Source organism: Bradyrhizobium sp. 215_C5_N1_1 (genome assembly GCF_052075935.1).
Classification (GTDB): Bacteria; Pseudomonadota; Alphaproteobacteria; order Rhizobiales; family Xanthobacteraceae; genus Bradyrhizobium; species Bradyrhizobium barranii.
Genome location: NZ_CP197228.1, coordinates 734,133 through 791,102, shown reverse-complemented (window position 1 = coordinate 791,102; position 56,970 = coordinate 734,133). Strand labels below are relative to the sequence as shown.

At 64.3% G+C, this 56,970-nt stretch carries 51 protein-coding genes and 1 pseudogene (2 of these 52 running past the window's edge); 24 read left to right on the top strand and 28 right to left on the bottom strand.

Annotated features, from left to right (window positions below):
- Together AB7G19_RS03675 and AB7G19_RS03670 are read left to right on the top strand one after the other, a co-directional pair.
- Positions 1-509, top strand: the 3' portion of a protein-coding gene (locus AB7G19_RS03675) for a thermonuclease family protein (RefSeq protein WP_084794943.1). 262 nt of this gene lie to the left of the window's left edge; only the last 509 of its 771 coding nucleotides appear in the window; the start codon falls outside the window, past its left edge; it ends in the stop codon at positions 507-509.
- A 133-nt stretch (positions 510-642) separates the two neighbouring features.
- Positions 643-2,034, top strand: coding sequence for a M48 family metalloprotease (locus AB7G19_RS03670; RefSeq protein WP_028159916.1), 1,392 nt, complete (start codon positions 643-645; stop codon positions 2,032-2,034).
- Positions 2,035-2,214: 180 nt separating this feature from the next.
- On the opposite strand, the gene AB7G19_RS03665 is transcribed toward AB7G19_RS03670, so the two are convergent.
- Together AB7G19_RS03665 and AB7G19_RS03660 are read right to left on the bottom strand one after the other, a co-directional pair.
- Positions 2,215-2,625 carry a c-type cytochrome gene (locus tag AB7G19_RS03665; RefSeq protein WP_187387906.1) on the bottom strand — a complete coding sequence of 137 codons (411 nt, stop codon included), beginning with the start codon at positions 2,623-2,625 and terminating at the stop codon, positions 2,215-2,217.
- 72 nt (positions 2,626-2,697) lie between these two features.
- Positions 2,698-4,026 (bottom strand): MFS transporter, encoded by a 1,329-nt coding sequence (locus AB7G19_RS03660; protein WP_063980650.1) that lies wholly within the window; start codon positions 4,024-4,026, stop codon positions 2,698-2,700.
- A gap of 182 nt (positions 4,027-4,208) precedes the next feature.
- On the opposite strand from AB7G19_RS03660, the gene cyoA reads away from it, so the two are divergent.
- From cyoA to AB7G19_RS03625, 7 genes are read left to right on the top strand one after another with little or no spacing between them, the layout of a single operon-like run.
- Positions 4,209-5,369 carry a ubiquinol oxidase subunit II gene (cyoA, locus tag AB7G19_RS03655; RefSeq protein WP_063980649.1) on the top strand — a complete coding sequence of 387 codons (1,161 nt, stop codon included), beginning with the start codon at positions 4,209-4,211 and terminating at the stop codon, positions 5,367-5,369.
- 25 nt (positions 5,370-5,394) lie between these two features.
- On the top strand, positions 5,395-7,392 hold the full coding sequence (gene cyoB / locus AB7G19_RS03650) for a cytochrome o ubiquinol oxidase subunit I (protein ID WP_063980648.1): 1,998 nt from the start codon (positions 5,395-5,397) through the stop codon (positions 7,390-7,392).
- Positions 7,393-8,022, top strand: coding sequence for a cytochrome o ubiquinol oxidase subunit III (cyoC, locus tag AB7G19_RS03645; RefSeq protein WP_063980647.1), 630 nt, complete (start codon positions 7,393-7,395; stop codon positions 8,020-8,022). It begins immediately after the preceding gene.
- Positions 8,019-8,399 (top strand): cytochrome o ubiquinol oxidase subunit IV, encoded by a 381-nt coding sequence (gene cyoD / locus AB7G19_RS03640; protein ID WP_063980646.1) that lies wholly within the window; start codon positions 8,019-8,021, stop codon positions 8,397-8,399. The genes cyoC and cyoD overlap by 4 nt, the downstream gene beginning before the upstream one ends.
- Before the next feature lie 30 nt (positions 8,400-8,429).
- Positions 8,430-9,278, top strand: a complete 849-nt coding sequence (locus tag AB7G19_RS03635) for an SURF1 family protein (RefSeq protein WP_063986027.1) — start codon at positions 8,430-8,432, stop codon at positions 9,276-9,278.
- Positions 9,250-10,629, top strand: a complete 1,380-nt coding sequence (locus AB7G19_RS03630; RefSeq protein WP_063980645.1) for an ATP-binding protein — start codon at positions 9,250-9,252, stop codon at positions 10,627-10,629. Before AB7G19_RS03635 ends, AB7G19_RS03630 begins: the two co-directional genes overlap by 29 nt.
- A complete protein-coding gene (locus AB7G19_RS03625) occupies positions 10,619-11,152 on the top strand; it encodes a response regulator transcription factor (RefSeq protein ID WP_014490373.1) in 534 nt (177 codons plus the stop codon). Before AB7G19_RS03630 ends, AB7G19_RS03625 begins: the two co-directional genes overlap by 11 nt.
- Before the next feature lie 2 nt (positions 11,153-11,154).
- Here the strand turns inward: AB7G19_RS03625 and AB7G19_RS03620 are convergent, their stop codons facing one another.
- A complete protein-coding gene (locus AB7G19_RS03620) occupies positions 11,155-12,045 on the bottom strand; it encodes a LysR substrate-binding domain-containing protein (RefSeq protein WP_063980644.1) in 891 nt (296 codons plus the stop codon).
- A gap of 128 nt (positions 12,046-12,173) precedes the next feature.
- On the opposite strand from AB7G19_RS03620, the gene AB7G19_RS03615 reads away from it, so the two are divergent.
- A complete protein-coding gene (locus tag AB7G19_RS03615; RefSeq protein WP_210387282.1) occupies positions 12,174-12,845 on the top strand; it encodes a hypothetical protein in 672 nt (223 codons plus the stop codon).
- Positions 12,846-13,021: 176 nt separating this feature from the next.
- On the opposite strand, the gene AB7G19_RS03610 is transcribed toward AB7G19_RS03615, so the two are convergent.
- From AB7G19_RS03610 to AB7G19_RS03590, 5 genes and pseudogenes are all read right to left on the bottom strand, one after another.
- On the bottom strand, positions 13,022-13,816 hold the full coding sequence (locus AB7G19_RS03610) for a CarD family transcriptional regulator (RefSeq protein WP_084794942.1): 795 nt from the start codon (positions 13,814-13,816) through the stop codon (positions 13,022-13,024).
- Between the two features lie 345 nt (positions 13,817-14,161).
- Positions 14,162-14,500 (bottom strand): ferredoxin FdxA, encoded by a 339-nt coding sequence (fdxA, locus tag AB7G19_RS03605; protein ID WP_063980643.1) that lies wholly within the window; start codon positions 14,498-14,500, stop codon positions 14,162-14,164.
- Between the two features lie 132 nt (positions 14,501-14,632).
- A pseudogene (locus AB7G19_RS03600) lies at positions 14,633-14,914 on the bottom strand (RNA-binding S4 domain-containing protein); the annotation flags it as partial.
- A gap of 10 nt (positions 14,915-14,924) precedes the next feature.
- A complete protein-coding gene (locus AB7G19_RS03595; RefSeq protein WP_063980642.1) occupies positions 14,925-18,311 on the bottom strand; it encodes a helicase-related protein in 3,387 nt (1,128 codons plus the stop codon).
- An 893-nt stretch (positions 18,312-19,204) separates the two neighbouring features.
- On the bottom strand, positions 19,205-20,062 hold the full coding sequence (locus AB7G19_RS03590; protein ID WP_441267723.1) for a DUF3108 domain-containing protein: 858 nt from the start codon (positions 20,060-20,062) through the stop codon (positions 19,205-19,207).
- A gap of 509 nt (positions 20,063-20,571) precedes the next feature.
- Between AB7G19_RS03590 and rpmB the strand changes: the two genes are divergently transcribed.
- From rpmB to ftsZ, 4 genes are all read left to right on the top strand, one after another.
- Positions 20,572-20,883: a 50S ribosomal protein L28 gene (gene rpmB / locus AB7G19_RS03585; protein WP_063980641.1), complete on the top strand. Its 312-nt coding sequence runs from the start codon at positions 20,572-20,574 to the stop codon at positions 20,881-20,883.
- 223 nt (positions 20,884-21,106) lie between these two features.
- Positions 21,107-24,253, top strand: coding sequence for an AAA family ATPase (locus tag AB7G19_RS03580; RefSeq protein ID WP_283017956.1), 3,147 nt, complete (start codon positions 21,107-21,109; stop codon positions 24,251-24,253).
- Positions 24,254-24,536: 283 nt separating this feature from the next.
- Positions 24,537-25,079, top strand: a complete 543-nt coding sequence (locus tag AB7G19_RS03575) for a hypothetical protein (protein WP_231143792.1) — start codon at positions 24,537-24,539, stop codon at positions 25,077-25,079.
- Positions 25,080-25,138: 59 nt separating this feature from the next.
- Positions 25,139-26,392, top strand: coding sequence for a cell division protein FtsZ (ftsZ, locus tag AB7G19_RS03570; protein ID WP_084794938.1), 1,254 nt, complete (start codon positions 25,139-25,141; stop codon positions 26,390-26,392).
- 302 nt (positions 26,393-26,694) lie between these two features.
- Here the strand turns inward: ftsZ and AB7G19_RS03565 are convergent, their stop codons facing one another.
- Positions 26,695-27,243, bottom strand: coding sequence for a hypothetical protein (locus AB7G19_RS03565; protein WP_225005617.1), 549 nt, complete (start codon positions 27,241-27,243; stop codon positions 26,695-26,697).
- A 276-nt stretch (positions 27,244-27,519) separates the two neighbouring features.
- On the opposite strand from AB7G19_RS03565, the gene AB7G19_RS03560 reads away from it, so the two are divergent.
- Positions 27,520-28,896 (top strand): DUF2235 domain-containing protein, encoded by a 1,377-nt coding sequence (locus AB7G19_RS03560; RefSeq protein WP_063980636.1) that lies wholly within the window; start codon positions 27,520-27,522, stop codon positions 28,894-28,896.
- Positions 28,897-29,171: 275 nt separating this feature from the next.
- Positions 29,172-29,417 carry a PilZ domain-containing protein gene (locus AB7G19_RS03555; protein WP_028149457.1) on the top strand — a complete coding sequence of 82 codons (246 nt, stop codon included), beginning with the start codon at positions 29,172-29,174 and terminating at the stop codon, positions 29,415-29,417.
- 249 nt (positions 29,418-29,666) lie between these two features.
- Here the strand turns inward: AB7G19_RS03555 and AB7G19_RS03550 are convergent, their stop codons facing one another.
- The 7 genes from AB7G19_RS03550 to cobS form a co-directional block, all read right to left on the bottom strand.
- On the bottom strand, positions 29,667-30,074 hold the full coding sequence (locus AB7G19_RS03550) for a hypothetical protein (RefSeq protein WP_063980635.1): 408 nt from the start codon (positions 30,072-30,074) through the stop codon (positions 29,667-29,669).
- 268 nt (positions 30,075-30,342) lie between these two features.
- Complete coding sequence (locus tag AB7G19_RS03545; RefSeq protein ID WP_063980634.1) at positions 30,343-31,455, bottom strand: NADH:flavin oxidoreductase/NADH oxidase; 1,113 nt, start codon at positions 31,453-31,455, stop codon at positions 30,343-30,345.
- A gap of 335 nt (positions 31,456-31,790) precedes the next feature.
- Positions 31,791-32,492: a hypothetical protein gene (locus tag AB7G19_RS03540; protein WP_063980633.1), complete on the bottom strand. Its 702-nt coding sequence runs from the start codon at positions 32,490-32,492 to the stop codon at positions 31,791-31,793.
- Between the two features lie 31 nt (positions 32,493-32,523).
- Positions 32,524-33,594, bottom strand: coding sequence for an esterase-like activity of phytase family protein (locus tag AB7G19_RS03535; protein ID WP_063980632.1), 1,071 nt, complete (start codon positions 33,592-33,594; stop codon positions 32,524-32,526).
- Positions 33,591-35,498, bottom strand: coding sequence for a cobaltochelatase subunit CobT (gene cobT / locus AB7G19_RS03530; RefSeq protein WP_014490393.1), 1,908 nt, complete (start codon positions 35,496-35,498; stop codon positions 33,591-33,593). The genes AB7G19_RS03535 and cobT overlap by 4 nt, the downstream gene beginning before the upstream one ends.
- Positions 35,495-35,905, bottom strand: a complete 411-nt coding sequence (locus tag AB7G19_RS03525) for a GNAT family N-acetyltransferase (protein WP_028149462.1) — start codon at positions 35,903-35,905, stop codon at positions 35,495-35,497. The genes cobT and AB7G19_RS03525 overlap by 4 nt, the downstream gene beginning before the upstream one ends.
- 3 nt (positions 35,906-35,908) lie before the next feature.
- Complete coding sequence (gene cobS / locus AB7G19_RS03520) at positions 35,909-36,907, bottom strand: cobaltochelatase subunit CobS (RefSeq protein ID WP_441267722.1); 999 nt, start codon at positions 36,905-36,907, stop codon at positions 35,909-35,911.
- Between the two features lie 297 nt (positions 36,908-37,204).
- Here cobS and AB7G19_RS03515 point away from each other — a divergent pair, with 297 nt between their 5' ends.
- Positions 37,205-37,864, top strand: coding sequence for a DedA family protein (locus AB7G19_RS03515; protein WP_063986024.1), 660 nt, complete (start codon positions 37,205-37,207; stop codon positions 37,862-37,864).
- A gap of 83 nt (positions 37,865-37,947) precedes the next feature.
- Here the strand turns inward: AB7G19_RS03515 and AB7G19_RS03510 are convergent, their stop codons facing one another.
- Complete coding sequence (locus AB7G19_RS03510; RefSeq protein ID WP_441267721.1) at positions 37,948-39,159, bottom strand: citrate/2-methylcitrate synthase; 1,212 nt, start codon at positions 39,157-39,159, stop codon at positions 37,948-37,950.
- A 79-nt stretch (positions 39,160-39,238) separates the two neighbouring features.
- On the opposite strand from AB7G19_RS03510, the gene AB7G19_RS03505 reads away from it, so the two are divergent.
- The gene (locus AB7G19_RS03505) at positions 39,239-40,342 is read left to right on the top strand and encodes a citrate synthase/methylcitrate synthase (protein WP_063980629.1); all 1,104 of its coding nucleotides are present in this window, start codon (positions 39,239-39,241) and stop codon (positions 40,340-40,342) included.
- Positions 40,343-40,526: 184 nt separating this feature from the next.
- Positions 40,527-41,573 (top strand): sensor histidine kinase, encoded by a 1,047-nt coding sequence (locus AB7G19_RS03500; RefSeq protein WP_441267720.1) that lies wholly within the window; start codon positions 40,527-40,529, stop codon positions 41,571-41,573.
- Here the strand turns inward: AB7G19_RS03500 and AB7G19_RS03495 are convergent.
- Positions 41,570-42,202, bottom strand: coding sequence for a J domain-containing protein (locus AB7G19_RS03495; RefSeq protein WP_014490400.1), 633 nt, complete (start codon positions 42,200-42,202; stop codon positions 41,570-41,572). The genes AB7G19_RS03500 and AB7G19_RS03495 overlap by 4 nt on opposite strands.
- 158 nt (positions 42,203-42,360) lie before the next feature.
- Here AB7G19_RS03495 and AB7G19_RS03490 point away from each other — a divergent pair, with 158 nt between their 5' ends.
- A complete protein-coding gene (locus tag AB7G19_RS03490; RefSeq protein ID WP_063986023.1) occupies positions 42,361-42,630 on the top strand; it encodes a BolA family protein in 270 nt (89 codons plus the stop codon).
- 173 nt (positions 42,631-42,803) lie between these two features.
- On the opposite strand, the gene AB7G19_RS03485 is transcribed toward AB7G19_RS03490, so the two are convergent.
- Genes AB7G19_RS03485 through AB7G19_RS03475 form a run of 3 tightly spaced genes read right to left on the bottom strand, consistent with a single transcriptional unit; the run spans position 42,804 to position 45,909 of the window.
- On the bottom strand, positions 42,804-44,108 hold the full coding sequence (locus tag AB7G19_RS03485) for an HlyC/CorC family transporter (RefSeq protein ID WP_063980627.1): 1,305 nt from the start codon (positions 44,106-44,108) through the stop codon (positions 42,804-42,806).
- Positions 44,109-44,137: 29 nt separating this feature from the next.
- Entirely contained in the window at positions 44,138-45,286 is a 1,149-nt protein-coding gene (gene aroB, locus AB7G19_RS03480) for a 3-dehydroquinate synthase (RefSeq protein WP_063980626.1), read from the bottom strand.
- Positions 45,283-45,909 carry a shikimate kinase gene (locus tag AB7G19_RS03475; protein WP_063980625.1) on the bottom strand — a complete coding sequence of 209 codons (627 nt, stop codon included), beginning with the start codon at positions 45,907-45,909 and terminating at the stop codon, positions 45,283-45,285. Before AB7G19_RS03475 ends, aroB begins: the two co-directional genes overlap by 4 nt.
- A 170-nt stretch (positions 45,910-46,079) precedes the next feature.
- On the opposite strand from AB7G19_RS03475, the gene AB7G19_RS03470 reads away from it, so the two are divergent.
- From AB7G19_RS03470 to AB7G19_RS03455, 4 genes are all read left to right on the top strand, one after another.
- A complete protein-coding gene (locus tag AB7G19_RS03470) occupies positions 46,080-46,226 on the top strand; it encodes a hypothetical protein (protein WP_035730492.1) in 147 nt (48 codons plus the stop codon).
- Positions 46,227-46,243: 17 nt separating this feature from the next.
- Complete coding sequence (gene xerD / locus AB7G19_RS03465; RefSeq protein WP_063980624.1) at positions 46,244-47,200, top strand: site-specific tyrosine recombinase XerD; 957 nt, start codon at positions 46,244-46,246, stop codon at positions 47,198-47,200.
- A gap of 273 nt (positions 47,201-47,473) precedes the next feature.
- Complete coding sequence (locus AB7G19_RS03460) at positions 47,474-48,436, top strand: acetyl-CoA carboxylase carboxyltransferase subunit alpha (protein ID WP_063986022.1); 963 nt, start codon at positions 47,474-47,476, stop codon at positions 48,434-48,436.
- 451 nt (positions 48,437-48,887) lie between these two features.
- The gene (locus AB7G19_RS03455; protein ID WP_225048569.1) at positions 48,888-50,447 is read left to right on the top strand and encodes a L,D-transpeptidase family protein; all 1,560 of its coding nucleotides are present in this window, start codon (positions 48,888-48,890) and stop codon (positions 50,445-50,447) included.
- A 109-nt stretch (positions 50,448-50,556) separates the two neighbouring features.
- Here the strand turns inward: AB7G19_RS03455 and AB7G19_RS03450 are convergent, their stop codons facing one another.
- From AB7G19_RS03450 to AB7G19_RS03420, 7 genes are all read right to left on the bottom strand, one after another.
- Positions 50,557-51,252, bottom strand: a complete 696-nt coding sequence (locus AB7G19_RS03450) for a branched-chain amino acid ABC transporter ATP-binding protein (RefSeq protein ID WP_063980622.1) — start codon at positions 51,250-51,252, stop codon at positions 50,557-50,559.
- The gene (locus AB7G19_RS03445) at positions 51,245-51,979 is read right to left on the bottom strand and encodes an ABC transporter ATP-binding protein (RefSeq protein ID WP_063980621.1); all 735 of its coding nucleotides are present in this window, start codon (positions 51,977-51,979) and stop codon (positions 51,245-51,247) included. Before AB7G19_RS03445 ends, AB7G19_RS03450 begins: the two co-directional genes overlap by 8 nt.
- A complete protein-coding gene (locus AB7G19_RS03440; RefSeq protein ID WP_063980620.1) occupies positions 51,966-53,099 on the bottom strand; it encodes a branched-chain amino acid ABC transporter permease in 1,134 nt (377 codons plus the stop codon). The genes AB7G19_RS03445 and AB7G19_RS03440 overlap by 14 nt, the downstream gene beginning before the upstream one ends.
- 6 nt (positions 53,100-53,105) lie before the next feature.
- Positions 53,106-54,323 carry a substrate-binding protein gene (locus AB7G19_RS03435; RefSeq protein WP_063980619.1) on the bottom strand — a complete coding sequence of 406 codons (1,218 nt, stop codon included), beginning with the start codon at positions 54,321-54,323 and terminating at the stop codon, positions 53,106-53,108.
- A 2-nt stretch (positions 54,324-54,325) separates the two neighbouring features.
- On the bottom strand, positions 54,326-55,183 hold the full coding sequence (locus tag AB7G19_RS03430; protein ID WP_063980618.1) for a branched-chain amino acid ABC transporter permease: 858 nt from the start codon (positions 55,181-55,183) through the stop codon (positions 54,326-54,328).
- A 96-nt stretch (positions 55,184-55,279) separates the two neighbouring features.
- Positions 55,280-56,794, bottom strand: coding sequence for an amidase (locus AB7G19_RS03425; protein WP_063980617.1), 1,515 nt, complete (start codon positions 56,792-56,794; stop codon positions 55,280-55,282).
- A 151-nt stretch (positions 56,795-56,945) separates the two neighbouring features.
- Positions 56,946-56,970: the 3' portion of a substrate-binding domain-containing protein gene (locus tag AB7G19_RS03420; RefSeq protein ID WP_063980616.1), read on the bottom strand. 1,160 nt of this gene lie beyond the right edge of the window; the window shows 25 of its 1,185 coding nt (coding positions 1,161-1,185); the start codon falls outside the window, past its right edge; its stop codon occupies positions 56,946-56,948.

Here is a 56,970-nt window from a genome sequence, read left to right as displayed (position 1 = left end):
GCCGTCAGGGCGCACTCATCTTCGTCGGCGAAAGCGAGGCCCCCATCCAGGCGACGCTGCTCGCCCAGGGCGACGCCCTCGTCTCCGCCGAGATCGCGGACAAGGACTGCGCGGCGGCCCTGATGGCGGCGGAGACCGAGGCACGGCGCCAAAAAAAGGGCAACTGGGCTGACCCGTCGGCCATAAAAAACGCGGAAAGTCCGGACGATATTTTGGCGGGGATCGGGCGCTTTATGGTGGTCGAGGGCAAAGTCCTGTCGGTCCGGCAAGCTGGGGCAATGACCTACCTCAACTTCGGACGAAACTGGACACGCGGCTTTGCCGTCACTATTTCAAAGCGTACGCAACCCGCGCTCGAAAACGCCGGGATCACTCTTAAGTCCCTGGAAAATAGACGGATTCGCGTCCGGGGCTGGGTCGAGGGGAATTCAGGGCCGCGCATCGATGTGCGCCTTGCGGGGCAGGTCGAGTTGCTGGGTGCAAACGAGCCGACAGGGGTAAGGCCCTAAAAGGGCCAGGCACGGGTTAAGCGACGTGGATGGGGTGCTAGAACGGCACGTATCGAGTGAACGCCGCCGCCTGCGGGCTGCGCCGGCGGCGCTGTGCCTCGTGCTGGGCGCAGCCCTTGCCGGTTGCGGCGACATGAACCGGTTCCAGACCGCGGCGGCCCCGCCGACCGTGGCGATGCCCAAGCCGAAACCGGCCGTCGCGCAGACCCCCGCCACCGAAAAGGAGCACGAGCGCATCCTGGCGAGCTATGGCGGCACCTATGACGACCCCAGGCTCGAATCGCTGGTCAGCAAGACCGTCGACCGGCTCGTCGCGGCGTCCGACCGCCCCGACCAGGGCTATAAGGTCACCATCCTCAATTCCGGCGCGGTGAACGCGTTCGCGCTGCCGAACGGCCAGCTCTATGTCACCCGCGGCCTGCTCGCGCTCGCCAGCGACACTTCGGAATTGTCCTCCGTGCTCAGCCACGAGATGGCGCATGTGCTGTCCAAGCACGCCGCGATGCGCGAGGACCAGGCGCGCCAGGCTGCGATCGTCACCCGCGTCGTCACCGACATGAGCAACGATCCCGATCTCACCGCGCTTGCACTGGCCAAGACCAAGCTCACCATGGCGAGCTTTTCGCGCAACCAGGAGTTCGAGGCCGACGGCATCGGCGTCGGCCTTTCCGCCAAGGCACATTTCGATCCCTATGGCGCCGCGCGCTTCCTGTCGGCGATGGAGCGCAATGCCGAGCTCAAGGTCGGCAAGACCTCGCTCGATCCGCGCGCGCAGGATTTCACCTCGTCGCATCCGGCCACCCCCGAGCGCGTGCAGAATGCGCAGACCATCGCACGGCAATATGCGGCGCCCGAGGGCGCCGAGCGCGACCGCGAGACCTATCTCGCCGCGATCGACAACCTCGTCTATGGCGAAGATCCCAGCGAAGGTTTTGTCCGCGGCCGGCGTTTCCTGCACCCGAAACTCGGCTTCACCTTCCAGGCGCCGGACAATTTCACGCTCGACAACACCGCGCAGGCGGTGATCGGCGTGCGCGACGGCGGCTCTCAGGCGATGCGCTTCGACGTCGTGCGGGTGCCGGCCGAGCAGTCACTCGGCGATTACCTGAATTCCGGCTGGATGGAGGGCGTCGAGAAGGCCTCCACCGAAGACATCACCATCAACGGTTTTCCGGCTGCGTCCGCCACCGCCAAGGGCGATCAGTGGCAGTTCAAGGTCTATGCGTTGCGCTTCGGCAGCGACGTCTATCGCTTCATCTTCGCGACACGGCAGAAATCGACCGAGAGCGAGCGCAACGCGCGCGAGACCGTCAATTCATTCCGCCGCCTGACGCTCGACGAAATCCAGGCCGCGCGCCCCCTGCGCATCAAGGTCATCACCGTGCAGCCCGGCGACACCGTGGAATCGCTCTCCCACCGCATGGCCGGCGTCGATCATCCCGCCGAACGCTTCCGCGTGCTCAACGGGCTCGATCGCAACGCGCAGGTGAAGGTGCGGGATCGCGTGAAGGTCGTGGCGGATTGACGCGCGCTAAGCGCGCGTCAATCCCGCGGCGCGCTTAGCGCGAACCCGGGATCTCGGGCCACAAAGACAGTGCCGTAGGGTGGGCAAAGGCGCGTAGCGCCGTGCCCACGATCCGTAATGATAGCGACAGATGGTGGGCACGCTTCGCTTTGCCCACCCTACGAGACCTGCTCTGCCGACCTACCGCGCCTTTTCCTTCAGAAACGCGATGATGTCAGCACGATCCCGCGCGTCCGGGACGTCGAAGAACATCTTGGTTTCCGGCACCATGGCCTGCGGTCCGGCCAGCCATTTGTCGAGATTGTCCTCGGTCCAGACGATCCCTGAGTTCTTCAGATCGGCCGAATAGTCATAGCCGGGCACGCTGCCCGCCTTGCGACCGACCACGCCCTTGTGCATCGGGCCGACAGCGTTCTCATTGATGGAGTGACAATCTGCGCAGCCCTTGTAGAGCGTTTGGCCGCGCGCGACGTTGCCGGTGGCGTGGGCAAGCCCGGTCGAGAAAACGACCGCGACGATGGTGAGGACCAGGCTTACGGTGAGGAGGCTTGCAAAACTTTGCGGGTGGACGGGATTGGACCGGACGTTCATGGGATCTCCTGCTTGCGTCGCCGCAAACAGGATCGTCCAGCCCGAGTTTTATTCCCGTCCGCTGGACGCGGCTTAACCGCCCGCGTCCATGTCGCCCGCCTCGCGCTGGCCGCTGAGCCAGAGTGCGAGCAGCGTCCAGAACGCGCCTGACAGCAGATACGCACCCGACGCGATGACGCCGAGATTGGTGGCGAGCAGAAGCGCCACCAACGGCGCGAAGCCCGCCCCGAACAGCCAGGCCATATCCGAGGTCAGCGCGGAAGCCGTGTAGCGGTACGCCTGCCGGAAGTTCGAGGCGATCGCGCCCGAGGACTGGCCGAAGGAGAGACCCAGCAGGATGAAACCGATCACCATGTAGATGGTCTCACCGAACGCGCCGGCATCGAGCAGCTGCGGAGCAAAACCGCTGTAGATGGCGATCGCGATTGCCGATCCCATCAGCAGCGATTTGCGGCCGACGCGGTCGGCGATGATGCCGGAGGCCACGATGGCCGCGACGCCGAACACGGCGGCGACGATCTCGATGATCAGGAAGCGCACCGGGCTTTCGCGGGTGAACAGGAACACCCAGGACAGCGGAAACACCGTGACCATGTGGAACAGCGCGAAGCTTGCGAGCGGCGCGAATGCACCGAGCATGATGTTCTGGCCTTCGCGCGCGACGGTCTCGGAGATACGCGCGGGCTGCAATTCGCGGGTCTCGAACAACGAAGCATATTCTTCCGTCGTCACCATGCGCAGGCGCGCGAACAGCGCCACGACGTTGATGGCGAAGGCGACGAAGAACGGATAGCGCCAGCCCCAGTCGAAGAAGTCGTCGGCCGAGAGGTTACCGGCGAAATAGGCGAACAGCGCGCTCGCCACGATCAGGCCGAGCGGGGCGCCGAGCTGCGGCACCATCGCGTACCAGCCGCGCTTGGAGGGCGGCGCGTTCAGCGCCAGCAGCGAAGCCATGCCGTCCCAGGCGCCGCCCCAGGCCAGACCCTGCGCGATACGCGCCAGCGCCAGCAGCCAGATCGCGGCGCTGCCGATGTCGTGATAGCCGGGCAGGAACGCGAGCGCGACTGTGGCGGTGCCGAGCAGAAACAGCGCCGAGACCAGCTTGGCGGTTTTGCCGTACTCGCGATCGACCGTCATGAAAATGACGGTTCCGATCGGCCGGGCCACGAAGGCCAGCGCGAAGATCATGAAGGAATAGAGGGTGCCGGTCAGCTCGCTGGTGAACGGGAACACCAGGCGCGGAAACACGATCACCGAGGCGATCGCGTAGACGAAGAAGTCGAAGAATTCCGAGGTGCGGCCGATGATGACGCCGATGGCGATCTCGCCGGGACTGGCCTGGTCGTGGCCGTGCTCGCCCGAGTGGAGGTCTGCCATTGCGGGGGTCTGTGCCGTCGCCATTCGTGCGCCCTTAACGTCCTGAAAACCAAAGCCGACCGCCCGGCGGGGCGCCAGGCAATCTGCCCTTGTCTGACCCAACATTCCGCACTGCAACATTGGACAAATTGTCCAATGTCCGGATTGCTGCGCCGCAGCTACCCCTTGGGCCCGCAAAGGAAACTCATTCTCATAAGGCTCGGCCCGTGTCCCGTCTCAAGATCCTGGCGCTGCTACCCCTGGCAGCTGCGCTCAGCGGCTGCAACTACGTCGTGCTGTCGCCGGCCGGCGACATCGCCGCCCAACAGCGCGACCTCGTCATCATCTCCACCGTCCTGATGCTCCTGATCGTCGTCCCCGTGATGGCGCTGACGGTGCTGTTCGCCTGGCGCTACCGCCAGTCCAACACCTCGGCCCGCTACGAGCCGGATTGGGACCACTCGACCAAGCTCGAGCTGGTGATCTGGTCGGCGCCGCTGCTGATCATCATCTGCCTGGGCGCGCTGACCTGGATGGGCACGCATCTGCTCGACCCCTATCGCAACATCGGCCGCATCCATGCGGAACGCGCCGTGGACCAGTCCAAGGCTCCGCTCGTCGTCGATGTCGTCGCGCTCGACTGGAAGTGGCTCTTTATCTACCCCGATTACGGCATCGCCACCGTCAACGAGCTCGCCGCGCCGGTCGACCGCCCGATCAACTTCCACATCACCGCCTCCTCGGTGATGAACTCGTTCTACATCCCCGCACTCGCCGGTCAGATCTACGCGATGCCGGGCATGGAGACGTCGCTCCACGCCGTGATCAACCACGCCGGTACATACAAGGGTTTTTCGGCGAACTACAGCGGCGCCGGCTTCTCTGGCATGCACTTCAACTTCCAGGGCCTCGACGACAAGGGCTTTGACGCCTGGATCGCGCAGGCCAAATCGGCCGGCGGCTCGCTCGGCCGCGCCGAATATCTCCAGCTCGAAAAGCCGAGCGAGAACGAGCCGGTGCGCCGCTGGGGCACCGTCGATTCCGACCTCTACCGCCTGATCCTCAACATGTGCGTCGAGACCGGCAAGATGTGCCAGAGCGAGATGATGGCGATCGACGCCAAGGGCGGTCTCGGCCATGAGGGCCTGAACAACACCCTGCCGCTGGCCTACGACAAGTACGCACGCCGCGGCACCGCGCTCGGACCCGAGCCGACCTTCGTCGCCGGCACCTGCACGCCGGATGCGCCCCAGGGCAGGACCACCGCCTCCATCACGGCACCCGCCGACACCGCGCCGCTGCTCGGTGCCGGCCTGAAGCGGCCGATCTTCACGCCGCTGAAGTCCTCGTCCTTCTTCCTCGGACAACGTCCCAAGTCAGACTCCTGAAGTCAGACTCCTAAAGAGAGCTCGCATGTCTCCTGATCTTCTCAAGCTCATCTTCGGCCGTCTCGGCCTCGATTCGCTGCCGCTGCACGAGCCGATCCTGGTCGGCACCTTCGTGATGGTCGCGCTCGGCGGCGGCGCACTGTTCGCCGGCATCACCTATTTCCGCCTCTGGGGCTATCTGTGGCGCGAGTGGTTCACCACCGTGGACCACAAGCGCATCGGCATCATGTACATGATCCTCGGCATCGTGATGCTGCTGCGCGGCTTCGCAGACGCGCTGATGATGCGCGCACAACAAGCACTCGCGTTCGGCGGCTCCGAAGGCTTCCTCCCCGCCCATCACTATGACCAGGTCTTCACTGCCCATGGCGTGATCATGATCTTCTTCGTGGCGATGCCGCTGGTCACCGGCCTAATGAACTACGTGGTGCCGCTGCAGATCGGCGCGCGCGACGTGTCGTTCCCGTTCCTGAACAATTTCAGCTTCTGGATGACGGTCGGCGGCGCAGTGCTGGTGATGGCTTCGCTGTTCATCGGCGAATTCGCCCGCACCGGCTGGCTGGCCTATCCGCCGCTGTCGAACATCGGCTACAGTCCTGACGTCGGCGTCGACTATTATATCTGGGCGCTGCAGGTCGCGGGCGTCGGCACGACCTTATCCGGCATCAACCTGATCTGCACCATCGTCAAGCTGCGCTGTCCCGGCATGACCATGATGAAGATGCCGGTGTTCACCTGGACCGCGCTCTGCACCAACATCCTGATCGTCGCCTCCTTCCCCGTCCTGACCGTCGTGCTCGCGCTGCTCTCGCTTGACCGCTACGTCGGCACCAACTTCTTCACGAACGATTTCGGCGGCAGCCCGATGATGTACGTGAACCTGATCTGGATCTGGGGTCATCCCGAGGTCTACATTCTGGTTCTCCCCGCCTTCGGCATCTTCTCGGAAGTGACCTCGACCTTCTCCGGCAAGCGGCTGTTCGGCTACACCTCGATGGTTTACGCCACGGTGGTCATCACCATCCTGTCGTACCTGGTCTGGCTGCACCACTTCTTCACGATGGGCTCGGGCGCCAGCGTCAACTCGTTCTTCGGCATCACCACGATGATCATCTCGATCCCGACGGGCGCGAAGATGTTCAACTGGTTGTTCACGATGTATCGCGGCCGCATCCGCTTCGAGCTGCCGATGCTGTGGACGATCGCCTTCATGCTGACCTTCGTGCTCGGCGGCATGACCGGCGTGCTGCTCGCAGTGCCACCGGCCGACTTCGTCCTGCACAACAGCCTGTTCCTGATCGCGCACTTTCACAACGTGATCATCGGCGGCGTGGTGTTCGGCGCGTTCGCCGGCATCAACTACTGGTTCCCGAAGGCGTTCGGCTTCAAGCTCGATCCGTTCTGGGGCAAGCTGTCGTTCTGGTTCTGGGTCACCGGCTTCTACATGGCCTTCATGCCGCTCTATGTGCTCGGCCTGATGGGCGTGACCCGCCGCCTGCGCGTGTTCGACGATCCGTCCTTGCAGATCTGGTTCGTCATCGCCGCGATCGGCGCCGGCCTCGTCTTCCTCGGCATCCTCTCGATGCTGATGCAGTTCGCGGTCTCCTTCCTCAAGCGCGAGCAGCTCAAGGACGTCACCGGCGATCCCTGGGATGCACGCACGCTGGAATGGGCGACCTCCTCGCCCCCGCCGGACTACAACTTCGCCTTCACCCCCGTCGTTCACGACAATGACGCGTGGTGGGACATGAAGAAGCGCGGCTACCAGCGTCCGCTCACCGGGTTCAAGCCGATCCACATGCCCTCCAGCACCGGCACCGGTGTCATCCTCGCCGGCCTCGCCACCGCGATGGGATTCGGCCTGATCTGGTACATCTGGTGGCTGGCGGCCGTGAGCTTCATCGCGATGCTCGCCGTCGGGATCGGTCACACCTTCAACTATCACCGCGACTTCGACATTCCGGCTGACGACGTCATCCGGACCGAGGACGCGCGTACCAAACTGCTCGCCGGAGCCAAGTAAATGACTGTCGCTGTCAATCCCGCCCAGACCGGCGAGCCGATGTTCTACCTCGCCGACGAACACCCGCATCCGGAAGGCTACAGCACCCCGCTCGGCTTCTGGATCTACCTGATGAGCGACTGCCTCATCTTTGCGATGCTGTTCGCCACCTTCGGCGTGCTCGGCGCCAACTACGCCGCCGGCCCCGCCCCGAAGGACCTGTTCGAGCTGCCGCTGGTCGCGGTGAACACCTCGATGCTGCTGCTGTCGTCGATCACATATGGCTTTGCCATGCTGACGATGCAGCAGAACAAGATCGCCCAGACCCAGATGTGGCTGGCGATCACCGGCCTGTTCGGCCTCGCCTTCATCGGCATCGAGCTCTCCGAGTTCGCCCACATGATCCATGAAGGGGCGACCCCGCAGCGCAGCGCCTTCCTGTCCTCCTTCTTCACGCTGGTCGGCACCCACGGCCTGCACGTCTCCTGCGGCCTGATCTGGCTGGTGACCCTGATGGTGCAGGTCTGGAAGTTCGGCCTGATCGAAGCCAACCGCCGCCGCCTGATGTGCCTGTCGATGTTCTGGCACTTCCTGGACGTGGTCTGGATCGGCGTCTTCACCTTCGTCTATCTCCTGGGAGTTCTGCGATGAACACCGATACCCACGCCGCCCACGCGGACGGCCATCACCACGGCGACGACCACGCCCACGGCACGTTCTCGACCTATATGCTCGGCTTCGTGCTCTCGGTCGTGCTCACCGCGATCCCGTTCTGGCTGGTGATGAGCGGCGCGCTGCCGAGCAAGCAGATCACCGCGCTGGTCATCATGGCCTTCGCGGTCGTGCAGATCGTCGTGCACATGATCTACTTCCTGCACATGAGCACCAAGTCCGAGAACGGCTGGAGCATGATGGCGCTGATCTTCACCATCGTCATGGTGGTGATCGCGCTGTCCGGCTCGCTGTGGGTGATGAACCATCTCAACAGCAACATGATGCCGATGCACCAGATGACGGGAATGAAGTGAGCGAGACTTCGAAGTGAGCAAGGCTTGGAAGTGAGCAAGGCTTGGACCGTGACAGGCAAGGATAAGGACGCGCGTCGCAAGGCTGCGCGTCCGCGCCTGTGGCTCACGGTCCTCTCGCTCGCGGCCTTTGCACTTCTGATCGCACTCGGCGTCTGGCAGATCGAGCGACGCGCCTGGAAGCTGGCGCTGATCGACCGCGTCGAGCAGCGCGTCCATGCCCCGGCCCAACCGATCCCGTCGCCCGCGGCCTGGCCGACCGTCTCCACCGCAAACGACGAATACAGGCACGTCAGCCTCACCGGCCTCTTCCTGCATGACCGCGAGACGCTGGTTCAGGCGGTCACCGAGGAAGGCCCCGGCTATTGGGTGGTGACGCCGCTTCAGCGCGGCGACGGCACGCTGGTCTTGGTCAATCGCGGCTTCGTGCCGTCCGAGCGGCGCGACGCATCGACGCGCCAGAGCGGCAATCGGGACGGGCAGGTCGAGATCACGGGCCTGCTCCGCATGACCGAGCCGAAAGGCGGGTTCTTGCGGAACAACGTCCCCCAGCACAACCGCTGGTACTCGCGGGATGTCGCCGCGATTGCGGCAGCGCGCGGCCTCGACCATGTCGCACCCTTTTTCGTCGATGCTGACGCCGGATCACAAACCACCAGCGGCCCGATCGGCGGATTGACCGTGATCAGCTTTCCCAATAACCACCTGATCTACGCGCTGACGTGGTTTGCCCTGGCTTTCATGCTGGCGGGTAAACTTTTCGTCACATTCGGCGGCGGGCTGTTCCGCCGCAAGCGCTTCGTCCACGAACCGGCCGGCTGCTCCGATGCAACCGCCCGCAGGACGGGATCAGATGCTGGAACGATCGTCGAATCTACCTGACGACGGAATGACGCATGACGCCGTCACGCTGCAATCGCAGGCGGACGCGCGCAGCGAGCTGATCGGCGTTGCGCCGACCGACGACGAGACCAACCGCAAGAACATGGCGCTGCTGATCCAGCTGCGCTGGACCGCGGTGGTCGGGCAGATCGTGACCATCGGCGGCGTGCATTTCGGCCTGGGTATTCCCCTGCCATTGGAACGGATGGGCGCGGTGATCGGCGCGCTGCTGCTGCTCAACGTCTCCAGCCTCGTCTGGGTGCGCCATCGCGCCGCGATCACCAACAACGAGCTGCTGGTCGCCTTGATGCTCGATGTCGCCGCGCTGACCGCTCAGCTCTACCTCAGCGGCGGCGCCACCAATCCCTTCACCTCGCTGTTCCTGCTCCAGGTGACGCTGGGCGCGGTGCTGCTTAATGCCCGCTCGACCTGGTCGCTGGTCGCACTGACCTGCGCGAGTTTCATCTGGCTGACCATGGCCTACCGGCCGCTCGACCTGCCGCCGAACCCGATCAGCGAGGCCTACAGTCTCACCGTGACAGGCATGCTGCTGGGCTTCGTCCTCAACGCCGTGCTGCTGGTCGTGTTCGTCACCCGGATCAACAGGAATTTGCGCGAGCGCGATGCGCATCTGGCGGCATTGCGCCAGCATGCGGCCGAGCAGGACCACATCGTCCGCATGGGCCTGCTCGCCTCCGGCGCTGCGCATGAGCTCGGCACGCCGCTCGCCTCGCTGTCGGTCATCCTCAGCGACTGGCGCCGCATGCCCGATCTCGCCGCCGATCAGGAACTTGCCGAGGATCTCGCGGAGATGGAAACCTCTCTGCAACGCTGCAAGACCATCGTGACGGGCATCCTGGTGTCGGCGGGCGAAGCGCGCGGCGAAGGCTCCTCGCCGACGACGGTGACGGCCTTCGTCACCGCGCTGGTGAACGAGTGGCGCGACGCACGCTCGGCCCGCACGCTCTATTTCGTCAACACGTTCGGCGAGGACGTCGCGATCGTCTCCGACATCGCGCTGAAGCAAGTGATCTTCAACGTGCTCGACAATGCCTATGAGGTCTCGCGCGAATGGGTGGAGCTGCTGGCCGAGCGCGAGGGCGACAATCTCGTGCTGTCGATCAGCGATCGCGGCCCGGGCTTTGCGCCGGAGATGCTGGCGCAGCTGGGAAAACCCTATCACTCGAGCAAGGGCCGCGCCGGCGGCGGGCTCGGCCTGTTCCTGGTGGTGAACGTCGTGCGCAAGCTCGGCGGCAGCGTGACCGCCGAGAACCACAGGAAGCGTGGCGCCACCGTCCGCCTGACGCTGCCGCTCGCAACGCTCGCGATCGGAGGAACTTTTGACGCCTGACCGTTCGCTCATCGTCGTCGAGGACGATGCCGGCTTCGCGCGCACGCTGAAACGCTCGTTCGAGCGCCGCGGCTACGACGTCGTCCTCGCAGCTTCGATCGAAGAGGTGCGGAAGGTGCTGGAGGAGCGATCCTTTGGACACGCGGTGGTCGATCTCAAGCTCGGCGGCGCCTCGGGCCTCGCCTGCGTCGAGCTGCTGCACACGCACGATCCGGAGATGCTGATCGTGGTGCTGACCGGCTTTGCCAGCATCTCCACCGCCGTCGAGGCGATCAAGCTCGGCGCCTGCCACTACCTGGCAAAGCCGTCGAACACCGACGATATCGAAGCCGCCTTCAACAAGGCCGAAGGCAACGCCGAAGTCGCCCTCGATGCACGGCCGACCTCGATCAAGACGCTGGAATGGGAGCGCATCCACCAGACGCTGATCGAGACCGATTTCAACATCTCGGAAGCGGCGAGACGATTGGGCATGCACCGGCGCACGCTGGCAAGAAAGCTCGAGAAGCGGCCGGTGAAGTGAGCCTAGGACGACGCCGTCGCGAGCTTGCCGACCTCGGAGAGAAGCAACTTCAGGATCGGGGATTGATTCGCCTTGTGATAGGCGACAACGAGATCAAGCTTGGGTGCTTCTCCCCGCACCGGCCGGGTGGTGATGGTCTCCGGCAAATATCGCTTCGTGTAGGCCGGCAGCATCATGACGCCGCGCGTCGACGCAATCATCGAGATCGCGTGGACGACGTTGTGCACTTCGCGATCGGGCTTGAGGTCGATTCCGGTCCGGCTGAAATAATCCAGAACGATACGGCGAACCGCGGGAGCGGATTTGGACGGTAGGTAGAAGGTCTCGTCCCTGATCTCCTCGGGCGCCACCGCGGCTTGCGATGCCAGCCGATGGTCGCTCGGAAAGACGAAGACCAGCGGATCGGTGCGCACGCGCCGGCAGACCAGATCTTCCATGTGCTCTTCCGACCGGATGAAGGCAGCATCGAGCTTTCGCCGCATCAGGGCCTTGGCAAGCGAGGGCGAATAATCGCTCGACAGGCGGATATCGATGCCGGGAAATGCGTCGCGCAGAATGCGATCCACCTCGGGCAGCAGGTCGATTTCGGCGCCCGACAGAAAGCCCAACGAGAAAGCGGGCTGCGGGGGCTGCGCGGCACGGAGCGCCGCTTCCTTGGCAGCCTCCGCCTGAAGCAGCGCCATTCTGGCGTGCTCGAGAAAGGCCTTGCCGGCCGCCGTCAGCGCGATGCCTTGGGCGCTGCGGTTCATCAAGGGAACGCCGACCTCCCGTTCGAGATCCCGGATTTGCCGGCTGAGCGACGGTTGCGACGTGTGCAGCTTCTGCTCGGCCGCAACAGTCAAACTGCCCGCATCGGCAACGGCGACGAAATAGCGGAGATGCCGAAGCTCCATCGCGATCTCCCATATCTCGCAGGCATGGGGCCAGCTTACAAAGTCTTTTTCCAAGCGGCCAGCTGCCCGTATAGCCGGCGTGAACGAAGTCTGCCTGGCAGGCAGAGGCGCACGGGAGCGAGCTTCACATGCTCAAGAGCATTCAAACGTCTCTGCTGATCCTCACGCTGGCGGGATCTGGCGAAGTGGCTGCGCAATCCTCCAACACGCAGGCAAAGGCAAACAACATGGAACTGGATGTGACAGGATTGAAGCAGGCGTTGCTCGGCGACTGGGAAAGCATCGCACCGGAGGTGCGCCCGAGCGCGGCGAAGAACGCCGATGGCACGCTCAAGCCGTTCTATCTCAAGCGGGCCTTCAAATATCTCCCCTCCGACCGTTTCGAGCTCGAGATCGTCAACTCGGCCGATCCCTACAGCGCCGTGCCGCTCGCGCGGATCAGGATTGGCGGCCATATGCTGTGGAGGGGTGCGCATCCCATCGCTCCGGGCGCGCAGAAGGTCGACTTCGTTGCCGACGAGACCTACGAGGTTACGCCGCTGGCACAGGGATTTGCCGATGTGCTCAACAAGGTCGCCGCGGTCGGATATGCACCGTGGGACGTTGGCGCGCCCCAGAGCATCTTCGGCAAGACCTTCGCTCCCTTCGGTCTCGCCGAGGCCACGAACTTCATGGAATATGATCTCGTCTATCTCAGGGGCGACCTCCTGTTCTGGGGCGCCCGCAACATCGACGGCCGTGGCTTTGACACCGAGCAGAACCGGCCGACCAATTTGCAGATTCCGCTGATCAGGAAGTGACTCGGGTCAAGTTCGTCACACTCTCCCTCGACGCGATGCCCTCAACACGGGGCCTGAACACCCGTGGCCGTGCGAACGCATGGATTGCACCGTCACAAAGCCTGATCCGCTCAAAACAAAAAAGCCCGGCCAACCGGCCGGGCTTTTGATTGCTTGCAATCGACGCTGCGAGACGCTTACGCGGCCTCGTCGGCGACGGCGGTGTCGTCGCCATCGGTATCGCCGTCGGCATCCGCCTCGCCCTCGCCGTCGGCGGCTTCCGCCTTGGCGTTGGTGCGGCGCGGGCTCTTGGCGAGCTGGGCCTCGATCTCCTTGACCGCTTCGGTCTCGGTCGAGTGCTGCACAACCGCGATCTCGCGGGAGAGACGATCGAGCGCCGCTTCATAGAGCTGGCGTTCAGAGTACGACTGCTCGGGCTGCGACTCGGAACGGTAGAGGTCGCGCACGACTTCCGCGATCGCGACGATGTCGCCCGAATTGATCTTTGCTTCGTATTCCTGGGCGCGGCGCGACCACATGGTGCGCTTGACGCGGGCGCGGCCCTTCAGCGTCTCCAGCGCCTTCTTCACCAGCGCGGGGTCGGACAGCTTGCGCATGCCGACGTTCGCGACCTTGGCGGTCGGCACGCGCAGCGTCATCTTGTCCTTGATGAAATTGATGACGAACAGCTCGAGCTTCGCACCGGCGATCTCCTGCTCCTCGATGGCCAGGATCTGGCCAACGCCGTGAGCGGGATAGACGACGAATTCGTTGGCCTTGAAGCCCTGGCGCTGGGTCACGACCTTCTTTTCCTCGACCTTCGGCGCGGGTGCAGCAGCCTTCACGGCCGGCTTCGCAGCAGCAACGGGGGCTTTGGCAGGGGCGGCAGCAACAGGAGCCTTCGGAGCAACGGGCTTGGCAGCGGAAGCCTTGGCAGCAGCAGGCTTGGCAACGGTCGCTTTCGCGGCCGGTTTGGCAGTCTTGTGAGGCATTGCGCTTCTTTTGTTCTTCGAGGACTTTGCAGCCGGTGCCTTAGTCGCGGTCCGACCCTTGGATGCGCTACGGCTGGCCGCGGCGACTTTTTTGGCCTCCTTATGGGAAGCCCTCGCTGAAGTACTCTTTTTACGCGTTTTCTGTGACACAGCCTGCGCGCGGAAACTGCCACGCCCCTGTTCGACATTTGGTTTCACGGGAACCCAACGGGGCCAACTGGGCTGACGGGGGTTCAGCTTAATGTGCTCAATATAGCACATTTCCCGCAAAAATCAATGATTTAGGGGTCTTGAGGGCTGGTTTTCGGCGCTGACGAAGGTATTAGGGTTAAGTTTGGGCGAGAATTAGTCTCCCGAGCCCGGGTTCGGAGAAAAATATTTCTCGAACTTTCCTTCCTGGCCGTCGAATTCCTTCGCGTCGGGGGGTGATTCTTTCTTCTGGGTGATGTTCGGCCAGCTTTTGGCGTAGTCGGCGTTGACCTGGAGCCACTTTTCGAGGCCCGGTTCCGTGTCCGGCTTGATCGCGTCAGCGGGGCATTCCGGCTCGCACACGCCGCAGTCGATGCACTCGTCAGGATGGATGACGAGCATGTTCTCGCCCTCGTAGAAACAGTCGACCGGGCAGACCTCGACGCAGTCGGTATACTTGCACTTGATGCAGGCTTCAGTGACGACGTAAGTCATCCAACGCTCCGAAAAGCTCTTTTAAAAGTCGCGGCTTGCGTAGCGCGGATGGCCCGGCGCCGCAAGGTCGGGAACGGCCGATCATGACGGCTTTACGCGTTTGATCGACCAAGAAATGAATTCAGAGCGCAATTAATTGCGCCGAGAACTTTGATTGCCTTCGCTCAGCTCCTCGTAGAGCACGCGGGCCGAGGCGGCATCGCCGCGGCGCTCGTTGAAAGCGGTTACTTTCAGCACGCGCACAGTGCGATCGAGCGCGATGGTGATCACGTCGCCGATCTTGATCGCATGGCCCGGCGACTTCTCGCGTGTGCCGTTGATGCGAACGTGGCCGGACTCAACGAGCTCGGCCGCGGAGGTGCGCGCCTTCACCACCCGCGCGTGCCACAGCCATTTGTCGAGACGCTGCCGCTCGGTCGTGGGATCACTCCTTGCGACCGGACAGCTGCTCTTTCAGCGCAGCAAGCTTTGCGAAGGGCGAGTTCGGATCGGCCGGACGATCGCGCTCGCGCGGGTTCGCGCTCGAGGCGTAGGGGCGCAGCGACGGCCCGCCCTGACGGTCGCGGCCCTTGTCGCGGTCACGACCGCGATTGTCGCGGCCCTTGTCGCGATCGCCGCCGAACTTGCCCTTGTTGCGATCGCGATCCTTGTTGTCGCGATCCTTGCCCTCGAAGCGGCGGTTCTTGTCGTCGCGCCCCTCTTGGCGCGGTGCACCTTCGGCGCCACCTTCGCGCGGCTTGCGGAAATCCTTTGCCCCATCTCTGCGATGACCGCCGTGACGATGGCGCTCATTGCGCTTCTCGCCGTCGGCTGACTGCGCGGCCGCGCCTTCGGCGGGGGCGGCGCCAGCTTCAGCACCGGCCTGCTGCGGGCGCTGATTGTGGTGACGCTGGTGGCGATGACGCTCGTGGCGGGGCTTGCGATCGTCGTGGCGGCCGCCGGGACGCCAGACCTCGACGAGCTCGGGCTCGGCAGGCACAGCGGCAGCCTCGACCGGCGCGGCGGCATCGGCGGATGCAGCGGCTTCCGTTGCAGCGGCCTCGGCGGGAGCGGCTTCCACCGCCTCGCTGGGCGCAGCAGCCTCTTCCGCCGGCGGCGCGATGCCGGGGGCATCCTCGGGCGTGACGGGGGCATCAGGCGATGCTTCGAGCGCCGGCTCTTCGTGTGCGGGCTCGTCGTGCTGCTCCATGCCGGGCGCGTCTTCGACGGTGACGGGCTCGGCGGCGGCTTCGATTGCGGTGTCCGCGCTTGCGGTGGCATCATCGGTCGCCGTCGGTTCAGTCGGAGCCTCTGCGCTTGCTTCGGCCGCCGGCGTCTCCACGGCAGCAGCCACCGGCTTCGGCGGCAGCGGCGCACGCTTCTCCATGCGATAGCCGAGCGCGCGCAGCACCGAGGCGAAATCCTCGCCGGCCGAGCCGGTGAGCGAGGTCATCGCCTGCGTCACCACAAAGCTGCGGCCGTCGAACGCGCCGGCAGGCTTTTCGCCGGGCGAGTTCTCGCGCCAGGCCAGCGCCGGCCGGATCAGATCGGCAAGGCGCTCCAGAATGTCGACGCGCACCGCTCGCTCACCGGCCTGCTTGTAGCCGAGCACGCGATAGGCATCGCGCGGCAGCTGCTTGTCGACCGGGAACGAGGTGCGGCCCGAAGATGCCAGATGCTGCGCGCCGGACAGCGACGACAGATCGACATTGTCCTGCTTCAGCGCCCACAGCAGTGCGGCCAGCGCACGGCCGGCGGGCTTGAGCAGGCCGGGGAAATAGATATGATAAGCACCGAAACGGACGCCGTATTTGCGCAACACGGCGCGCGAGGGCTGGTCGAGGTCCTTCAGCTCGTTGGCGATCTTGGGACGCTCGAGCACGCCGAGCGCCTCGACCAGCTGATAGGCGATGCCGCGGGCAATGCCGGTGACGTCCTCGGCCTTCGACAGCTCGAACATCGGCCCAAGCAGCTTTTCGATATGGGTCTTGAGCCAGAGCTCGAGCCGGGCCTGCACCTTCTCACGCGGCGCACCGGTGAGGCGCTCGTCGGAGATGATGCGGATGCGCGGATGCAGCGCCTCCTCCGCGGCAGACAGGCGCGCCACGGCATCGCCGGTCCAGCGGATGGTGCCTTCCGAGGTCAGCACGAACTGATCGTCCGGCGCATTGCCCAGTTTTTCGGCGCGCGCGTTGATCTCGCCGGCGAGCACCGCTTGCGCTGCAGCCTGCAAGGCTTTCGCATCGGAGCCTGCTTCCGCCGCATCCGGTGCAAAGGTGAAGCCATCGAGGCGGCCGATGACATGGCCTTCGACGATGACTTCGCCGGTCTTGCCGATTTCAGTATTCAAGCTCGTGTTCTCCCGCAGGCGGCGCATCAATACACTGGTCCGGCGATCAACGAAACGCTCAGTCAAGCGTTCATGGAGCGCATCCGATAATTTATTTTCGACCTCGCGGGCGATCCCCTGCCAGCGTTCGGGGTCTTTCAGCCAGTCCGGGCGGTTGGCGACGAAGGTCCAGGTGCGGATCTGGGCGATCCGGGCCGACAGCGTGTCGATGTCGCCGTCGATGCGGTCGGCCTGGTCGACCTGGGCCGCGAACCAGGAATCGGGGATGCAGCCCTTCTGCATCAGGAAGCCGTACAGCGTGGTCACGAGCTCGGCATGGGCGGCCGGCGACAGTTTTCGGTAATCGGGGACCTGGCAGGCCTCCCACAGCCGTTCCACGGCCGCCTTGCCATGCGCGATATCGCGCACCTCGACGTCGCGGGCGGCGTGGTCGAGCACGCGCATGTCCTCGGCGATCGGCGCGCGCGTCAGCGCCTCATGGCCGGGCGACTGGTTCAGGGACACCTGGAGCGCGCCGAGGGAGGCGAAATCCAGCTTCGAATTGCGCCATTGCAGCATCTTCACGTTGTCGAAGGTGTGGTTCTGCAGCGCGTTGACGAGCTCGGGCTCGAACGGCCCGCAGCGGCCCGTCGTCCCGAAAGTACCGTTGCGCGTGGCGCGGCCCGCGCGGCCTGCGATCTGCGCGAATTCGGCCGGCGTCAGGCGGCGGAACTGGTAGCCGTCGAACTTGCGGTCGGAGGCGAAGGCGACGTGGTCGACGTCGAGATTGAGGCCCATGCCGACGGCGTCGGTGGCGACGAGATAGTCGACGTCGCCGTTCTGGAACATCTCCACCTGCGCATTGCGCGTGCGGGGCGAGAGCGATCCCAGCACCACGGCCGCGCCGCCATGCTGGCGGCGGATCAGCTCGGCGATGGCGTAGACCTCGTCGGCCGAGAAGGCGACGATGGCGGTGCGGCGCGGCTGGCGCGTGATCTTGCGGTCGCCGGCGAATTCGAGCTGCGACAGGCGCGGCCGCGTGATCATGGACACGCCCGGCAGCAGCCGCTCGATGATCGGGCGCATCGTGGCCGCGCCCAACAGCAGCGTCTCGTCGCGGCCGCGGCGGTTGAGGATGCGGTCGGTGAAGACGTGGCCGCGTTCGAGATCGGAAGCGATCTGGACCTCGTCGACGGCGAGGAAGGAGACGTCGAGATCGCGCGGCATCGCCTCGACGGTCGACACCCAATAGCGCGGGTTCTTCGGCTTGATCTTCTCTTCGCCGGTCACAAGCGCGACGGCCTCGCTGCCGACCCGTGCGGCGATCTTGTTATAGACCTCGCGCGCGAGCAGCCGCAGCGGCAGCCCGATCAGCCCAGAGGGATGCGCGAGCATCCGCTCGATGGCGAGATGGGTCTTGCCGGTGTTGGTCGGCCCGAGCACCGCAGTGACGCCCGCGCCGGGTGCGCGCTCGGAGGCGAAGAGGGAGGAGGAGAAGGCCATGTCTGGGGATTAGGTAGTGGCGATTTGGGCGAATGTCAGTGCTGCTTTGGGGTGTGTTGAGGGCTGGGAGGTGTCGGCCATGTCTCCGAACGCTACGCTGCAGCCAAGCATTCCGCTGTCATGCCCCGGCCTGCCGCCTTCGCCAAGGCTTCGGCGGGCCGAGCACCCCCCTGAGCCCCGGCGTAGCCTTGGCGGAGCCGGGACCGGGGCATCCAGTACGCCGCGGCCTGTCCGCTCAACCACAACGGCCTCGGCGTACTGGATCGCCCGGTCAAGCCGGGCGATGACACCGAGCGTGTGGGAGCGCACTCCCCAAACCTCGCGCAACTGTCTCACTTTGCGACGCTTTTCCCGTTGGCCTTAAGCTTCGGAACGACTCTAGAACGAATCGCGGCCGAATCGCTGACTCCCGCTGAAGCCTGTTCCGTTCACGCCACATGTCGCGGGACTCTTATTGGTTGTGCACTAGATGGAGTTTTGCCCTGCCGCACAAGCGGCGTTTCGATGACCGGTTCCTTAAAATTGGGGACGGCGCGGAGTCGAATCAGAATCGGGCAGGAGTCAAATGGATTCCCGGGATCACGACCCCCAAACTCATTTTCGCGAAAACAACCCCATGCACAGTAGAAATGCCATTGAAAGGATTACATTTCTTTCCAGCCAAATTGCCTCCCCGTCATTCCGGCGCGCGACGCGGTCTTTCCGTCATCCTGAGGTGCGAGTGGCGCGTTGCGCAGCATCGCGCCGGGAGCCTCGAAGGATGGACGGCCCGGATGCGGCGGCACGCACGGATATTCCCTGCGGGAACAGCCGGGCTGTCGCCCTTCGAGGGCCGCTGAAGAAGCGGCCACCTCAGGGTGACGGTCTCTAAGGGGGAATGCGCAGCTAAAGCCCTACTGCGTCTTGGCGACCTTTGGCGGCTGGGCTGAGGTGATGAAGCTGGTGGCTTCCAGCATGGCCGGGCCGAGCGGCGTCGGCACTTTCAGCCAGAACGGGACCAGGATGCGCGTGCCCGCGACGGGGGCGAAGGCGATCTCGATGTTGCGCTGGGCGGCGAGGTATTTGATCACGGGACGGTCGGGAATGTAGCCCGCCACGGGCACGAAATAGAGCGCGCAGACCACGACCGGGCCCCTGTAGCCCTTCTCCGCCTTCACGCTCTCCATGCGCTTGAAATCGAGTTTCAGCTCGTAGCGCATGCGGCCGTCGAACACCGGCGCGGCGTTGTGGCAGGCGTCGGGCGTAACAGGGTCGCCGGTGCCGGGCACGCGCAGCAGCGAGGCCGTCATCGGGTCCCAGACGCCGCGGCGATGCCCATCGGTGACGACGATGCGGTCGGCATCGACAGGCGGCTCCGGCACGATGCCGAACTCCTTCACATTGCCCTTGTCGAGCGTGATGCGGATCTCTTCGGTCTTCTTCGAGGTGGTGGTGGAGGCCTGGTAGCCGGTCGCGACCAGCGCGCCGTTCACCACCCTACCTTGCGAGGCGCCGGTGCCGGACCCGCCCGCGAAGGATTTCAGCAGCCCCGTGGTGCCGCCGCTTGCCGCGGCCGCGAACACGTCGTCGCCGATGTCGATGTTCCAGGCGCCCTTGCCGACGGGAATGCCCGCCAGCGTCGCCTCATACTGCGCCTCGAGCTTGCCCTGTGCCGCCACGGGCTCCGCGCCCCAGGCCACGACGAGCCCGCAAAGGGCTGCGAAGGCCAGCCGGCCGGCAGAGCGCGGACTGGCTGAGCCGTGACTGACCAAGCCTTGGAGCCAAAGTCGGGGGGATGCGAGCACGAAACAATCCAATCGGGGCGCGAACGGTTGTTACTTAAGCCAAAAACCGCGGCAAACAATGTGTCCGGGCGCGGAGGCTTGCGGAACTCCATTTGATACTTCGGGTGCGAATACGCCCTTTATGTGATGGTAAGGCACTTCAATCATTGCCGTTTTGGTGATCGGGGGTGTGTCAGGGACGCGCACCTCGCCCCGCCCATTCCGCCGTCATGCCCCGGCTTGACCGGGGCATCCAGTACGCCGTAGCCCCTCGGCTCCAGCCGCACCGCCTCGGCGTACTGGATCGCCCGGTCAAGCCGGGCGATGACACCTGTTGTGGGGGATGCCGCGGAGCATGAATCCCCGCCCAAAACCTTGACGTCCCGTCCCTTCCCCCCTATACGTCCGCCCGCTCCCTACAAGGACACAGAATTAGCCCCCGTGGCGCCCAGAATGGCGGCCGCAAATCGTTTGGGGGACAGAAGAGGATTTCTACCATGTCTCGCCGCTGCGAACTGACGGCCAAGGGCCCCCTCGTCGGCCACAAGGTCAGCCACTCCAACATCAAGACCAAGCGCCGCTTCCTGCCGAACCTCGTCAACGTGACGTTCATCAGCGAAGCGCTCGGCCGCAACGTGCGCCTGCGCGTCTCCACCAACGCGGTCAAGAGCGTCGACCACAATGGCGGCCTCGACCCCTTCCTGCTCAAGGCCAAGGCCGACGTCCTGTCGCCGCGCGCCCTCGAGCTGAAGCGCGCCATCCAGAAGAAGGTCGGCCCGACGGCCGCGCCGGCGAAGAAGGCCAGCTAATCCAATTTTGAAATCGGGCGGGGGCTAAGTTGCGTCGCGTGGCGTAGTCTTAGCCAGTAGAGTTTTGCGTCGCGGCCGGATCGAAAGATCCGGCCGTTTTTGTTGTTGCCGGTAGGCCAGTAGCGAATTTGGAGTGACATCAGCAAAAGGGAGTACACAAGATCGTACAGCCCTTAGTTGCAGGTTCAATGTGAATCTGTTTGTGTCGGTCAGAGGATAACCGATGCATATTGATTCAGTTGAAATTGCTAACTTTCGCAAGCTTCGTTCTACTCGGGTGAGTTTTGCACGAGACAAGACAGTCTTCGTCGGCGCGAACAACAGTGGCAAAACTTCCGCCATGGTCGCACTACGATATTTCCTCGTAGCTCATGAACGAAGTAGCTTCACACTAAACGACTTCACCGTCTCTCACTGGCCCTCACTCGTGGCGATGGGCGCGAGTTGGGAAAAGGCCGCCGCTGCCGACGAGACACTCCCTGAACCCGACTGGGACGACTTTCTTCCAACACTCGACGTCTGGCTCCACGTTGAGAGTGACGAAGTCCACTATGTCCAAAAGATCTTGCCCACGTTGGATTGGGAGGGCGGTCAGCTCGGCGTGCGGCTACGCTTTGAACCCAAGGACATGACAGAATTACAGCGCGAGTATCTCTCCGCTCGTGCAGATGCGGAGAACGCAAAAAAGGGTGAAACTATCAGCGAGGCGGATAAGGCGAGCGAGACCATCGTCGTCTCACTTTGGCCGGATGACCTTGTTGATTTTCTCCGCCGCCGCCTTGCACGGCTATTCGTCATCAGAGCATACGTCCTCGATCCCACAAAACGTCAAGAGCCGGAACATGGTACGGCGAAACCGCAAGATCTGCCGCCTGATGCCGTTGCACTAGAGGAAGACCCCTTTAGGGGTCTCATCAAAATTAGTGAGATCAGTGCGCAACGCGGCTTCGGGCAAGAAGCTGAAGTCGCATTCGACGAAGATGAGGCCGGCGCCGTTACTGACACCGCCAATGCGCGGAAGCTCTCCGAGCAACTCCGGGGGTACTACAGCCGCCACTTGGACCCTTACGACAACCCGGACACGAGGGATATAAAAGCGCTGCAAGCGATCGAACAAGCACAAAAGGCTTTCGATATCCGGCTCAACGAGGGTTTCGAACCCGCGCTGAAGGAATTGGAAGAGCTTGGATACCCAGGAGTCACTGACCCTAAGCTCGAAATTTCAACAAGACTACGTCCTGTTGAAGGCCTCAACCACGAAGCCGCTGTGCGTTACGTCATCCAAATGACTGACGGCACTAAGAACACTCGGTTGCATTTACCGGAGGACTCGAACGGTCTCGGCTACCAGAATCTGATTTCGATGGTATTCCGGCTTATGAGTTATCGTGATGCATGGATGCTAGTTGGCAAAGCTGAAACAAGAGCCGTCGCGAAAAAGGCATTCAGGCCACCCCTGCACCTTGTGCTCGTAGAAGAGCCTGAGGCACATCTCCACACTCAGGTTCAGCAAGTCTTCATCAGGCAGGCATACAATATCCTACGCAAACACCGCGATTTGGGAGACAGCAAGACTTTCACCACACAACTAGTTGTCAGCACACATTCAAGTCACATTGCGCATGAGTGCGACTTCGCTTCACTGCGATACTTTCGACGAGTTGCTGGCGCGAGGATGGAAATTCCGAGTTCCTGCGTTGTGGACGTCTCTACCGCGTTTGGATCGAACGAGGAAACTCGCCGATTTGTCACTCGCTATCTCAAGGTTACTCACTGCGATTTGTTCTTTGCAGATGCGGCTGTATTGATAGAAGGCCCAGCCGAGCGAATTCTGACTCCTCATTTTGTAAGAGAGCACGCGCAATTTAAAGATTTGCGGGAGTGCTATATTACGTGGCTTGAGATCGGCGGCAGCCACGCGCATCGATTGCGCGGCCTCATTGAATGCCTTGCGCTACCCACCTTGATCATAACTGACCTCGACGCGGTAGGAGAAGGTAACAAATCCGCAAACCCAAAGAGAGGCGCCGGCCAAACTTCGCGCAACCAAACGCTGAACACATGGTGCCCAAAACGAATCTCTCTTGACGAATTCCTTGACGAGCCCGAGCAAAACAAGATTTTGAAGTACGAAGCACAGCGGTTTTCTATTCGCGTGGCGTATCAATCCCCGGTCCGAATTGATTTCCGCGGCCGCACAGTTGAAGCGCTCGCCAACACCTTTGAAGACGCTATACTATTTGAGAATATCGGCCTCTTTCTTCAACAAGAAGGAACGGGCCTCGTGGCCAAGTTCAAGGCTGCAATAGAGGCTAGCGCTACCGTGGAGGAACTGAGTGGGAAGCTTGCAGAGAACCTGAAGACTGGCAGCAAAGCTGAGCTCGCTCTTGATCTGCTCGAGTTTAGGGACGCAAACAAACTTAAGCCTCCAACCTATATGCGTGAGGGCCTTCTCTGGCTTTCCGATCAGGTGCGCGAACGACAGAAAGAGTTGGGGCTCGCAGTATCGTCGTACAGACGCATGGGATTCGAGACGATCTTCGAAGCGCTTGCTAGCGTTGACACCTTCAGAACAGGACTTCTTGACGGGTCTTTGCCGGTCACACGTTTGTTTACGGCCAACGTCCTGCCTCTCGTCTCCGCTCTCCAGAACAATGACAAATTTGCTACCGCAAGAATTGTGCGTGAGTCCTCGCCACTGCTGAGCGCTGAAAGACTCAAGAATGCGACCGACCAGCGCAATCAATTGCGCAATGCCAAGATCGCAGCTGAGGGCCTATTGAAACTGTGGCAGCAGGGGACACCTACCTGCGGCGAAGTCCTGGCTTATGTCGCCGAGCAACATCTCTTTGATCTCCCAGAAGCTTTGAAGCCATTTGCCATTCACCGATCGGACGATGAAGCCCAATCTAGCTCTGACGACGAGTCTCGTGATCCTTTAGATGAGGCAGACGCGGCAATTGAGAAATTTCTGCTCGCATCATTTTCGGAAATCGCGCCATATGCTCAGTACATCTCGAATACGGCCGAGTTCGGCACACACCAGGGGGTTAAGGGGCTAGAGTTCGATCGCGTTATGGTGTTGATGGACGATACCGAGGCGCGCGGCTTCATGTTCGGATATGAAAAGTTCTTCGGCGCCAAAGAACTTTCAGCGAGCGATTTGTCAAATGAATCTGAGGGCCGCGACAACTCGGTTAGCAGGACGCGTCGCCTATTTTATGTCACCTGCAGTAGAGCCAAGAAGAGCCTTGCGTTGGTGCTCTACACTTCCGCTCCCGAGGCGGTGAAAATGCAGATGCTTAGAAACGAGTGGTTCGACGAGCATGAAATTTTATTAGCGGTGCCCGACCATCCGATTCCAGCGTGACCGACTCGCACATGAGTTCCAGGGCTACTTGAACCATGTCATCTGCTCCACTTTCCGCTCTGCTCGCCCCCTAGCCTCACCGGGAGGGGCCTTCCGTGAGCACGAACCCCAATCCGAGCCGCGAAACCTCGTCATCTGCTGTGACGGCACCCTAAACAACGCCCCACGCGCGTTAACCGTCCGTTAACCAACGCAGCCTAGCCTGCGGTAATCGTCCAGCCATCATTAGCTCGAAATGCCTTCCCGGTTCGCTCCAGGAGAAGCGCCAATGTGCGTTGCGTTGTTGACGTATGCCGATCTCAGTGCCCGCCTCAATATCTCGCGCGAGGCCGCGCGTGCCCTGGCGAGACGTCGCCGTTTGCCGCGCTCGCGGTCGGAGGACGGCAAGGCCCTGGTGAGCGTCGATCTCGCCGAGCTCCGCTACACGCCCCGCCCGCGAATTGGCCGCAAGGCAGCCCCCATCGCTGCCCCCATGGCTGAGATCGAGGCCTTCAAGGTCGAGGCCTTCAAGGTCGAGGCCTTCAAGATCGAGGCCTTCAAGATCGAGGCATTCAAGGCGGAGATCGCGCGGCTCGAAGCCCTCGCAGCCGGCGCCAGGTTAGTTTTCGAGCGTGAGCGCGAGCGCGCCGATCGCCTGGCCGTCGAGTTGCTGCAGGCGGCCGCCGAGACGGCGGCAGCCAATGCGTGGGCGGCACGACTGGAAGACGAAGTGGCGGACTTACGGACCGGTCGCCAGGCTGGCGGCGCGACCGCGGGACAAGCCGCGCGTCGATTGGGACATCTGGCCGCGGCCATCGTGGGCGCAGACCGCGCGGCTCGCAGATAGCACTCGAACCCTTCTCCATCCCGGCCTGCCGGAGCAATCGCGAGGACAGAATGACTGGCATGACCGATATTCACGAGATGAAGGCGCGCATTGTCGTATTCGGGGTCGGCGGCGCCGGCGGCAATGCCGTCAACAACATGATCACATCCGGGCTGCAGGGGGTCGACTTCGTCGTCGCCAATACCGACGCTCAGGCGCTTGCCATGTCGAAGGCGCCGCGCCTGATCCAGCTGGGCACCCAGGTCACCGCAGGCCTCGGCGCCGGCTCTCAGCCCGAATTGGGACGCGCCGCAGCCGAGGAGGTCATCGATACGATCCGCGATCAGTTGACCGGCGCGCACATGGTGTTCGTGACCGCCGGCATGGGCGGCGGCACCGGCACCGGGGCCGCCCCCATCATCGCCAGGACCGCGCGCGAACTCGGCATCCTCACGATCGGCGTCGTCACCAAGCCATTCTACTTCGAGGGCCAGCGCCGCATGCGCTTTGCCGAAGCCGGCATCGAGGAGCTGCTGAAGACGGTCGACACCCTGCTGATCATCCCGAACCAGAACCTGTTCCGGGTGGCCAGCGCCAAGACCACATTCGCCGATGCCTTTGCCCTTGCCGACCAGGTGCTCTATTCGGGCGTGGCCTGCATCAGCGACCTCATCGTCAAGGAAGGCCTGATCAATCTCGATTTTGCCGACGTTCTCTCCGTGATGCGGGAGAAGGGCAAGGCCATGATGGGACGGGGCGAGGCGTCCGGCGAGAAGCGCGTGCTCGCCGCCGCCGTGGCCGCCATTTCCAATCCGTTGATCGAGAACCCCTCGATCAAGCGCGCCAGCGGCCTCATCATCTCCATCACCGGCGGCAAGGATCTCATGCTGTACGAGGTCGACGAAGCCGCGACGCGGATTCGCGACGAGGCCGACCCGGACGCCAACATCATCGTCGGCGCCTCGTTCGACGAAAGCCTCGAAGGCATCGTCCGCGTCTCGGTGGTGGCGACCGGGATCGACAATGTCGACCCGGCGCAGCTGGCGGCGCCGGTGGAAACCGCACTCACGCAGCTCGCCGGCAGGCTGCGCGACGACAGCCGCCGCATCGCCGATCGCATCGAGCAGCGCAGTGCGCCGCTTCCGCACGTGGAAAGCCCGCCGCTCCGCCCGGCGGCCGGCCGACCCGCAGTGCAACCGGCAAGGCCCGATCCGGAATATGCGCGCCGCGCGGCGCCTCAGCCGCTCGATCCCTACGGACGCACCGCTCCGCGCAATATAGCCGACGAAGACCTTCTCGACATCCCGGCCTTCCTGCGCCGCTCCGCTAATTGAGCGGGCGCGGGGGAAGCGCGGGGCGATCGCATTTGGTCTTAGTGAGCTCGCGTGCGATGCCCCACAGCGTCATGGCCGGGCTTGTCCCGGCCATCCACGCCTTTCCCACGGCACGAAGAACGTGGATGCCCGGGACAAGCCCGGGCATGACGAGTTTGTGGCCCCGGCTGTGCCGAACCACTGTGATATGAGGCTCTGATATCTCGCCGCGCACTCCGCCCTCATCCTGAGGGCCCGCCGTAGGCGGGCGTCTCGAAGGATAGCCGCAGGCGAGCTTCCGATCTGCGCAGCGCGCCGATCGTTCACGCTGCCGTGCTGCGCGGGGTCTCCGCCGTTTCCCTTTTTTCCGGCTCCTTGTCGCGAGACAGCCATGCCGGGAAGCGAAGCAGGCGATCGTTGCCGTCTTTTGGCGGCTCGATGGGCGGTGCTTCATTGGCCGAACGCGGGAGGTCCAGCACGGCCTGCCCTGCCCGCACCGCATCCGCGCGCTGATCCAGTTCGCGCATCAGGGGATCGAGCACGCTGTCGATTTCGGTCGCCACCGACACGATGAAACTGTTGAGCTCGCGAGCCTCGGGCACAACGGCCGAGGCCGACTCGATCGCCCTGGAGAGACCGTCGACGACCGGTGCGAACGCGCCGGCGGCTTGTTTGATTCGCGTTCTTATCGCTTCGATCTCGGCCAAGACGCGATCACGCTCCCGCCTGGTCTTCTCTTCCGAAAGGCGGGCTTCGATTTCGGCGATCTGAGCCGTGAGAGTCGTGGCTTCGGATGCGAGTGCATCGCGGCGCAGGCGCGCACGATCGAGATCGCGACTGAGATTGTCCACTAGATCGTCCTTCCCGAACATGGCTTTGCTCCGTAGGACAGCCGTGACGCGAACCGCCAGCCGGTTAAGCGAACCAAAGGCTGGATCGGCCGAAAAAGGCATCAACTTCGGTCGCGTCATATGGGCCGACATGGTGACCCCCACCGTCCTCATTAGGCGACGACATGGTTAACAGGTGGTTAATGTCAACAGATGATGGGGCAATGAGGCACCATGCCGCCGATGCCGACTTCGTCTCCTCGCTGCCATCCATTTTCGCTATACTCGCCCCGGTAGCATCACCGGGAGGGGCATACCGTGGAGCACGACGACCAGCACAAACCCAAAACCGAGCCGAAAAACCTCGTCATCTGCTGTGACGGCACCGGCAACGAGATCTCGGAGAACATCTCCAACGTCCTGAAGCTCTATCGCTGCCTGCGCAAGACCGACAAGACGAAGCCGCGGCAGATGGTGTTTTACGATCCGGGCGTCGGCACGGTGACGGAGCCTTCGACGTGGCACCGGCTCAAGGCCAACGTCAATCTGGTGCTGGGGCTCGCCACCGGCTACGGGCTCGATGACAACGTGCTGTCAGCCTATTGCTTCCTGGTCGAGCATTACGCGCCGGGCGACCGCATCTACCTGTTCGGCTTCTCGCGCGGCGCCTACACCGTGCGGGTGCTGGCGGGGCTGATCCACAAGATCGGGCTGATCTCGCCGGAGCAGGCGAACCTCGCGGGCTCGGGCCTCGTCGCCTACAAGCAATATTCCGGCACCGGGCGCGGCAACGACATCGAGGACCTCAAGGATGTCGCCTTCGACGAGAGCGGGCCGCTGCCGAAGGACGAATTCGACCTCGCCGCCCAGTTCGCGCGCATCACCTCGACGCGCTGGCCGACCATCCACTTCATCGGCGTCTGGGACACGGTGGCGAGCGTGATCGTGCCGCGGCGCGACAATTTCTTCTTCGTATTCAGCCTGGAGGAGCTCGCCTTCACGCTGCGCAATCCGAGCGTAAAAATCTTCCGGCAGGCGATCGCGATCGACGAGCGGCGCTGCATGTTCCGCCTCAAGGCGTACAAGGAGCCGCAGGAATATTGGAGTAACCGCTATGTGCCCGACGAGAAGAAGGTGCCGCAGGACATCATGCAGGTGTGGTTCGCCGGCGTTCATTGCGACGTCGGCGGCGGCTATCCGGAAGCCGAGAGCGGCGAGTCCAAATATCCGCTGATCTGGATGATCGAGGAAGCGGCGAAGGCCGGGCTGAACTTCAACCCGCGCACCGTGAACCAGCTCGCCTGGGGCATCCAGCGCAAGAACTCGCCGTTCCAGTATGTCGAGCCTGCCTACACCGGCAAGGTGGGCGAGCTGCACAATTCGATGACGGCGCTCTGGCGCGTGCTGGAATTTGTGCCGAAGAGCGCAAAGTACAAGGAATGGCCGCAGCGAAAGGTTTTTCTGGGCTTCTACATCCCCGATTGCGAGCCGCGCGTGATCCCCGAAGGCGCCCATGTGCACGAGAGCGTGCTGAAGCGGATGGCGGTGGAGCCGGGCTACCGGCCGGTGAACTTGCCGAGGGATTATGTGACCGTGCCGATGCCGGTGCGGCCGCATGCTGAAGCCGCTCCGGACTCGCTGCCACCCTCCCCTGAAGGGGGAGGGTCGGCTCATATTGAGCACAGCGAAATATGAGACGGGGTGGGGTGAAGGTCTCTCCACCTCCAACAGTGCCCGTGTTGAGAGATCACCCCACCCCGCTCGCGCTACGCGCGATCGACCCACGAGCGAGCTTCGCTCGTCTCGGACCCCTCCAGGGGAGGGTGGGCATCCCGCTACCGGCGTTTTCTCCGTTCGCTGCTACTTTTCATTAAAATTCTCGGGCCGCCCTTAGTCGGATCGCATCAACTCTTTTCCATCATGCCTCCCAAGACCACCCGCGCCGTCCGCGGAATTGGAGGAGAGTGCCAATGCATCCGCGCCGACATGCCCGCGTGAAACCGTCCGGGCTGGTATCCCGCCAGGCCAAGATCATCACTGACCCGCGCGCGCCGGTGATTCCCTGCACGCTGATCGACTACTCGCCCGGCGGCGCCTGCGTCGATCTCGGCGGGCAGGTGAATATCCCCGACAGGTTCGAGCTGCTCCACGTCAACACCAAGAAGCGCTGCCGCATCGCCTGGAAGCGCGGCTCGCGGATCGGCGTGGTGTTTTAGGGGGACGCTCTCTCCGTAACTGAATAATTCCGCCGAGCACTCCGCTCTTCCCCCTCCCCCTTGCGGGGGAGGGTTGGGGAGAGGGGTGGCCCGGCAATAGGTGTTAGCTGCGTGCGAGGTGATGCAACACAGGCGCGCTTCATTCGATAGCGCGTGCCGTGTGGCTACCCCTCTCCCTAGCCCTCCCCCGCAAGGGGGGAGGGAACGCAGCGGTGATGCGGCACGACCTTTTTCCAACAGCTGTCGTAGCTACGCCCGCATCCTGGCTTTCGTGCCGGCGACGATCTGCATGGCGACGCCGGCGATCCAGCCGAACAAAGCGAGCCAGGTCCACGCCAGGTGCGGCTCGAGGCGGAGCACGATGACGCCGACGGAGGCGAGCGCGGTGAGCGTGGCGCAGAGCGTGCCGGCGGCGCTGAGGAATTCCGCGGCGTCGATCGCGCTGTGGGCGTCGTCGAAGGGCAGCTGCGGCGTGTCGATGCCGAGATAGAAGCCGACGAAGCCGAGCAGCATCATCAGCAGCAGGAAGCCCTGCGTGGTCAGCGGGGCGATCGAAGATCCCACATAGGCGCCGACGAACAGCCCGCACGCCGCGCCTGCCATCGCGAGGCCCACGCGCTCGAAAACGTGGGCAGTCTTGCGAACACGAAACCGCATGGCGGGCCTCCCTGAGGAGTTGGGTGCGCGGGAGGGTAGGCCAGTTTTGCGGTGCGTGGAAGGTGAGGAGAGTTACGGATGCGTGAGGGCGCGGGATAGTGAGGGCACGATCGCCCGCGCTGCCCCCACCGCTGTCGTCCCGGACAAGCGAAGCACAGATCCGGGATCACCACAGGGAGAGATTTGGCGAAGACTTTAAGTTGTGCAGTGGCAACTCATACCGCGCATCATCGTGAGATCACGCGGTATGGCAGCGCCCTCTCGCGCCCTACCTTGCCCCGAACGTGGTCTTGCCGAACAGCGCCTTTTGCGTCGACGGCTGCGAGCGCCAGTATTGCGGCGGGGCTTCGACTTCGCCGCCGAGTTCGGCCGCGGCGTGCCAGCCCCAGCGGGGATCGTAGAGCAAGCTGCGGCCGAGCGCGACCATGTCGGCCTTGCCGGATGCCACGATCTCCTCGGCGTGTTTGGCTTCGGTGATCAGGCCGACGGCGATGGTGGGCAATCCGGTCTCGCGCTTGATGGCCTCGGCAAACTGCACCTGATAGCCGGGGCCGAGCGGGATCTTCTGCAGCGGCGAGACGCCGCCGGAGGAGGCATCGATCCAGTCGACGCCGCGCGCCTTCAGCGCGTTTGCGAACGTGATGGTCTGCGCCAGGTCCCAGCCGCCCTCGACCCAGTCGGTCGACGACACCCGCATGCCGACCGGCTTGTCGTGCGGGAAGACCGCGCGCACCGCGTCGTAGATCTCGAGCGGAAAGCGCATGCGGTTTTCGAGCGAACCGCCATATTCGTCGGTGCGCCTGTTGGAGATCGGCGACAGGAACTGATGCATGAGATAGCCGTGCGCGCCGTGCAGCTCGATCGCGTCGATGCCGAGCCGGGCAGCGCGCTTGGCGCTGTCGACGAAGGCCTCGCGGATGCGCTTCAGGCCGGCGGCATCGAGCGCCAGCGGCGCGGCCTCGCCTTCCTTGTGCGGCAGCGCCGACGGCGCCACCGTCTGCCAGCCGCCTTCACTCTGCGGAATGAGCTGGCCGCCGTCCCAAGGCCGCGCGCTGGAGGCCTTGCGGCCGGCATGGGCGAGCTGCATCGCGACGGCCGTGGTGGAATGCTTGCGCACGGAGGAGAGGATCTGCTTCAGCGCGGCTTCGCAGGCGTCGCTGTAGAGCCCGAGACAGCCCGGCGTGATGCGGCCGATCGCCTCCACATGGGTCGCCTCGATGCAGAACATCGACGCGCCCGACAGCGCGAGGTTGTTGATATGGGTGAAGTGCCAGTCGGTGGCGACGCCGTCGTCGGCCGAATACTGGCACATCGGCGACACCACGACGCGGTTCTTCAGCGTCAGGCCGCGCAGCTTGATCGGGGAAAACAGGGCGCTCATGCGGGGAGTTCCGGGGGATGGAGGAATGGAAGCGATTGCATGAAGTTTAGTAGCCCTACGGCGAATTGCCAGCTGCGCGGCGGACATGCCCGCCCGCGGCGCCATGCATTGCGCGCGTCATATGATCACAAGGCGGAGATAACCCTCGGCCGCTTGCCAGGAACTCCACTGTCATCCCGGGGCACGCGAAGCGCGAGCCCGGGATCCATAACCACGGGATTGGGTTTTACGAAGATCGACAACAGCTGGTCTTCGCCAAACGTCTCTCTCCCTGTGCCTATGGGTCCCGGGCTCGCGCGTCGCGCGCCCCGGGACGACGATCGAATTTGAGGCCCCTACTCCAGCTCCTCGAACCTGCCCGGCACGGGCTTGCCCATGCGGATGCGGCCGTCGGGCAACAGCTCGCCGTCGGCTTCGGCCGAGAACTGGATCGTGTTGCCGCCGCCGTCGCGCTTGCTGACCTTGCCGAGCGGGCCGAGCTTGTCGGCAAGCGCGGTGTCGTCGAGCACGAACACGCGGTACTCGGTGAGGTGAAAGCGGCGCGGCGCCTGCCATGTCAGCGCGGGCACGGATGTGCGCATGTCGCCGTCGGTCTTGATGTCGACGCTGCGGCCGGTCACGTCGCGGAACAGATCCGGCCCGGCGACCAGCCGCGCGCGGCCGCCGTCGATGGCGTAGAGATTCAGCGTGACGATATGGCGCTCGCTGCGGAACGAGACCGCGACGGTGCGTGAGTCCTGCGACCAGGCGGCGTGGAAGGCATCCGGCGCCGAGTCCAGAATGTTGTCGTCGTTGACATTGTCGAGCGTCATCAGCCGGCGATGGCCGGGCTCGGCCATCAGGTAGATGCGAAAGCCTTCGCTTCCAGACTCGCCGCCGCCATGGGCTGCGACCGACAGCTTCCCATTCGGCGCGCGGCCGCCCTGGATGATGGCGTATTCGTTCTTTCCGTACCGGTGCTCGGCCGTGGCGAAGGCCGGCGACAGCGCGGCGAGCGTGAAAATGAGGGCGAGGGCGAGGATGGCGCGGCAGGGCATGACGGTTTGTCGGAGAAGGGCGGGCGGACGTTCACTCCACCAGCGTGAACTGCAGCAGCAGCGTGCGCTGGAGCATCGAGAAATTGTCGTCCGACACCAGCGTCAGCACGGTCTCACCCTCGGGCGTGACGTGGGCGTCGATGCCTTCCATGTTGTCGACCTCGTGGCCGAGATCGGCGGCGAACAGCGCAGGGCCGTCGACCAGCGCGTTGGGCGCGATGGATTTCAGGGGGATCGACCGGATGCGGATGTTGATGCCAGTGAACCAGGAGAATTTGCGTTCGAGGATGAGAAGCTCGCCGGACGGCAGCAGCACGGCATCGCTGATGTCGAATTTTTCGGTGCGGCGGACGCTGAACTGGCCGGGCGACGGACCGCCGATCAGGAACGCGACCAGATTGCCGTCGGCGTCCAGTCCGCGTTCGGAGAAGGCGATCAGGGTGCCTGCCAGCGGCTGGCCTTTCGGCACGACGACCATCGCTTCGAGCCCCTTGTTGGAGGGCAGCTTCCGCACGGCGGGCGGCGTCGGCAACACCTCGCCGCGGGCGCGCGTGCCGCCTTTCGCGAAATCGAAGCGCAGGACCTGGTTGACGCGCTCGAGCCCGACGTAAACGACATTGCCGTCGCGCGCGAGCGACTCGGTGTCGTACCAGAACCGCCTCTCCGTGATCGGCCGGCCCTCGGAATTGAGCATCGGGGACGCCTCGACATCGTCGAGCCCGATCATCTTGCCGCCGGAATAGCGGATGCTGCCGGTGAACCAGCCGCCCTGGTCGGAGATCGCGAGGAAGCGCTCGCCCTTCGCATCGAGCCGGATGCCGGACAGGCCACCGAAGCCGCGATAGGGCGAAGTCAGCACCAGGCCGCTGCGATATTGCAGCTGACCGAAGCGCACGCGCGAGCGGTCGCGCGGCTCGAAATTGGGAATCGGCCGCGCGTTCACCTCGACGCTGACAGCCTCGGTGACGGCGTGCTCGATCTGCGCGGTGCGCGGCGGCGGCTCGGTCGTCGGCTGCGCCTGCGCCAGTCGGGAGAGTGCGAGAGTGGAAAATCCCGCCGCCGCGTGGCCAAGAAAGCTGCGGCGGGACGATTGCGTGCTCACGAATGCAGTTTGCGTCGCGGGCGACCGGCCTGATGCGTGGGCGCGGTATTGGTCTCGCTGAACAGTTCGGCGAGCTTCTCGGTGATGGCACCGCCGAGCTCTTCGGCATCCACGATCGTTACCGCGCGGCGATAGTAGCGCGTCACGTCATGGCCGATGCCGATCGCGATCAGCTCGACCGGCGAGCGGGTCTCGATCTCCTCGATGATGTGGCGCAGGTGCCGCTCGAGATAGTTGCCGGGATTGACCGACAGCGTGGAATCGTCGACCGGCGCACCGTCGGAGATCATCATCAGGATCTTGCGCTGCTCGGGCCGGCCGAGCAGGCGCTTGTGCGCCCAGTCCAGCGCCTCGCCGTCGATGTTCTCCTTCAGCAGACCCTCGCGCATCATCAGGCCCAGATTCTTCCGCGCGCGGCGCCAGGGGGCGTCGGCGGACTTGTAGATGATGTGGCGGAGATCGTTGAGGCGGCCGGGATTGGCCGGCTTGCCGGCGGCAAGCCACGCCTCGCGCGATTGCCCGCCCTTCCAGGCGCGCGTGGTGAAGCCGAGGATCTCGACCTTGACGCCGCAACGCTCCAGCGTGCGCGCCAGGATGTCGGCGCAGGTCGCGGCGACCGTGATCGGGCGGCCGCGCATCGAGCCGGAATTGTCGAGCAGCAGCGTCACCACGGTGTCGCGGAACGTCGCCTCCTTCTCGTGCATGAAGGACAGCGGGTGATAGGGATCGGTCACCACGCGCGACAGCCGCGCCGGATCCAGAATGCCCTCTTCGAGGTCGAAGTCCCAAGCGCGGTTCTGCTGCGCCATCAAGCGTCTCTGAAGGCGGTTGGCGAGGCGCGCGACGATGCCCTGCAGATGCGCGAGCTGCTTGTCGAGATAGGCGCGCAGGCGCTCCAGCTCGTCATGGTCGCAGAGGTCTTCGGCCGCGATGACCTCGTCGAATTTCGGCGCGAAGGCGTGATATTCCGGCCCGCGCGGCTCGTTCTTGCCGTGAGCGTTCGGACGCGTCGCCTCGCCCGGCGTCTCGTCGTCGCCGAGTTCGCCGTCGTCGAACGTGTCGGAGGTCGAGGCCTGCGCGCTTTCCATCGCGCTCTCGCTCATCTCCTCGCTGGAGGCCTGCGCCTGGTCGGCGCTCATCTCCTGCGCGGCATCGGAATCGGGCGAGCCTTCGGCGCCGGACTGGTCGTTGTCGCCGTCGCGGTTTTCCTCGTCGTCGTCGTTGTCTTCGCTGTCGGCGCTGCGCTCGTCGCCGAGCTCGAGCGCGGTCAGCAGGTCATGCACGGCGTCGCCGAACCTGGTCTGGTCCTCGACCAGGCCATCGAGCCGGTCGAGCCGCTTGCCGATCTTGTCCTCGAGAATGGGCCGCCAGAGATCGACCATCTTCTTCGCCGCCGTGGGCGGCGCCATGCCGGTCAGGCGCTCGCGCACCAGCATCGCCAGCGCATCCGCCAGCGGCGCATCGGCACGGTCGGTGATTTCGTCGAACTTGCCGCGATGGAAATGGTCGTCGAGCATCGCGCTGAGGTTTTTCGCAACGCCCGCCATGCGGCGCGCGCCGATCGCCTCGACGCGGGCCTGCTCGACCGCCTCGAACACGCCGCGCGCCTGCGGATTGCCGGGCATCAGCTTGCGATGCAGCTTTGCATCGTGACAGGCGATCTTGAGCGCGATGGAATCGGCGTGGCCGCGCACGATCGCAGCGTCACGCTTGGTCATCTTGCGCGCGGGCTCGGGCAGCCGCGCTTTGCCCGGCGCCAGACCAGGGCGCTCGGCAGCAAAACTGACCTCGAGCTCCGGCGACTTCGCGATCGCCTTCAGGCAGGAGGCCACCGAGCGCTTGAACGGCTCGGTCGGGGCTTCCTTGGTGTTACGGAATTTGGAGTTGGATGATGATGTGCTCATAGCGACTTCGTAAACGAGTGGCGCGTCACGCCGCCGGGATAGCCCTTGAGGGTGCCGAACTCCTCGTACCCGCAGGAACGATAGAAGCCCGGCGCCTGGAAACTCATCGTGTCGACATGGGCCTGGATCGCGCCCTGCCGTCTTGCCTCGTCCTCGATCGCCGCGATCAGCTTCGTGCCAAGACCCTTGCCGCGCTGCTTCTGGTCGATCCAGAAGTACTGGATGAACAGAACCGTGGCCCACAGGTGTCCGACGATGCCGCCGACGATCTTGCCGCGGTCTTTCAGCGAGACCGCGATGCTCCTGACCTTCTGCTTCCCGAACTGCTCGTCGTTATAGGCGCCGAGCCCGGCGAGCACAGCCTTCTTGGTGGTCCCAATGGTGCGCTCGACGGTGATGTTTGGCATGGTCTAGCTGAGCACCACGTTGACCGCCGATTCCGGCAGCTCCGCGTTGAAGCAGCGCTGGTAGAACTCGGCGACCAGGGGACGCTCGAGCTCGTCGCACTTGTTGAGGAAGGTGACCCGGAACGCGAAGCCGATATCGCCGAAGATATCGGCGTTCTCGGCCCAGGTGATCACCGTGCGCGGGCTCATCACCGTCGACAGATCGCCATTGGCGAAGGCGTTACGGGTGAGATCGGCAAGGCGGACCATCTTGTTGACGATGTCGCGGCCTTCCTGCGTGCGATAGTGCTTGGCCTTGGCCAGCACGATCTCCACTTCCTCGTCATGGGCGAGATAGTTCAGCGTGGTGACGATCGACCAGCGGTCCATCTGGCCCTGGTTGATCTGCTGGGTGCCGTGATAGAGGCCCGAGGTGTCGCCGAGGCCGACCGTGTTGGCGGTCGAGAACATGCGGAAGGCCGGATGCGGCTTGATCACCTTGTTCTGGTCGAGCAGCGTCAGGCGTCCGGAGACTTCCAGCACGCGCTGGATCACGAACATCACGTCGGGGCGGCCGGCGTCGTATTCGTCGAACACCAGCGCGATGTTGTGCTGGAGCGCCCAGGGCAGGATGCCGTCGCGGAATTCGGTGACCTGCTTGCCGTCGCGGACCACGATGGAGTCCTTGCCGACGAGGTCGATACGGCTGATGTGGCTGTCGAGGTTGACGCGCACGCAGGGCCAGTTCAGGCGGGCAGCGACCTGCTCGATATGGGTGGATTTGCCGGTGCCGTGATAGCCGGTCACCATCACGCGGCGGTTGCGGGCAAAGCCGGCGAGAATGGCAAGCGTGGTGGCACGGTCGAAGCGGTAATCAGAATCGACTTCGGGCACATGAGGATCGACTTCGGAATAGGCCGGGACTTCAAGATCGCTATCGATCCCGAACACCTGGCGCACCGACACCTTCATGTCGGGCAGACCGGAAATTTCCTCAACTTTGGACAGAGCGGCGGTCGTCATCAATCCTCCGAGGCCCCGGGCGATCCCGAGACCAGTTATTTGCACGTTGGCTGCGGCTGGGTGCGGTTGCGAACTTATCAGAGACAACGTGCCGGCAGAAGCCCGCGCCCCAATCAAAGTTCCATTGTCTTTTCATTTAGATAGGCAAGGAACGCGATTTTTGGAGGGCTGCCTTGCGAATCACGCTCAAATTTCAAGCGGGCCAGCGGCCCTGCCCGCGCGAATGGCACTTTTACCGCGTGCACCTACTTATGTAGGGTCCGAACCCCGGTGCTCCAGCCCCCCACGAAAGACGACGTGACGTCCTTTCTCGATCCCCTCATATCCTTCGTTTCAGCCCATGTGTGGCTGGCCTATCTGACCCTGTTCCTGGCGGCGCTGCTCGAAGCCGTTCCGGTGGTGGGATCGGTGATCCCCGGCTCGACCATCATTCTGGCGCTGAGCGCGCTGGTTCCAGGCGGGGAATTGAAGCTGCAATGGGTGCTGCTGGCGGCGGCAATCGGCGCCGTGCTGGGCGACGGCTCGGCCTACTGGATCGGGCACCGGCGGCAGCGCGAAATCCTCAACACCTGGCCGCTGACCAACTATCCGCGCGTGGTTGCCGAGAGCGAAAGCTTCTTCCACCGCTTCGGCACCTGGGCCGTGTTCTTCGCCCGTTTCGTACCGCCGATCCGCGCCTTCGTGCCCGTCACCGCCGGCGCGCTGGGGATGACCCCCGCGAAGTTTTATGCCGTGAATATCCCGGCGATCCTGGTCTGGGCCCCCGCGCATGTGCTGCCGGGCGTGCTGGCGGTATCGGCCTTCCACCAATATTTCGGCGTGCCGCACCATGGGCATCCGTTCAAGCACATCTGGATCTTGATGGTGGTGGCCGTGGCGATCATCGGCGGCCTTGGCATCTGGTACTACCGCCGCCGGCAGAACGGCCTCGTCGCGACGTCCAAGCCGCGGGCTTAGTGCGCCGGTGTCGTCCCTGCCTAGTGCGCAATTGCGCACTAGGCAGGGACGACAGCGGAGGACGACGCGCTCGCAGAGAGATTTTAACTAGCCCTTCTTCCCGGCGCCGGTCCGACATAGCGCGCCCGCGGGCGGATCAGCTTGCCGAACTGCAATTGCTCGCTGGCGTGCGCGATCCAGCCGACGCTGCGGGCCATCGCGAACAGCGCGAGCTCGCTGCCTAAGGGCAGGCGCAGCGCGTGCACGAGGACGGCCAGTGCATAGTCGATGTTGACGAGCTCGCCGGTCGCCTCGACGATCCGCTCCGGCACTTCGCGCGTGAATTTGCGCGGCGCGCCGGCACGCGCCAGCGCGTTCAGCAGCGACTGCGCGCGGGGATCGCCGCGCTTGTAGACGCCGTGGCCGAAGCCGGCAAAGCGCTCACCCAAGGCGACGCGCTCGCGAACCATCGGGGCGACATCGCGATCGACCAGCGCCTTGACGAGCTGCGAGGCCAGCACGCCGGCGCCGCCATGCTTCGGCCCTTTCAACGCGGCGAGGCCGGCGATGACGGAGTCATAGAGGTTGAGGCCGGTCGATGCCGCACAGCGCGCGGTGAAGGTCGAGGCGTTCAATTCGTGATCGGCGAGCAGCACCAGCGCGCGGCGGATGAGGTCGGGCGCGTGCTTGTTGTCGGGCGCCCAGGCCTTCGCGATCTGCTGGTGCAGCGGCTCGGACGACGGCTCGGCGTTGAGCATGGTCGCAACCAGGAGCCGGACAATGCGCCCGCCGACCATCGCGCGGCCGTCGGGCGCGCGGGTGAAGGCACGCGCGTCCGCGCTGGTCGCGAGCGCCAGCACTGCGATGGCACGGTCGATCGGCGCGGCGCGGCGCGCGGCCTCTGCGATCGCGCGCATCTCGTCGGATATCTGGGGCTGATTGTCCGGCGTGAAGGGATCGACGTCGGAGACGTCCCACAGCAGCGTCGCCGTGTGCTCCAGCGTATCGTTCTCGGCGAGATCGACGCAATTGACGCCGCGGTAGATCGCGCCCTCCTCGGTGATGGTCGAGATCTCCGTGTCCATGACAGGCAGGTCGGCATCGAAGCTGCGCAGGCCGCGCGGCTCCGGCGACGGCACCCGGCGCTCCTTGAGCGCGCGGACGTCCTCCGCCCGATAGCGGTTCTTGCGCGAATCCGGCCTCGGCTCGGAGCGGATCAGGCCGCGGCTGACATAGGCGTAGAGCGTGGCCGGCGAGATCGCGAGCTCGGCGGCAGCTTCCCGGGCCGACAGATAGAGTTCCTCGGAATTATTCATATTGATTTATGTAATCAAGATTGATCAATCTGTCGAGAGGCCTGATTTTCTCCTGGTGCAGTGCAAAGGAGATTGGGTCATGAACATCCACCTCACCAAAAGCCAGATCGGGCTGGACGGCGTTCCCGCGGCCGAGACCGTGCTGAGCCATGTCGACGGCGAGCGCGGCGAGTTGATCATCGCCGGCGAGCATGTCGGCACCCTCGCAAGCCAGTCGAGCTTCGAGGGCGTCACCGCCCGGCTCTGGAACGGCGCGAGCAAGACCACGCTGAGCGAAGCCAATGTGCGGGCGAGCCTGGGCGCGGCGCGCGAGCGTGCGTTCGCGCGTTTGCCGGAGCTGTTGCCGGCGACACGCGGCATGAGCATCGTCGACGAGTTCCGCGCGGCGGTCGCGGGCCTGCGCGCGGAAAACGGGCTGGAACATGAGGCGACGATCGTCGGCGCGTTTCCGGTGATCGCAGGCGCGCTGGTCCGTCGCGCCAAGGGATTGGAGCTGCTCGCGCCCGATCCGAATGCGAGCCATGCCGCCGATACGCTGCGGATGCTGCGTGGCGCCTCACCGAAGCCGCGTGAGGTCGCGGCGCTGGACGCCTATCTCGTCACGGTCTGCGACCACGGCATGAACGCTTCGACCTTCACGACGCGCGTGGTGGCCTCGACGCAGGCCGATCTGTTTGCCGCCGTCACCGCCGGATACTGCGCGCTGACCGGCCCCTTGCACGGCGGCGCGCCGGAGCCGGTGCTGGAAATGCTCGATGCGATCGGCTCCAGCGAACGCATCAAGCCATGGGTCGATGCGGCCCTCGCCCGCGGCGAGCGGCTGATGGGCTTTGGCCATCGCGTCTATCGCGTGCGCGATCCGCGCGCCGACGTGCTCAAGGCCGCGATCAGGCGGCTTTCGGCGGATGGCGCCGACCTGCCCTTTGCCGGCGAGGTCGAGGCCTATATCCGCAGCGCGCTGCGCAAGAAGAATCCTGACCGGCCGCTGGAGACGAACGTGGAGTTCTTCACGGCGATTCTGCTCGATGCCCTCGCCATTCCACGCCAGGCCTTCACGCCGATCTTCGCAGTGGCGCGTGCAGCGGGGTGGACCGCCCATGCGCGCGAGCAACAGCGGACGGGGCGGTTGATCCGGCCGAGTTCGTCATATGTGGGGGAAATGCCGAAGGCTTCCGGCGAATAGAGCACAAGGGCACGACAGCCGGGCCGTTCACTGCGCTGTCGTGCCTCGCCCGGACGAACAATGACACGGCAGAGCCGTCGCGCGAGATCGTGATTGCGGGAACGCGCGCACGGTCCGGGCGACGAACTTGGAACATCTCCGGGTCTGGGGACTTAACTGTGAGCCCCCTCGGATCAAGATTCCAATGCTGGACCTGTTTGGACAAGCGGACGAGGCCAGGATCGGCGAGATCGCCGCCGGCTATGCCGCCAACCGGACCGAGGCCGGCACGGATTCTGAAAGACGATTCCGCGACTTGCTGCAGGCTCTGCCTGCCGCGATCTACACAACCGACGCGGAAGGCTGCATCACCTTCTTCAATCGCGCCTGCATCGATTTTGCCGGACGCATGCCGAAGATCGGCGAGATGTGGTGCGTGACCTGGAAGCTCTATCTGCCCGACGGCACGGCGCTTCCCCACGATGAATGCCCGATGGCAATCGCGCTCAAGCAGAACCGGCCAGTGCGCGACGTCGAGGCCGTGGCCGAGCGGCCGGACGGCTCCCGGATCTGCTTCATGCCATATCCGACGCCGCTGCGCGACGAACGGGGGCGTTTGGTTGGTGCGGTGAACATGCTGGTCGACATCACGGCTCGCAAGGAGGCCGAGCAGAGGATGATGCTCCTCACCTCCGAGGTCGATCACCGTTCCAACAACCTGCTCGCGGTGGCTCAGGCGATGCTGCGGCTGACGAAGGCGAATACCGCGGAAGAGTTCCAGACCGTGTTTGCAGGCCGGCTCAGCGCGCTTGCCAACGTGCAGAGGCTGTTCTCGGCTTCGCGTTGGACCGGCGCGAATCTGAAGACCATCGTCGAAGAGGAACTCCGGCCGTACGCAAGCCGGGACGGCGAGCGGATCAGGATCGCGGGAGACGACGTCCGCCTGCCGCCCACGCTGGCCCAGTCGATCGCCGTCGCGCTGCATGAGCTCGCCACCAACGCCGCCAAGTATGGCGCGCTGTCGAGGCCTTCGGGCAGGCTGGAGATCAGCTGGGAGACCAATGGTGCAGAGCCTCTCGTGCTGCACTGGTCGGAGAGCGGCGGTCCTCGGGTCAACGAGGCGCCGACGCGCAAGGGCTTTGGAATCGGCGCGGTCGACGGCATCATCCGGACCTTGCGCGGAACCATTACCCGACAGTGGAGGCCGGAAGGACTGGTTTGCGAACTGTCCTTCCCGGAAGGCGTAGCCTAGGCCTCGCGGACCACCGTCTTCAGATAATTGTAGGCCTTGATGATCTCGATCAGGCGGTCTTCGGTCGACCGGTCGCCACCGTTGGCGTCAGGGTGATGCTGCTTGACCAGCGCCTTGTACTTGCTCTTGACGTCGGCGAGCGTGGAATCGGGGCCGAGGCCCATGACCTGGAGCGCCTTGCGCTCGGCGTTCATCACCTTGCGCGTCTCGGCCTTGGGCTCGGCCTGCGGACCCTTCCGCCAGCCCGCACGGCCGTTGATCTCACTGAACATGCTGAACGGATCGGACGCCATGTCGATCTCGGCTTCCGCACCCTTCTTGCCGCCATTGGCGCCCATCTTCCAGGTCGGGCGGTGACCGGTCAGCGCATCCTTCTGGTAGCGCGCGACGGCATCGGCATTCATGCCGGAGAAGAAATTGTAGTTCTGGTTGTACTCGCGCACGTGGTTCAAGCAGAAGTGCCAGTACTCGCGCTGGTTCTCGCGGCCCTTCGGCGCACGGTGCGCGCCCTTGTTCTGACACCCGGCCCATTCGCAATTGACCACGGCGTCGCGCGGCTTCACTTCCGGCTGCTTGCCTTTCGGCTTGACCCGGATGGAGTCGAAGAACTTTGATGAATCGATCGGCATGACTGACTTTGACTACGCAATGCAAAAACCTTCAAGTCTTGACATTGCAATTAGCTGGGAACCCGCAGCCGAAGTTTCACTCCGGCGTCTTCGAGGTACGGCCGCCGCAGGCGGCCTATGCAATTGACGGAGTGCGGCTGCGCGCTTTAATGGCACTCATGGTTATGAAAGACACTATCAGCAACAAGTTGAAGGAAGCTTTCACGCCGGAAAGCCTGCAGGTCGTCGACGAGTCACATTTGCATGAGGGCCACGCCGGCCATCGGCCGAGCGGCGAAACACATTTTCGCGTTTATATTGTGTCTCAGGCCTTCAAAGGGAAGAGCCGGGTCGATCGCCACCGCATGATAAATTCGGCGCTGGCCGCGGAACTTGCCGGCAGCGTGCACGCGCTCGCGATCCACGCGCAGGCACCGGGGGAAGGTTGATCTTCGCTTACCCTCCCCTGGAGGGGGAGGGTCGGCTCATATTGAGCGCAGCGAAATTTGAGACGGGGTGGGGTGATCTCTCCACACGCGACACTGCCCGAGTGGAGAGATCACCCCACCCCGCTCGCGCTGCGCGCGATCGACCCTCCCCCTCCAGGGGAGGGTAAGAGAAATCAAAACGACGTTCCCGCCCGCCTGGGCTTGGCCTCTTCCATCTCCGCGTCACGCGGCACCGGTGAAATACGGAGCGCGGTGATGCGGTTGCGTTCGCGGCGGAGGACGCGGAAACGGAAGCCGTGGAACGTGAAACTCTGGCCGCGGTCGGGGATCGAGCGCGCCTCGTGAATGACGAGACCGGCGACTGTCGTTGCCTCCTCATCGGGCAGGTGCCAGTCCATGGCGCGGTTGAGATCGCGGATCGGCACCGAGCCGTCGACCACGACCGAGCCGTCCGGCTGGGCGCGCACGCCGGCGACCACGACGTCGTGCTCGTCGGAGATGTCGCCGACGATTTCTTCCAAAATGTCTTCCAACGTCACGAGACCTTCAACCTCGCCGTACTCGTCGACGACGAGCGCGAAATGGGTTTTTCGGCGCCGGAACGCCTTGAGCTGCTCGGAGACCGGGCGCATTTCCGGCACGAACCAGGGCGGCAGCGCGATGGTGGAGACGTCGATGCGCGAGGTATCGCCGTCGGATGCGCGGATTGCGCGCAACAAATCCTTGGCGTGAAGCACGCCGATGATGTTTTCCGGCTTCTCGCGCCACAGCGGAATGCGGGTGTACTCGGTCGCCAGCACCTCGCGCACCAGTTCCTCCGGCGGCAGGTCGGCATTGATCATCATCATCTCGGTGCGATGGATCATGACGTCGGAGACCTGGAGCTCGCGCAGATCGAGCAGGCCGCCGAGCATGTCGCGGTCCTGCTTCTCGACCTTGCCCTCGTGGTGCAACAGGTCGACCGCGCCGCGCAGGCGCTCGGTCGGCGACAGGATCGCCTGGTGCTCGCCGGCCAGACCAAACAAGCGCATCAGCAGACGGACGATGACCTCGACGATCCGCAGCAACGGTCCCAGCACATACATCGTCAGCCGCATCGGGCGGGCGACCGCAAGGGCCATGCGGTCGGGCGCGTTGATCGCGATGGTCTTCGGCAGCACCTCCGCGAAGATCACGACCAGCGCCGTCATCACGCCGGTGGCATAGAGCACGCCGACATCGCCGAACCAGGCCGTGAAGATGCTGGTGGCGAGCGCGGACGCGCTGATATTGGCGATATTGTTGCCGAGCAGCAGCGCGCCGATCAGGCGCTCGCGCATGTCGAGCAGCTGCGAGACGACATCGGCGTCGTGGTTACCCTGCTTGGAGAGCCGCAGCATGCTGGCGCGCGAGGCGCCGGTCAGCGCGGTCTCGCTCGCGGCGAAGAAGCCCGAGACGAGCAGGCAGAGAATGACGATGGTGAATCCGAGCCAGTCCATGCACCACTCAAAAACCGGTTAGCCGCGCATCAAGCCTTTTGCGCGAGCTTCTCTTTGAGGAAATCGCGCACCGGCGCCGGCTCGACGTCCTTCGCGATCACGGCACGCCCGACCGCCTCCAGCAGGATGAAGGTGAGCTTGCCGCGCTTGACCTTCTTGTCCTGCGCCATCAACGCCATCAGCGCGTCGGCGTCGGCGAGCCCTTCCTGCGCGAAACCGGCGATGTCCTGCAGGCGCGTCGGCAGGCCAGCCTCGATGAGGTGACGCTCGACGCGCGCGGCATCGGCCTCGCCGATCATGCCAAGCTTCGCCGAGAACTGCGCCGCCAGCGTCATGCCGATCGAAACACCCTCGCCATGGAAGAGGCGATCGGAGAAACCGGTCGCGGCCTCCAGCGCGTGACCAAAGGTATGGCCGAGATTGAGCAGCGCGCGCTCGCCGGTCTCGCGCTCATCGCGCGAGACGACGCCGGCCTTGGCGCGGCAGGAGGTCGCGATCGCGTGCTCGCGCGCCGAGCCGCCTTTGAAGATATCGGAATGGTTCTTCTCCAGCCAGGTGAAGAAGGCTTCGTCGCCGAGCACGCCGTATTTGGCGACTTCGGCATAGCCGGCGCGGAATTGCCGCGGCGACAGCGTGTCGAGCACGGCGGTGTCGGCAATCACCAGCACGGGCTGGTGGAAGGCGCCGAGCAGATTCTTGCCCTGCGGCGAATTGATGCCGGTCTTGCCGCCGACGGAGGAATCGACCTGCGCCAGCAGCGAGGTCGGCACCTGCACGAAATCGACGCCGCGGCGCAGGATCGCGGCCGCAAAGCCGGCGAGATCGCCGACCACGCCGCCGCCGAGCGCGATGACGAGATCGTTGCGCTCGATCTTCGCGGCGATCAGGGCCTCGCTGACCTTTTCGAGGCCGGCATAGGTTTTGGAGATCTCGCCTTCCTCGACCACGATGCGCGAGGTCGGAATGCCGGCAGAAGCGAGCGACGCTTCGGTCGGCTCGAGCCAGTATTTTGCGACGGTGCGATCGGTGATGATTGCCGTACGCACGCCGGGCCGCAAGCGCGCGACACGTTCGCCGAGCGAGGCCAGCACGCCGCGGCCGATGACGATGTCATAGGCGCGATCGCCGAGCGCGACGTCGACGTTGACAGGATCTGAATGTTTCAACGGCGCAGTCATCGTACGGCACTCGCAACGTCGGCAGGTGATTGGGCGGCTTGTTCGCCGCGGAAATGGGCGCGCAGCGTCTCGATGCATTCCTCGACGATCTTGTCGTGCGGCACGTCGCGCGAGGCGATGGTGAGGTCGGCATGGCGATAGATCGGCTCGCGCTCGGTGAGGAGGCGCGTCACGGTTCCTTCGGGATCGGCGGTCTGGAGCAGCGGGCGGTCGGCGCGGCGGCGCACCCGGCGCATGATGACGTCAGGGTCGGCTTTGAGCCAGATCGAGACCGCCTTGGCCGCAATGCGGTTGCGCGTCTCCTCGCGCATGAAGGCACCGCCGCCGGTCGCCAGCACGATCGGTTCGCCGTCGAGCAGGCGCGCGATCACCCGCGCCTCGCCATCCCGGAAATACGGCTCGCCATGGCGCTCGAAAATCTCCGGTATGGTCATGCCGGCATGAGCGACCTCGATCTCGGTGTCGGCGTCAACGAAGGGCAGCTTGAGCCGGGCCGCCATGCGGCGGCCGATGGTGGATTTGCCCACCCCCATCATGCCGACGAGCACGATCGAGCGCGTCCCGAGCGCCGACAGGATGTCGGCCTCAGGGGCAGCTTGTATCGGCAACGCGGCGTCGGGCATAAATCTCGCTCTGGGTCTCGCTCGATCTGCCGCCGGAGGCGGCATGCTTTGGCCACCTATACGACCCCCTCGGGGCCCTCGCCAGAGGACTCTTGCCACGAAACGGCGAACATGTTGGATGATTCCATTGGTTAATTTGGACGCCTGAGACCCTCCCGAGACCTTGCCCGATGCCCAGCCTGTTCCGCTTCCTGACGGTCGTCGCCGTGCTCGCCGGCATCGTCTATGGCGTGGTCTTCGCGCTGGCGAACTTTGTGAGCCCGAAGTCGCGAGAAATGACGGTGACGATCCCGCCGGATAAGTTTCTCAAGAAATAGGAGCTAGCCTCCAGGGCATGCGCGTACAGCCCTCAGACAGCAAGCTCACCGGCCTGTTCCTCGACATGCTCGCGGCGGAACAGGGCGCCGGCCCCAATACGCTCGACGCCTACCGCCGCGACCTCACCGATTTCTCGGAATTTTTGGGCCGCGTCGGGCACAGCTTTGCCGACGCCGAGACGCAGATCCTGCGCGATTATCTCGCCGATCTCGACAGCCGCGGCTTCAAGTCCACCAGCGTCGCGCGGCGGCTGTCGGCGATGCGGCATCTCTACCGCTTTCTCCTGAACGAGCGCATCCGCACCGAGGATCCCGCGGCGATCCTGTCCGGCCCCAAGCGCGGCCGCGGCCTGCCGAAGGTGCTGTCGATCGCGCATGTCGACCGCATGCTCAGCCGCGCCAAGGAATTGAGCGAGGCGGAGGACGCTTCTCCCTCGAAACGGCTGCGCGCGTTGCGGCTCTATTGCCTGCTCGAGGTGCTCTACGCCACCGGCCTGCGCGTCTCCGAGCTGGTGGCGCTGCCGCGCTCCGCGGCAAAACGCGACGCCCGCATGATCGTGGTGCGCGGCAAGGGCAACAAGGAACGCCTGGTGCCGCTCAACGAGGCCTCGCGGCAGGCGATGGCCGACTATCTCGCGGCGACGGAAGCGGCAAAAGCCGACAAGAAGAACAGCGTGGCCGCCTCGAAATGGCTATTCCCATCGTTCGGCGAGAGCGGGCATCTGACGCGGCAGCATTTCGCCCGCGACCTGAAAGAGCTTGCTGTCGCCTCGGGGCTGCAGGCCCGGCTGGTCTCCCCGCACGTGTTGCGCCACGCCTTTGCCAGCCACCTCCTGCACAACGGCGCGGATTTGCGCATCGTGCAGACCCTGCTCGGCCACACCGATATCTCCACGACCCAGATCTACACCCATGTGGTCGAGGAGCGCCTGAAGAGCCTGGTGCGCGACCTGCACCCGCTGGCGGAGAAATAGTTCTCTTGTAGCCCGGATGGAGCGCAGCGAAATCCGGGGCCGCCCGCCTCGCGGAAAGACCCTCCCGGATTGCGCTTCGCTCCATCCGGGCTACAGGCAACCCATGAAACCGCCTTGACTTCGGCCACATCTCCGCAGAAAGAGCCGTGGCCTCACGCATGATTTGGCGGGCTGCTTTAGAGCGCACAAGCCAACTCATTGAAGAAGCTACATTTCTTTCCGCCGGTCCAAACCTGCTTCGACGCCCCGCCCCGTCCTCGCTATATTGAGTTGATGCCAGATCACATGCGCAGCTATCTCGACTTCGAAAAGCCGGTCGCCGAGCTCGACTCCAAGGTCGACGAGCTGCGGACGCTTGCGGCCTCGGGCACCGATATCTCCGAGGAGATCGGGAAGATCGAGGACAAGGCGGCGCAGGCGCTGGCCGACCTCTATCTGAACCTGACGCCGTGGCAGAAGACGCTGGTCGCGCGGCATCCGCAGCGGCCGCATTTCAACGACTTCATCAAGGGCCTGATCACCGAATTCACCCCGCTCGCGGGCGACCGCAAGTTCGGCGAGGACGAGGCGCTGGTTGCCGGCTTCGGCCGCTTCCGCGGTGAGGCCATCTGCGTGATGGGCCAGGAAAAGGGCGATTCCACCGAGAGTCGCATCCGGCACAATTTCGGCATGGCGCGGCCCGAGGGCTATCGCAAATGCGTGCGGCTGATGGAGATGGCCGAGCGGTTCGGCCTGCCCGTGCTGTCGCTCGCCGATTCCGCCGGCGCCTATCCCGGCATCGGCGCCGAGGAGCGCGGCCAGGCCGAGGCGATCGCGCGCTCGACCGATGCCTGCATGGCGCTGACCGTGCCCAACGTCGCCATCATCACCGGCGAGGGCATGTCGGGCGGCGCCATCGCCATCACCACCGCCAACAGGGTCCTGATGCTGGAGCACGCGATCTACAGCGTGATCTCGCCCGAGGCCGCCTCCTCGATCCTGTGGCGCGACGGCTCCAAGGCGCAGGAAGCCGCCAACAACATGAAGATCACCGCGCAGGACATGCTGCGCTTCGGGGTGATCGACAGCATCTTGAAGGAGCCGGTCGGCGGCGCCCACCGCGACCCCACCGCCATGATCGCCACCACGGGCGATGCCATCGCCAAGGCTTTTGACGAGCTCCGCGGCCTGGACGGCGACACCATCCGCAAGCAGCGGCGGCAGAAATTCCTCGATATCGGCCGGAAGCTGGGCTGATTCGGCCGTTTTCGGTGCCGTAGAGTGGGCAAAGCGAAGCGTGCCCACCATTCCAAACAGTATGGGGAGCGAGATGGTGGGCACGGCGCTTTGCGCCTTTGCCCACCCTACAAGACCTTTCGGGCGGCCCCCGACGCCCCGGTAACTCCCCGTTAACCCTTTTTTGCCCAAATCAGCGATCTCTGTGCGGATTGGGCCGGAAGGCCCAAGTACGGCCCAAAGTCGCGTCCATTTAGTCTTCGTTGACCATGCCACTGGGCCAACGGGCTCGTGATCCCAGCTCGGGTTGCGACCACATGACCCAGAGGTTAGAATTTTAATCAATGGCTTCAGGGCACAAGCGCTGGAGCGTGGTTCGAAAACGCCCGTCACGACGGGTCCGGATCTCCGGTCGGATCATGCTTCGAGATTGGGGTTCGCGCTCTCTGCCCGGCACGGTGTGGGGTCCATCTTGATTTCTCGTTCGCTTGCTCGCGCGCTTTTGGCTTCGGTTGCGCTGCTGACAGCCAGTGTTCTGCTGGCCGGCTGCGACACCGACCAGGTCTCGCTCGCGACCAACGCCAAGGCCAACCAGCCGGTGCCGCCAAAGCTTCTCGCCGCGATGGTCGAGAAGGACATGGACCTGCAATCGCCGATCCTGGTCCGCCTGTTCAAGCAGGAGGCCGAGCTCGAGGTCTGGAAGCAGGCCCGCAACGGCCAGTTCGCGCTGCTCAAGACCTATCCGATCTGCCGCTGGTCGGGCGATCTCGGTCCGAAGGTGCGCGAAGGCGACCGCCAGGCGCCGGAAGGATTCTACTCGATCAATCCGGGCCAGATGAATCCGCAGTCGGCCTACTATCTCTCGTTCAACACGGGCTATCCGAACGCGTTCGACAAGGCTCTGGGGCGCACCGGCTCGCAGCTGATGGTGCATGGCGATTGTTCGTCGCGCGGCTGCTACGCGATGACGGACGAGCAGATCGCGGAGATTTATTCGCTTGGCCGCGAGTCGTTCTTCGGCGGCCAGAAGGCGTTCCAGCTGCAGGCCTATCCGTTCAAGATGACGCCGGTGAACATGGCCAAGCACCGGAACAACCCGAACATGCCGTTCTGGAAGATGATCAAGGAAGGCTATGATCATTTCGAGGTGACGCGGCAGGAGCCGAAGGTCGATTTCTGCGAGCGCAAATACGTGTTCGACGCAACGAAGACGCCTGACGCGAAGCGCGATCCGGTGTTCGACGCGTCCGCGAAGTGCCCGGCCTATGTGATCCCCGAGAACATCGCCAGCGCGGTGCGCGACAAGGATGCGCGCGACCAGGTCGAATACAACAAGCTCGTCGCCAAGGGCACGCCGATCGCGCGCATGAACACCGGCATCGACGGCGGCATGAACAAGATTTTTGCCTCGAAGATTCCGGAGGGATCGACCGGACTCTCGGAGAACGCCGAAGGCTCGACCCTGGAGATGCTGGCGATGGCGAAGGCGCCGGGCACGATCCCCGGACACGTCAATCCGCCCAAGCCCAATCTCGATGCGGTCGCCGCCGCTCCCGTGAACCAGGAGCCGGTCGTCGCCGTCAGCGCGCCCGCCGCCACCACCCGCGTCGCCGCGGCCGCGCCGGCCAGCGAGAAATCCCAAGAGAAATCGTCAGGCGGCTTCTTCTCCAACCTCGGCCGCAAGATGGGCCTCGGCACCGCCGACACGACGGCGACCACGCCTCCCCCGCAAGCGACCGCGTCCGTGGCCCCTGCCGCTGCGCCCGCAACGCCACCCACCGCGACATCGAGGCTGAAGGCCGCAGTGACCCGGTTCGTGCCCGGCCGCGATACGTCCAAGGACGCGCCTAAGCCGGCCGTCGCCGCCGCCAAGCCGGCCGAACCGGTGAAGCCGGACACGCGCCTCGCCGCGACGCGGCCGGCGCTGAAGCCGTCGGTGTCGGATGGCGCGAGTGAAGCGACGCAGATCATGGGCGCCGCGCCGGTGGTGTCGTCGAACTCGTTCGACAGCCGCTTTGGGGCGGTGAAGTAAGGGCGGCGCTCCGCTTAATCTCTCCGATCCATCTCAGCCTGACGCCGTCATTCCCCTTGATGAGGTACAGTGAGAGCGCTGCGCCTCACTCAAAGACGGGCAGCGCGACCTACGGCGCCAGGTACCGCATCAGCTCCGGATTGACGCGCACATCGTTCGCCTGCCCTTGCAGCGCGACCCTGCCGCGGTCCAGTACATAGGCGTAATCGGCGACGCGCAGCGCGAGGTCGAGGTGCTGCTCGACGATGATGACGGCGATGCTCTTCGCGAGCTCGATCAGGCGCTCGGTGATCTCCTCAATCACTCCGATCCAGACGCCTTCGGTCGGCTCGTCCAGCAACAACAGCTTCGGATCGCCCAGCATCGCGCGGCCGATGGCGAGCATCTTGCGCTCACCGCCGGAGAGGGTGCCGGCGGGCTGGTCGAGGCGCTGGCCGAGTTTCGGGAAGATAGTCAGCACATGGTCGACCGCGTCGTCCTTCTTGCTGGCGAGCGAGCCGACCGCGAGATTGTCGCGCACCGACAGGCGCGCGAATACCGAATGCTCCTGCGGCACGTAGCCGATGCCGGCGCGCACGCGCTCCTGGGTCGCGCGGCGGCTGATGTCGCGCCCGTCGAAGGCGACCTCGCCCTTCCACGCCGGCAGCTCGCCGACGATGGTCTTCATCAGCGTGGTCTTGCCTGCGCCGTTGCGGCCGAGCACGGCGACGCCGCCGCGCCAGGGAATGCCGAGGGTGACGTCGAACAGGACCTGGCTGCGGCCATAGCCCGCGTCGAGATGCTTGATGTCCAAAAATTCAGGCACGGCGCAGATAGATCTCCTGAACGGATTTGTTGGCCTGGATCTCCGACACGGTGCCTGATGCCAGCACCTTGCCCTGGTCGAGCACGGTCAACCGATCGCAAATGTCGCGGATGAAATCGAGGTCGTGCTCGACGATGACGAGCGAGCAATGTTTTTTGATCGGCTGAAGCAATTCACCGGTGACGCGGCGCTCCTCCAGGCTCATGCCGCCGGTCGGCTCGTCCAGCAGCAGCAGCTTCGGCTTGCCCGCGAGCGCCATCGCGATCTCCAGCCATTGCTGCTGGCCGTGCGACAGTGCGGCCGCCGCGTCGAAGGCGCGATCGGCGAGGCGGAACTGCGTCAGCATGGTCATGACCTGGTCGTGCAGCGCGTCCCGCGTGCGCGAGAATACGAGATCGAACAGCGAGGACTGCGCCTGCAGCGCGAGCAGGATGTTGTCGTAGAGCGTCAGCGTCGGCAGCACGCTGGTGATCTGGAATTTCAGGCTCATGCCGGCCCGGGCCCGTTCGGTCGGCGTGAACGCGGTGATGTCGGTGTTGATGAAACTCACTTTGCCTTGGGTCGGCACTTCGGCCCCCGCAATGCACTTCATCAGCGTGCTCTTGCCGGAGCCGTTCGGTCCGATCAGGCCGTGAAACTCGTTCTCGCCGACGGTCAGCGCGGCGCCGTCGAGCGCGGTGAGCTTGCCAAAGATCTTCTTGATATCGGCAGCTTCAAGGAGCGGCATTGCGCTTCTCCTTCTCAGTCTGCTTCTCAGTCCGCTTCACGGTCTCCTTGGGCTTGGCACCAAAGCTGCCGACCCGTTCGCGCTCGCCGAGCACAAAGCTGATCAGGCCAAGTGGCCGGAACAGGATCACGAGCAGCAGCAGCAGACCGAGGATGATCGGCCAGATCTCGCGATAATTGTCAGAGAGCCAGAAGCTGACGCCCTCGACGATCACGGCGCCGATGACGGCGCCGATCAACGTGCCGGAGCCGCCGAACAGCACATAGAGCACGACCTGCGTCGAGACGACGACGCCGACCATGTTGGGCCAGACGAAACCTTCATGGAAGGCATAAAGGCTGCCGGCAAGACCTGCGATGGCGCCGCCGATCGCGAAGATGATCGCCTTCAGGTGCTGTACCTTGTAGCCGAAGAAGGCGATGCGCTGCTCGTTCTCGCGCAGGCCCGCAAGCGCCAGGCCGAATTGCGAGCGTACCAGGAAGCGGCAGAGCAGGTAGACCACGACGAGGATACCGAGCACGAGATAGTAGAAGGCCGGGCCCTCAGTAAATTCGTAGCCGCCGAGCGACATCGGCGCGATCGAGGGGATGCCGTTCTGGCCGCCGAGATAGTACCAGCCGCGCGCGAGGCGATCGGCGGCGTAGGAGCCGGTCAGCGTGCCCAGCGACACGAAGATGACGCTGGAGGGGTGCCGTCCAAGCAGCAGGAAGCCGCCGAGCAGCAGCGCGAAGGTGAGGCCGATCAGCGTTCCCGCCGGCAGCACCACGAAGATGTTGGTGATGTCGAGGTCGCGCGCGAGCAGCGCGACGCCATAGCCGGCCGAGCCGAAGAACAGGGCCTGGCCGAAGCTCATGATGCCGGCATAACCCCAGACCAGATCGAACGACAACGCGAACAGCGCGAGGATGATCACGCGGGTCGCGAACACGGTGAGGTAGTCCTGCAGCACCAGCGGCGCGAGCAGCGCCGCGACGAGCACGACGCCCTCCACGATCGGCAGGACCTTTCGTCCTGCCTTGACCTGTTCCTTGGCCTGTCCCGCGGCCACGCGTTCAGCCATCGCACCGTCCGCTTCGTCGCCGGCGATGGCTTCTCTTACCACAGTCATCGACTTCGGCATTCCGCCTCAGCATTCCTTGGGATCGACGAGCCCGTCGCTGCGTCCGACGATCTCGTAGTTCCCACCCTTGGCGACCGCGGTGTACATCTTCATCTTGCAGTGCCGCTTGCCCGGCACCATCTCGGCCGGGCCGCCCGGGCCTTCGGCGATCTTGGCGTGATCGAGAGTGGCGGCAACCGAGTCGCGATCGACCTTGCCGGCTTCCTTCACGGCCGCTTCCCACAGCTTGAGGCCGCGATAGGTACCGGTCGCGGCACTGCCGGCCGCGAACAGGAAGTTGCCGGGAAAGTCCTTCTCGTACGCCGCCTGGATTTTTGCGTCGAACGGGTTCTCCTTGGTCAGCACCTTGAAATAGTCGAGGCAGCTTGCGAGCCCTTCGATCTCGGCGGCCTGGTTGATGTTGAGCGTGTTCTCGTCATAGTAGACGCAGGCTAGGCGCCCGCCGTTCTTGAGGAAGCCCGCTTCATAGAGCTGCTTGAAGAACGGGCCGACGCCCGGCGGAATGACAGTGTTGAAGACGACGTCGACCTTGTTGGAGATGATCCGGTTGACGGTCGATGAGAAGTCGATCTGGTCGAGCGGGTAATATTCCTCGAACACGACCTCGCCGCCGTTCGCCTCAATGACCTTGCGGGCGTAGACGTTGAGCGTGTGCGGCCAGACATAGTTGGCGCTCGGCAGCGCGAACTTCTTGCCGCCGTTCTTGATCAGCCAGGGGATGAACTCGTCACACTGCTGCGCCGGCGTCGGCCCGGTGCAGAACAGATAGGGTGTGCACTCCTTGCCTTCGTAGAGCTGCGGATAGATGTAGAGCGTCTTGCCGCGCGCCACGATCGGGTCCTTGATCGCGTTGCGCATCGACGAGGTGATGCCGCCCAGCACCATGTCGACCTTGTCGCGCTGGATCAGTTTTCGGACGTTGCCGACGGCGACGGATTCGTTCGACGCAGTGTCCTCGATATAGAGCTCGAGCGGACGGCCGAGCAGGCCACCGGCCGTATTGATCTCCTTGATCACCATCTTGGCGACATTGGCGTCGGCATTGCCGGCATAAGCGATCGGGCCGGTGAGATCGGTCGCGATACCGACCTTGATCGGGCCTTCCGCCGCGTTCGCCCACGGCGCCGGGATCACCCAGCTTCCGACGCCGGTCGCGACCGCGCCGGTGGTAAAGGCAAGATTGGAGAGGAAGCGGCGACGCGAAAGCTGAGTACGATCGAACATGACTAAACCCCTTTTCCAGCGATGAGGCCCTGTGGCCGAAATTTGATGAAGACAATGGCGAGCACGAAGACGAGGACGTCGGCGACGACGGGCGCCATCACCCATGGCAGCGCGGCACTGAGGGTGCCGATCACGCCGGCGCCCGCCACCGGTCCGATGAAGGAGCCGACGCCGCCGACCATCACCGCGACAAAACCCTGGATCAGGAAACGCAGGCCGAGATCGGCGTACAGGCTGAACACCGGCACGATCAGCGCACCGGCAAGGCCGGCGAGCGCGGAGCCAAACGCAAACGTGGCGCCGTACATCAGGGGCGTGGAGATGCCTGAGGCCCGCGCCAGCGAGGGATTTTCCAGGGTGGCGCGCATGCGCAGGCCAAAACTCGTGCGCGACAGCAGGAGGTAACAGCCCGCCATCACCAGGAGCGTGATGACGATGATGGTGAAGCGCCAGGCCGAGATATGCATGGCGCCGATATCGATCGAGCCGCCGATCGGCTCGGGCACGGTCAGATAGAAGCCACCGATCAGGCCGCGCACGGATTCGCGGATGATCAGGCCGAGCGCATAGGTGCCGAGCATCGCCACGATCGGCGCGGCGTAGAAGCGGCGGATGATCAGCGCCTCCAGCACGAAGCCGAGCGCACCGACCACGAAGGGCGCCGCGACCATGCCGGCCCAGATCGGCAGGCCCTTGGCGTAGGCGAGATAGGTGATGTAGGCCCCGAGCAGGACGAACTCTCCTTGCGCGAAGTTGAAGATGCCCATCATGCTGGCGATGATTCCGAGCCCCAGCACGATCAGGACGATGATCGCGCCGAAGCTCAGGATTTCGAACGCCGCGACGAACGCGTTAGCCATGCGCTGGATTCTTATTTTTACGCGTTTTCTTGACGCGAACCGGTATCCACTTCGCTTGAAAACGCTCTGGTCCGTCCGTCTGCATCGATGCCTCGCTCACATCTTCTTCCAGTCGCCGATCTGCTCGAAGGCATGCGCGGCGCGGTAGATCGTGGATTCCTCGAACATGCGGCCGACCAGCATCAGTCCGACGGGCAGGCCGTCGACCATGCCGCAGGGCAGCGACATCGCGGGATGATGGGTGATGTCGAACGGCGCTGTGTTGGAGATCATCTCGAGCGCGCGGGCGACGTAGTCTTCGCGGCTCGCGGTGGGCTCCGGCAGCTTCGTCGCCTTCATTGGCGTCGTCGGCAGCAGCAGCAGGTCGTATTCGCCGAACGCCTTGTCATAGGCCGCGGTCAGGCGACGCGAGATGTTGAGTGCCTTGCCGTAATAGCGGGGACCGAAGCTGTTGTTGATGTAGGTCCCGAGCATCAGGAACAGTTTTGTCGTCTCCGATAGCGAATCCGCCTGCCGGCGCCAGCCGCGATGGAAGTCCATCAGCGAGGTCGAGTAGAGGTCGGAGCGGCTGAGGCCATAGCCATCGCCATACATCATGGTCTGGGTCATGCCCTCCGTGCCGATCGGCGTCCAGATCGCGGGACCGACAAGATGCATCGGGATCGAGACGATCTCGACCGTGGCGCCAAGGTCCTTGAAGCGCTTGGCGGCCTCGCGGACGCTTTCGTTGACGGCGGCCTCCGCGTTCGCCTGCTCGAAGCCTTCCTTGAGGATGCCGATCTTCATGCCCTTGACGCCCTGGCCGAGCGCCTTGGTGTACTCCTCGACCTTCGGCGCCTTGATGCGGGGATCGTAGCCGTCGTCGCCGGCGAGCACTTCGAGCAGCAGCGCATTGTCGGCGACGGTCGCGGTCATCGGACCGGTGTGGTCGACGAAGACCTCGATCGGCATGATGCCGGTGTAGGGGACGAGGCCCCAGGTCGGCTTCATGCCGTAGGTGCCGCAGAACGAGGACGGCATGCGGATCGAGCCGCCCTGGTCGCCGCCGATCGCCATGTCGACCTCGCCGAGCGCGACCACGACGCCGGAACCGGAGGACGAGCCGCCGGCCGAATAGCCCATCTTGTGCGGATTGTGCACGGCACCGACCGCACCGGTGTGGCTGCCGCCGGACATGCAGAAGGATTCGCAATGCACCTTGCCGGCGATCTCGGCGCCGGCATCGAGCATGCGCGTGACGATGGTGGCGTCGAAATCGGGAACATAGCCTTCCAGCGTCGCCGAGCCGTTCATCATGGGCACGCCGGCGAGCATGATGTTGTCCTTCAGCGCGACGGTCTTGCCCTTGAGCTTGCCGCTCGCCGCACCCTTCACGGTCGACTTGCGATACCAGGCGTTGCGCGGGTTCTCCTCGGGTGAGGGCCGGTAGCCCGGCGTGCGCGGATATTTCACCTCCGGCACTTCGTCCGGCATCGCGCCGACGAGATTATAGGCCTCGATCGAGCCCTGCATCAGGCCGCGGAACGAGGCGACATCGGCATCGGTCAGCGAAAGGCCGCACTGCTTGGCGACGTCAAGAAGTTGGGCAGGCGTGGGAAGGACAACTGTCACGGCGCTCTCCTGAAGTTTCTTGGTACGGTCCCTGCGCGCGGCCGCGATTGGCGCGACGCGCGCAGCGGCCCTGCTGAAACATTCAAAGCGGAAATATTTTCCTTTTCAAGTATTATTTTAAGATGGGGCTGTCCGGATTGCCGCAGCAGGCTCAGACCGGCTTGATCAGCTTGAAG

Excerpts from the sequence above, each read along its gene's own strand:
- AB7G19_RS03630 (WP_063980645.1), top strand. The coding sequence starts at position 9,250 with ATGCTGGAACGATCGTCGAATCTACCTGACGACGGAATGACGCATGAC.
- AB7G19_RS03555 (WP_028149457.1), top strand. The coding sequence starts at position 29,172 with ATGCATCCGCGCCGACATGCCCGCGTGAAACCGTCCGGGCTGGTATCC.
- AB7G19_RS03485 (WP_063980627.1), bottom strand. The coding sequence starts at position 44,108 with ATGGACTGGCTCGGATTCACCATCGTCATTCTCTGCCTGCTCGTCTCG.
- cyoC (WP_063980647.1), top strand. The coding sequence starts at position 7,393 with ATGACTGTCGCTGTCAATCCCGCCCAGACCGGCGAGCCGATGTTCTAC.
- AB7G19_RS03550 (WP_063980635.1), bottom strand. The coding sequence starts at position 30,074 with ATGCGGTTTCGTGTTCGCAAGACTGCCCACGTTTTCGAGCGCGTGGGC.
- cobS (WP_441267722.1), bottom strand. The coding sequence starts at position 36,907 with ATGACGACCGCCGCTCTGTCCAAAGTTGAGGAAATTTCCGGTCTGCCC.
- ftsZ (WP_084794938.1), top strand. The coding sequence starts at position 25,139 with ATGACCGATATTCACGAGATGAAGGCGCGCATTGTCGTATTCGGGGTC.
- AB7G19_RS03445 (WP_063980621.1), bottom strand. The coding sequence starts at position 51,979 with ATGCCGCTCCTTGAAGCTGCCGATATCAAGAAGATCTTTGGCAAGCTC.
- AB7G19_RS03670 (WP_028159916.1), top strand. The coding sequence starts at position 643 with ATGAACCGGTTCCAGACCGCGGCGGCCCCGCCGACCGTGGCGATGCCC.
- AB7G19_RS03580 (WP_283017956.1), top strand. The coding sequence starts at position 21,107 with ATGCATATTGATTCAGTTGAAATTGCTAACTTTCGCAAGCTTCGTTCT.
- AB7G19_RS03595 (WP_063980642.1), bottom strand. The coding sequence starts at position 18,311 with ATGGCCTTCTCCTCCTCCCTCTTCGCCTCCGAGCGCGCACCCGGCGCG.
- AB7G19_RS03615 (WP_210387282.1), top strand. The coding sequence starts at position 12,174 with ATGCTCAAGAGCATTCAAACGTCTCTGCTGATCCTCACGCTGGCGGGA.
- AB7G19_RS03620 (WP_063980644.1), bottom strand. The coding sequence starts at position 12,045 with ATGGAGCTTCGGCATCTCCGCTATTTCGTCGCCGTTGCCGATGCGGGC.
- AB7G19_RS03430 (WP_063980618.1), bottom strand. The coding sequence starts at position 55,183 with ATGGCTAACGCGTTCGTCGCGGCGTTCGAAATCCTGAGCTTCGGCGCG.
- AB7G19_RS03500 (WP_441267720.1), top strand. The coding sequence starts at position 40,527 with ATGCTGGACCTGTTTGGACAAGCGGACGAGGCCAGGATCGGCGAGATC.
- AB7G19_RS03565 (WP_225005617.1), bottom strand. The coding sequence starts at position 27,243 with ATGTTCGGGAAGGACGATCTAGTGGACAATCTCAGTCGCGATCTCGAT.
- rpmB (WP_063980641.1), top strand. The coding sequence starts at position 20,572 with ATGTCTCGCCGCTGCGAACTGACGGCCAAGGGCCCCCTCGTCGGCCAC.
- AB7G19_RS03470 (WP_035730492.1), top strand. The coding sequence starts at position 46,080 with ATGCCCAGCCTGTTCCGCTTCCTGACGGTCGTCGCCGTGCTCGCCGGC.
- AB7G19_RS03610 (WP_084794942.1), bottom strand. The coding sequence starts at position 13,816 with ATGCCTCACAAGACTGCCAAACCGGCCGCGAAAGCGACCGTTGCCAAG.
- AB7G19_RS03660 (WP_063980650.1), bottom strand. The coding sequence starts at position 4,026 with ATGGCGACGGCACAGACCCCCGCAATGGCAGACCTCCACTCGGGCGAG.
- AB7G19_RS03505 (WP_063980629.1), top strand. The coding sequence starts at position 39,239 with ATGAACATCCACCTCACCAAAAGCCAGATCGGGCTGGACGGCGTTCCC.
- xerD (WP_063980624.1), top strand. The coding sequence starts at position 46,244 with ATGCGCGTACAGCCCTCAGACAGCAAGCTCACCGGCCTGTTCCTCGAC.
- AB7G19_RS03545 (WP_063980634.1), bottom strand. The coding sequence starts at position 31,455 with ATGAGCGCCCTGTTTTCCCCGATCAAGCTGCGCGGCCTGACGCTGAAG.
- AB7G19_RS03540 (WP_063980633.1), bottom strand. The coding sequence starts at position 32,492 with ATGCCCTGCCGCGCCATCCTCGCCCTCGCCCTCATTTTCACGCTCGCC.
- fdxA (WP_063980643.1), bottom strand. The coding sequence starts at position 14,500 with ATGACTTACGTCGTCACTGAAGCCTGCATCAAGTGCAAGTATACCGAC.
- AB7G19_RS03435 (WP_063980619.1), bottom strand. The coding sequence starts at position 54,323 with ATGTTCGATCGTACTCAGCTTTCGCGTCGCCGCTTCCTCTCCAATCTT.
- aroB (WP_063980626.1), bottom strand. The coding sequence starts at position 45,286 with ATGACTGCGCCGTTGAAACATTCAGATCCTGTCAACGTCGACGTCGCG.
- cyoB (WP_063980648.1), top strand. The coding sequence starts at position 5,395 with ATGTCTCCTGATCTTCTCAAGCTCATCTTCGGCCGTCTCGGCCTCGAT.
- cyoD (WP_063980646.1), top strand. The coding sequence starts at position 8,019 with ATGAACACCGATACCCACGCCGCCCACGCGGACGGCCATCACCACGGC.
- cobT (WP_014490393.1), bottom strand. The coding sequence starts at position 35,498 with ATGAGCACATCATCATCCAACTCCAAATTCCGTAACACCAAGGAAGCC.
- AB7G19_RS03460 (WP_063986022.1), top strand. The coding sequence starts at position 47,474 with ATGCCAGATCACATGCGCAGCTATCTCGACTTCGAAAAGCCGGTCGCC.
- AB7G19_RS03510 (WP_441267721.1), bottom strand. The coding sequence starts at position 39,159 with ATGAATAATTCCGAGGAACTCTATCTGTCGGCCCGGGAAGCTGCCGCC.
- AB7G19_RS03495 (WP_014490400.1), bottom strand. The coding sequence starts at position 42,202 with ATGCCGATCGATTCATCAAAGTTCTTCGACTCCATCCGGGTCAAGCCG.
- AB7G19_RS03440 (WP_063980620.1), bottom strand. The coding sequence starts at position 53,099 with ATGCCGAAGTCGATGACTGTGGTAAGAGAAGCCATCGCCGGCGACGAA.
- AB7G19_RS03490 (WP_063986023.1), top strand. The coding sequence starts at position 42,361 with ATGGTTATGAAAGACACTATCAGCAACAAGTTGAAGGAAGCTTTCACG.
- AB7G19_RS03525 (WP_028149462.1), bottom strand. The coding sequence starts at position 35,905 with ATGCCAAACATCACCGTCGAGCGCACCATTGGGACCACCAAGAAGGCT.
- AB7G19_RS03665 (WP_187387906.1), bottom strand. The coding sequence starts at position 2,625 with ATGAACGTCCGGTCCAATCCCGTCCACCCGCAAAGTTTTGCAAGCCTC.
- AB7G19_RS03475 (WP_063980625.1), bottom strand. The coding sequence starts at position 45,909 with ATGCCCGACGCCGCGTTGCCGATACAAGCTGCCCCTGAGGCCGACATC.